This window comes from Methanobacterium lacus, assembly GCF_000191585.1.
Lineage (GTDB): Archaea > Methanobacteriota > Methanobacteria > Methanobacteriales > Methanobacteriaceae > Methanobacterium_B > Methanobacterium_B lacus.
In genome coordinates this window covers 360,172-417,842 of sequence record NC_015216.1, presented here as the reverse complement: position 1 = coordinate 417,842, position 57,671 = coordinate 360,172, and the positions used below count along the sequence as shown (strand labels likewise).

The 57,671-nt window shown below is 37.4% G+C and carries 64 protein-coding genes (2 of these 64 only partly in view); 27 read left to right on the top strand and 37 right to left on the bottom strand.

The genetic code is table 11. The features are described from left to right. The 13 genes from METBO_RS02225 to METBO_RS02165 form a co-directional block, all read right to left on the bottom strand. Window positions 1-1,385, bottom strand: the 5' portion of a protein-coding gene (locus METBO_RS02225; RefSeq protein ID WP_013644041.1) for an ATP synthase subunit B. 7 nt of this gene lie to the left of the window's left edge; only the first 1,385 of its 1,392 coding nucleotides appear in the window; its start codon is at window positions 1,383-1,385; the stop codon falls past the left edge of the window. A gap of 2 nt (window positions 1,386-1,387) precedes the next feature. After that, window positions 1,388-3,139: an ATP synthase subunit A gene (locus METBO_RS02220; RefSeq protein ID WP_013644040.1), complete on the bottom strand. Its 1,752-nt coding sequence runs from the start codon at window positions 3,137-3,139 to the stop codon at window positions 1,388-1,390. Next, complete coding sequence (locus METBO_RS02215; RefSeq protein ID WP_013644039.1) at window positions 3,136-3,456, bottom strand: V-type ATP synthase subunit F; 321 nt, start codon at window positions 3,454-3,456, stop codon at window positions 3,136-3,138. The genes METBO_RS02220 and METBO_RS02215 overlap by 4 nt, the downstream gene beginning before the upstream one ends. Beyond that, a complete protein-coding gene (locus METBO_RS02210) occupies window positions 3,453-4,610 on the bottom strand; it encodes a V-type ATP synthase subunit C (protein ID WP_013644038.1) in 1,158 nt (385 codons plus the stop codon). The genes METBO_RS02215 and METBO_RS02210 overlap by 4 nt, the downstream gene beginning before the upstream one ends. Before the next feature lie 12 nt (window positions 4,611-4,622). Next, entirely contained in the window at window positions 4,623-5,246 is a 624-nt protein-coding gene (locus METBO_RS02205) for a V-type proton ATPase subunit E (RefSeq protein ID WP_013644037.1), read from the bottom strand. Window positions 5,247-5,248: 2 nt separating this feature from the next. Continuing rightward, window positions 5,249-5,737 (bottom strand): ATP synthase subunit K, encoded by a 489-nt coding sequence (locus METBO_RS02200; protein WP_013644036.1) that lies wholly within the window; start codon window positions 5,735-5,737, stop codon window positions 5,249-5,251. A 1-nt stretch (window position 5,738) separates the two neighbouring features. Continuing rightward, window positions 5,739-7,724 carry a V-type ATP synthase subunit I gene (locus METBO_RS02195; RefSeq protein WP_013644035.1) on the bottom strand — a complete coding sequence of 662 codons (1,986 nt, stop codon included), beginning with the start codon at window positions 7,722-7,724 and terminating at the stop codon, window positions 5,739-5,741. A 10-nt stretch (window positions 7,725-7,734) separates the two neighbouring features. Then, window positions 7,735-8,049, bottom strand: a complete 315-nt coding sequence (gene ahaH / locus METBO_RS02190; RefSeq protein WP_013644034.1) for an ATP synthase archaeal subunit H — start codon at window positions 8,047-8,049, stop codon at window positions 7,735-7,737. 135 nt (window positions 8,050-8,184) lie between these two features. Further along, complete coding sequence (locus METBO_RS02185) at window positions 8,185-9,006, bottom strand: citryl-CoA lyase (protein WP_013644033.1); 822 nt, start codon at window positions 9,004-9,006, stop codon at window positions 8,185-8,187. A gap of 7 nt (window positions 9,007-9,013) precedes the next feature. Beyond that, window positions 9,014-9,871, bottom strand: coding sequence for a fumarate hydratase (locus METBO_RS02180; protein WP_013644032.1), 858 nt, complete (start codon window positions 9,869-9,871; stop codon window positions 9,014-9,016). Between the two features lie 20 nt (window positions 9,872-9,891). Beyond that, on the bottom strand, window positions 9,892-10,791 hold the full coding sequence (locus METBO_RS02175) for a hypothetical protein (protein ID WP_013644031.1): 900 nt from the start codon (window positions 10,789-10,791) through the stop codon (window positions 9,892-9,894). A gap of 60 nt (window positions 10,792-10,851) precedes the next feature. Continuing rightward, on the bottom strand, window positions 10,852-12,186 hold the full coding sequence (locus tag METBO_RS02170; protein ID WP_013644030.1) for an MmgE/PrpD family protein: 1,335 nt from the start codon (window positions 12,184-12,186) through the stop codon (window positions 10,852-10,854). 61 nt (window positions 12,187-12,247) lie between these two features. Continuing rightward, the gene (locus tag METBO_RS02165; RefSeq protein ID WP_013644029.1) at window positions 12,248-13,522 is read right to left on the bottom strand and encodes a tRNA(Ile)(2)-agmatinylcytidine synthase; all 1,275 of its coding nucleotides are present in this window, start codon (window positions 13,520-13,522) and stop codon (window positions 12,248-12,250) included. A 20-nt stretch (window positions 13,523-13,542) separates the two neighbouring features. Between METBO_RS02165 and METBO_RS02160 the strand changes: the two genes are divergently transcribed. Then, entirely contained in the window at window positions 13,543-14,544 is a 1,002-nt protein-coding gene (locus tag METBO_RS02160) for a transcriptional regulator (protein ID WP_013644028.1), read from the top strand. A 140-nt stretch (window positions 14,545-14,684) separates the two neighbouring features. On the opposite strand, the gene METBO_RS02155 is transcribed toward METBO_RS02160, so the two are convergent. After that, window positions 14,685-15,434 carry a hypothetical protein gene (locus METBO_RS02155; protein WP_013644027.1) on the bottom strand — a complete coding sequence of 250 codons (750 nt, stop codon included), beginning with the start codon at window positions 15,432-15,434 and terminating at the stop codon, window positions 14,685-14,687. A 4-nt stretch (window positions 15,435-15,438) separates the two neighbouring features. Further along, entirely contained in the window at window positions 15,439-15,780 is a 342-nt protein-coding gene (locus METBO_RS02150; protein ID WP_013644026.1) for a heavy metal-binding domain-containing protein, read from the bottom strand. Window positions 15,781-16,061: 281 nt separating this feature from the next. Here METBO_RS02150 and serA point away from each other — a divergent pair, with 281 nt between their 5' ends. Continuing rightward, complete coding sequence (gene serA, locus METBO_RS02145) at window positions 16,062-17,639, top strand: phosphoglycerate dehydrogenase (protein WP_013644025.1); 1,578 nt, start codon at window positions 16,062-16,064, stop codon at window positions 17,637-17,639. A 70-nt stretch (window positions 17,640-17,709) separates the two neighbouring features. On the opposite strand, the gene METBO_RS02140 is transcribed toward serA, so the two are convergent. The 5 genes from METBO_RS02140 to METBO_RS13805 form a co-directional block, all read right to left on the bottom strand. Further along, window positions 17,710-18,117: a Mov34/MPN/PAD-1 family protein gene (locus tag METBO_RS02140; RefSeq protein ID WP_013644024.1), complete on the bottom strand. Its 408-nt coding sequence runs from the start codon at window positions 18,115-18,117 to the stop codon at window positions 17,710-17,712. An 18-nt stretch (window positions 18,118-18,135) separates the two neighbouring features. Then, entirely contained in the window at window positions 18,136-18,894 is a 759-nt protein-coding gene (locus tag METBO_RS02135) for a tRNA(His) guanylyltransferase Thg1 family protein (RefSeq protein ID WP_048186318.1), read from the bottom strand. 144 nt (window positions 18,895-19,038) lie between these two features. Next, complete coding sequence (locus METBO_RS02130; protein ID WP_013644022.1) at window positions 19,039-19,803, bottom strand: aspartate dehydrogenase; 765 nt, start codon at window positions 19,801-19,803, stop codon at window positions 19,039-19,041. Between the two features lie 10 nt (window positions 19,804-19,813). Next, window positions 19,814-20,143, bottom strand: coding sequence for a PRC-barrel domain-containing protein (locus tag METBO_RS02125; RefSeq protein WP_013644021.1), 330 nt, complete (start codon window positions 20,141-20,143; stop codon window positions 19,814-19,816). A gap of 238 nt (window positions 20,144-20,381) precedes the next feature. Beyond that, complete coding sequence (locus tag METBO_RS13805; RefSeq protein ID WP_013644020.1) at window positions 20,382-20,555, bottom strand: hypothetical protein; 174 nt, start codon at window positions 20,553-20,555, stop codon at window positions 20,382-20,384. 260 nt (window positions 20,556-20,815) lie between these two features. On the opposite strand from METBO_RS13805, the gene METBO_RS02120 reads away from it, so the two are divergent. Then, window positions 20,816-21,529, top strand: coding sequence for a tRNA-binding protein (locus tag METBO_RS02120; RefSeq protein WP_013644019.1), 714 nt, complete (start codon window positions 20,816-20,818; stop codon window positions 21,527-21,529). A 117-nt stretch (window positions 21,530-21,646) separates the two neighbouring features. On the opposite strand, the gene METBO_RS02115 is transcribed toward METBO_RS02120, so the two are convergent. From METBO_RS02115 to METBO_RS02095, 5 genes are all read right to left on the bottom strand, one after another. Further along, window positions 21,647-23,053, bottom strand: coding sequence for a lactaldehyde dehydrogenase (locus tag METBO_RS02115; protein WP_013644018.1), 1,407 nt, complete (start codon window positions 23,051-23,053; stop codon window positions 21,647-21,649). Window positions 23,054-23,164: 111 nt separating this feature from the next. Then, window positions 23,165-23,371: a hypothetical protein gene (locus METBO_RS02110; protein WP_013644017.1), complete on the bottom strand. Its 207-nt coding sequence runs from the start codon at window positions 23,369-23,371 to the stop codon at window positions 23,165-23,167. A 19-nt stretch (window positions 23,372-23,390) separates the two neighbouring features. After that, on the bottom strand, window positions 23,391-24,323 hold the full coding sequence (locus METBO_RS02105) for a type II secretion system F family protein (RefSeq protein WP_013644016.1): 933 nt from the start codon (window positions 24,321-24,323) through the stop codon (window positions 23,391-23,393). 118 nt (window positions 24,324-24,441) lie between these two features. Then, on the bottom strand, window positions 24,442-25,437 hold the full coding sequence (locus METBO_RS02100) for a M24 family metallopeptidase (protein WP_013644015.1): 996 nt from the start codon (window positions 25,435-25,437) through the stop codon (window positions 24,442-24,444). 27 nt (window positions 25,438-25,464) lie between these two features. Beyond that, the gene (locus METBO_RS02095) at window positions 25,465-25,923 is read right to left on the bottom strand and encodes an HIT family protein (protein ID WP_013644014.1); all 459 of its coding nucleotides are present in this window, start codon (window positions 25,921-25,923) and stop codon (window positions 25,465-25,467) included. Window positions 25,924-26,125: 202 nt separating this feature from the next. Between METBO_RS02095 and ercA the strand changes: the two genes are divergently transcribed. The 9 genes from ercA (at window position 26,126) to METBO_RS02050 (ending at window position 32,872) form a co-directional block, all read left to right on the top strand. Further along, window positions 26,126-27,271, top strand: a complete 1,146-nt coding sequence (gene ercA / locus METBO_RS02090) for an alcohol dehydrogenase-like regulatory protein ErcA (RefSeq protein ID WP_013644013.1) — start codon at window positions 26,126-26,128, stop codon at window positions 27,269-27,271. Continuing rightward, window positions 27,261-28,385, top strand: coding sequence for a sensor histidine kinase (locus METBO_RS02085; RefSeq protein ID WP_013644012.1), 1,125 nt, complete (start codon window positions 27,261-27,263; stop codon window positions 28,383-28,385). Before ercA ends, METBO_RS02085 begins: the two co-directional genes overlap by 11 nt. A 59-nt stretch (window positions 28,386-28,444) precedes the next feature. Beyond that, the gene (locus METBO_RS02080; RefSeq protein ID WP_013644011.1) at window positions 28,445-29,080 is read left to right on the top strand and encodes a zinc metalloprotease; all 636 of its coding nucleotides are present in this window, start codon (window positions 28,445-28,447) and stop codon (window positions 29,078-29,080) included. Between the two features lie 85 nt (window positions 29,081-29,165). Next, the gene (locus METBO_RS02075; protein ID WP_013644010.1) at window positions 29,166-30,365 is read left to right on the top strand and encodes a YcaO-related McrA-glycine thioamidation protein; all 1,200 of its coding nucleotides are present in this window, start codon (window positions 29,166-29,168) and stop codon (window positions 30,363-30,365) included. 53 nt (window positions 30,366-30,418) lie between these two features. Continuing rightward, the gene (pth2, locus tag METBO_RS02070) at window positions 30,419-30,760 is read left to right on the top strand and encodes a peptidyl-tRNA hydrolase Pth2 (protein ID WP_013644009.1); all 342 of its coding nucleotides are present in this window, start codon (window positions 30,419-30,421) and stop codon (window positions 30,758-30,760) included. A gap of 12 nt (window positions 30,761-30,772) precedes the next feature. After that, a complete protein-coding gene (locus METBO_RS02065) occupies window positions 30,773-31,432 on the top strand; it encodes an amino acid kinase family protein (protein WP_013644008.1) in 660 nt (219 codons plus the stop codon). Then, on the top strand, window positions 31,433-31,594 hold the full coding sequence (locus METBO_RS02060; protein WP_013644007.1) for a zinc finger domain-containing protein: 162 nt from the start codon (window positions 31,433-31,435) through the stop codon (window positions 31,592-31,594). A gap of 77 nt (window positions 31,595-31,671) precedes the next feature. Then, a complete protein-coding gene (locus tag METBO_RS02055) occupies window positions 31,672-31,941 on the top strand; it encodes an elongation factor 1-beta (RefSeq protein ID WP_013644006.1) in 270 nt (89 codons plus the stop codon). A gap of 181 nt (window positions 31,942-32,122) precedes the next feature. Beyond that, window positions 32,123-32,872, top strand: coding sequence for an alpha/beta family hydrolase (locus METBO_RS02050; protein WP_013644005.1), 750 nt, complete (start codon window positions 32,123-32,125; stop codon window positions 32,870-32,872). 343 nt (window positions 32,873-33,215) lie between these two features. On the opposite strand, the gene METBO_RS02045 is transcribed toward METBO_RS02050, so the two are convergent. Next, entirely contained in the window at window positions 33,216-33,641 is a 426-nt protein-coding gene (locus METBO_RS02045; RefSeq protein ID WP_013644004.1) for a hypothetical protein, read from the bottom strand. A gap of 122 nt (window positions 33,642-33,763) precedes the next feature. Here METBO_RS02045 and METBO_RS13555 point away from each other — a divergent pair, with 122 nt between their 5' ends. The 8 genes from METBO_RS13555 (at window position 33,764) to METBO_RS02010 (ending at window position 41,509) form a co-directional block, all read left to right on the top strand. After that, a complete protein-coding gene (locus METBO_RS13555) occupies window positions 33,764-33,907 on the top strand; it encodes a hypothetical protein (protein ID WP_158304881.1) in 144 nt (47 codons plus the stop codon). 100 nt (window positions 33,908-34,007) lie between these two features. Beyond that, on the top strand, window positions 34,008-34,526 hold the full coding sequence (locus tag METBO_RS02040; protein WP_013644003.1) for a hypothetical protein: 519 nt from the start codon (window positions 34,008-34,010) through the stop codon (window positions 34,524-34,526). A 75-nt stretch (window positions 34,527-34,601) separates the two neighbouring features. Continuing rightward, the gene (locus METBO_RS02035; RefSeq protein ID WP_013644002.1) at window positions 34,602-35,543 is read left to right on the top strand and encodes a hypothetical protein; all 942 of its coding nucleotides are present in this window, start codon (window positions 34,602-34,604) and stop codon (window positions 35,541-35,543) included. A 148-nt stretch (window positions 35,544-35,691) separates the two neighbouring features. Next, window positions 35,692-36,135, top strand: a complete 444-nt coding sequence (locus METBO_RS02030) for a small multi-drug export protein (protein WP_013644001.1) — start codon at window positions 35,692-35,694, stop codon at window positions 36,133-36,135. Between the two features lie 286 nt (window positions 36,136-36,421). After that, window positions 36,422-37,525, top strand: coding sequence for an inositol-3-phosphate synthase (locus METBO_RS02025; protein WP_013644000.1), 1,104 nt, complete (start codon window positions 36,422-36,424; stop codon window positions 37,523-37,525). Between the two features lie 94 nt (window positions 37,526-37,619). Continuing rightward, window positions 37,620-39,203, top strand: a complete 1,584-nt coding sequence (locus METBO_RS02020) for a hypothetical protein (protein ID WP_013643999.1) — start codon at window positions 37,620-37,622, stop codon at window positions 39,201-39,203. Between the two features lie 178 nt (window positions 39,204-39,381). Beyond that, entirely contained in the window at window positions 39,382-41,094 is a 1,713-nt protein-coding gene (gene oadA, locus METBO_RS02015; RefSeq protein WP_013643998.1) for a sodium-extruding oxaloacetate decarboxylase subunit alpha, read from the top strand. A gap of 37 nt (window positions 41,095-41,131) precedes the next feature. Then, entirely contained in the window at window positions 41,132-41,509 is a 378-nt protein-coding gene (locus METBO_RS02010) for a roadblock/LC7 domain-containing protein (protein ID WP_013643997.1), read from the top strand. A 10-nt stretch (window positions 41,510-41,519) separates the two neighbouring features. Here METBO_RS02010 and METBO_RS02005 read toward each other — a convergent pair whose 3' ends face one another. The 5 genes from METBO_RS02005 to METBO_RS01985 all read right to left on the bottom strand — a co-directional run bounded on the left by METBO_RS02005 (window position 41,520) and on the right by METBO_RS01985 (window position 45,629). Next, a complete protein-coding gene (locus tag METBO_RS02005; RefSeq protein ID WP_013643996.1) occupies window positions 41,520-42,119 on the bottom strand; it encodes a V4R domain-containing protein in 600 nt (199 codons plus the stop codon). A 24-nt stretch (window positions 42,120-42,143) separates the two neighbouring features. Next, the gene (gene queC / locus METBO_RS02000) at window positions 42,144-42,830 is read right to left on the bottom strand and encodes a 7-cyano-7-deazaguanine synthase QueC (protein ID WP_013643995.1); all 687 of its coding nucleotides are present in this window, start codon (window positions 42,828-42,830) and stop codon (window positions 42,144-42,146) included. A gap of 14 nt (window positions 42,831-42,844) precedes the next feature. Then, window positions 42,845-44,053: a nickel pincer cofactor biosynthesis protein LarC gene (gene larC, locus METBO_RS01995; protein ID WP_013643994.1), complete on the bottom strand. Its 1,209-nt coding sequence runs from the start codon at window positions 44,051-44,053 to the stop codon at window positions 42,845-42,847. Window positions 44,054-44,122: 69 nt separating this feature from the next. Next, window positions 44,123-44,596, bottom strand: a complete 474-nt coding sequence (locus tag METBO_RS01990; RefSeq protein ID WP_013643993.1) for a nucleoside deaminase — start codon at window positions 44,594-44,596, stop codon at window positions 44,123-44,125. Between the two features lie 664 nt (window positions 44,597-45,260). Beyond that, entirely contained in the window at window positions 45,261-45,629 is a 369-nt protein-coding gene (locus METBO_RS01985) for an MJ1244 family protein (protein ID WP_013643992.1), read from the bottom strand. 140 nt (window positions 45,630-45,769) lie between these two features. Here METBO_RS01985 and METBO_RS01980 point away from each other — a divergent pair, with 140 nt between their 5' ends. The 4 genes from METBO_RS01980 to METBO_RS01965 are packed head-to-tail and all read left to right on the top strand — an operon-like array spanning window position 45,770 to window position 49,456. Next, window positions 45,770-46,945 carry an NAD(P)/FAD-dependent oxidoreductase gene (locus METBO_RS01980; protein ID WP_013643991.1) on the top strand — a complete coding sequence of 392 codons (1,176 nt, stop codon included), beginning with the start codon at window positions 45,770-45,772 and terminating at the stop codon, window positions 46,943-46,945. Between the two features lie 54 nt (window positions 46,946-46,999). Further along, a complete protein-coding gene (locus METBO_RS13355) occupies window positions 47,000-48,070 on the top strand; it encodes a phosphatidylglycerophosphatase A (protein WP_013643990.1) in 1,071 nt (356 codons plus the stop codon). A gap of 11 nt (window positions 48,071-48,081) precedes the next feature. Next, the gene (gene cobS, locus METBO_RS01970; protein ID WP_013643989.1) at window positions 48,082-48,855 is read left to right on the top strand and encodes an adenosylcobinamide-GDP ribazoletransferase; all 774 of its coding nucleotides are present in this window, start codon (window positions 48,082-48,084) and stop codon (window positions 48,853-48,855) included. Between the two features lie 46 nt (window positions 48,856-48,901). Beyond that, the gene (locus tag METBO_RS01965) at window positions 48,902-49,456 is read left to right on the top strand and encodes a tRNA methyltransferase (protein WP_013643988.1); all 555 of its coding nucleotides are present in this window, start codon (window positions 48,902-48,904) and stop codon (window positions 49,454-49,456) included. A gap of 28 nt (window positions 49,457-49,484) precedes the next feature. Here METBO_RS01965 and METBO_RS01960 read toward each other — a convergent pair whose 3' ends face one another. Continuing rightward, window positions 49,485-50,522 carry a PQQ-dependent sugar dehydrogenase gene (locus METBO_RS01960; protein ID WP_013643987.1) on the bottom strand — a complete coding sequence of 346 codons (1,038 nt, stop codon included), beginning with the start codon at window positions 50,520-50,522 and terminating at the stop codon, window positions 49,485-49,487. 202 nt (window positions 50,523-50,724) lie between these two features. On the opposite strand from METBO_RS01960, the gene upp reads away from it, so the two are divergent. Further along, entirely contained in the window at window positions 50,725-51,369 is a 645-nt protein-coding gene (gene upp, locus METBO_RS01955) for a uracil phosphoribosyltransferase (protein WP_013643986.1), read from the top strand. 11 nt (window positions 51,370-51,380) lie between these two features. Here the strand turns inward: upp and METBO_RS01950 are convergent, their stop codons facing one another. The 4 genes from METBO_RS01950 to rplJ form a co-directional block, all read right to left on the bottom strand. Continuing rightward, entirely contained in the window at window positions 51,381-51,884 is a 504-nt protein-coding gene (locus tag METBO_RS01950; RefSeq protein ID WP_013643985.1) for a fumarate hydratase C-terminal domain-containing protein, read from the bottom strand. A 6-nt stretch (window positions 51,885-51,890) separates the two neighbouring features. Continuing rightward, window positions 51,891-53,069: a tyrosine decarboxylase MfnA gene (gene mfnA / locus METBO_RS01945; RefSeq protein ID WP_013643984.1), complete on the bottom strand. Its 1,179-nt coding sequence runs from the start codon at window positions 53,067-53,069 to the stop codon at window positions 51,891-51,893. A 119-nt stretch (window positions 53,070-53,188) separates the two neighbouring features. Then, window positions 53,189-55,486, bottom strand: a complete 2,298-nt coding sequence (gene ppsA, locus METBO_RS01940) for a phosphoenolpyruvate synthase (protein ID WP_013643983.1) — start codon at window positions 55,484-55,486, stop codon at window positions 53,189-53,191. Window positions 55,487-55,507: 21 nt separating this feature from the next. Beyond that, a complete protein-coding gene (rplJ, locus tag METBO_RS01935) occupies window positions 55,508-55,990 on the bottom strand; it encodes a 50S ribosomal protein L16 (protein WP_013643982.1) in 483 nt (160 codons plus the stop codon). Window positions 55,991-56,119: 129 nt separating this feature from the next. Between rplJ and METBO_RS01930 the strand changes: the two genes are divergently transcribed. Together METBO_RS01930 and METBO_RS01925 are read left to right on the top strand one after the other, a co-directional pair. After that, window positions 56,120-56,905, top strand: a complete 786-nt coding sequence (locus METBO_RS01930) for an ATP-binding protein (RefSeq protein WP_013643981.1) — start codon at window positions 56,120-56,122, stop codon at window positions 56,903-56,905. Window positions 56,906-56,920: 15 nt separating this feature from the next. Beyond that, a complete protein-coding gene (locus METBO_RS01925; protein WP_013643980.1) occupies window positions 56,921-57,154 on the top strand; it encodes a KEOPS complex subunit Pcc1 in 234 nt (77 codons plus the stop codon). Between the two features lie 216 nt (window positions 57,155-57,370). Here the strand turns inward: METBO_RS01925 and METBO_RS01920 are convergent, their stop codons facing one another. Next, window positions 57,371-57,671 carry the final stretch of a peptidylprolyl isomerase gene (locus METBO_RS01920; protein ID WP_013643978.1) on the bottom strand. It continues 479 nt past the right edge of the window, so only the last 301 of its 780 coding nucleotides appear in the window; its start codon lies beyond the right edge, outside the window — the gene reads right to left on this strand; it ends in the stop codon at window positions 57,371-57,373.

Here is a 57,671-nt window from a genome sequence, read left to right as displayed (position 1 = left end):
TAATTTGGGTGGTATTTTGGTATGTGTTCAGCCTTTACACGTTTGAGTTCAGCTTCTGGTAAGAGGCCTAGTAACTGCCAACCAAGGTCCAGTGTTTCCTGGATGGACCTGTCTTCATCACTGGTCTGGGTTATGAACAGTTTCTCAAATTCGTCTGCAAAGGTTAAAAATTTCCTGTCACGTTCTGTTAAAGCTTCTTCACCAACTACAGCCATCAGATCCCTTAAGTCTCTTCCTTCTGCATATGCTGAATAAAGCTGGTCTGAAACACCACTGTGATCTTCCCTTGTTTGACCTTCACCGATTCCACCACTCATTAATCTGGAAAGTGATGGTAAAACATCTACTGGAGGGTAGATACCTTTCCTGAAAAGATCTCTGCTTAACACTATCTGTCCCTCTGTGATGTATCCAGTTAGGTCAGGAATTGGGTGTGTAATATCGTCCTGTGGCATAACAAGTATAGGCATCTGGGTAATTGAACCTTCTTTACCTACTATCCTACCTGCACGTTCGTACATTGTAGCTAAATCAGTGTACATGTAACCAGGGTATCCCCTTCTTCCAGGAACTTCATCCCTAGCTGCAGATATCTCACGAAGTGCTTCACAGTAGTTTGTAAGGTCAGTGAGTATAACAAGCACGTGCATGTTAAGTTCAAATGCGAAGTACTCTGCTGTTGTCAGTGCCATTTTAGGAGTGATGATCCTTTCAATTGCAGGGTCGTCTGCCAGGTTCATGAAAACTGTAACTCTTTCTAGAGCTCCTGTTCTTTCGAAATCTCTCATGAAGTAATTTGCTTCTTCGTGGGTAATACCCATAGCTGCAAATATAACCGCAAACTCTGTTTCTTCTCCAACAACCTTTGCCTGTCTTGCGATCTGGGCTGCTAATTCGTTGTGAGGAAGACCAGAACCTGAAAATATAGGCAGTTTCTGTCCACGTACTAACGTGTTCATTCCATCTATGGTTGAGATACCAGTTTCAATGAACTCTGCAGGAAATTCTCTGGCAGATGGGTTCATTGGGTTTCCGTTGATATCGAGTTCCTGGTCAGGTATGATCTCTGGACCACCGTCAATTGGTACACCTGTACCATTGAATATTCTTCCTAACATGTCTGGTGAAACACCTAACTTTGCTGTTTCTCCTGTGAACCTCACCTTGGTTGTTAAAGTGTTTAGGTCACTGGTTCCTTCGAAAACCTGCACAACAGCAAGGTCGTCTTTAACTTCAAGAACCTGTCCCCTTCGTTTTTCCCCTGCGGGTGTTTCAATGTCTACTATTTCGCTGTAAGCTACTCCTTCAACACCTTCAACAATCATCAGAGGGCCTGAAACTTCAGAGACGGTAGTATATTCCCTTGTTTTGATATTTGTGTTCATTTTCATACCTCACTGCACTGTTTTACTATGTCTTCCTGAATTTGTTTGACTTTAACCTCAAATTCAGCTTCAGGTAAGTACTTCATTCTTCCGATATCATCTTTAGCTGATATGGTGATGATGTCTGCAGATGCTGCTCCTCGGTCAAGTGCTGCTTCGGCATTGACATGGTAAGTTATAATTGTTTTAAGCATTTCGTACTGTTTCTTTGGAGCACAGTATGTGTCTACTTCGTGATATGCGTTTTGTTGGAGGAAATCTTCCCTGATCATCCTAGTGGTTTCGAGGGTGATTCTTTCACGGTCTGGTAAAGCATCCGGACCTACGAGCTGTACAATTTCCTGCAGTTCAGATTCCTTCTGAAGCAGTGCCATTGCTGTATCCCTTGTTTCTCTCCAATCTGCACCAGTATTGGTGTTCCACCAATTCTGCACGCTGTCAACATAGAGTGAGTAACTTTGTAACCAGTCTATTGAAGGGAAGTGACGTTTGTCTGCAAGTGATGCATCCAGTGCCCAGAACACTTTGGATATACGAAGTGTGTTCTGTGTAACAGGTTCTGATAAATCTCCACCAGGTGGTGATACAGCACCTACAACTGTTACAGATGATGTTTTATCTTCAGTACCTATGGTGGTTATTCTTCCTGCTCTTTCATAGAATTGAGCAAGTCTTGATGCGAGGTATGCTGGGTATCCTTCTTCACCAGGCATTTCTTCTAGCCTACCTGATATTTCCCTCATTGCTTCTGCCCATCTTGAGGTTGAATCTGCCATTAGAGCTACATCGTAACCCATGTCACGGAAGTATTCAGCAATGGTTATACCGGTGTACACACAAGCTTCCCTAGCTGCCACAGGCATGTTTGAGGTGTTTGCTATGAGAACTGTTCTGTCCATCAATGGTTTACCAGTTTTTGGATCTTCTAATTGCGGAAATTCCTTTAGAACTTCTGTCATTTCGTTTCCACGTTCACCGCATCCTACATACACAATTATGTCTGCATCTGCCCATTTAGCGAGCTGCTGCTGTGTAACTGTTTTTCCTGAACCAAATGGTCCGGGCATTGCAGAGGTACCTCCCTTTGCAACTGGGAAAAATGTATCCTGAGCCCTCTGACCTGTTACCAAAGGCACATCTGGATCTAGTTTGGCTTTGTATGGTCTTCCAACTCTTACAGGCCATTTTTGCATCATTGTAACTTCAACAGTTCCTGTTGATGTTTCGACTTCTGCAACTACTTCTTCCACAGTGTACTGGCCTTCGGAAACTATGCTTAATAGTTTACCTTCAACCTTTGGAGGTATCATAATTTTTTGAAGAATTGCAGATGTTTCCTGTACTTCTCCTATTACATCTCCACCCTTTACATCTATTCCTGCAGCTAAGGTTGGTTTAAATGTCCATTTGGTTTCTTTATTCAATGATGGAACACTTATTCCCCTCTGGAGATAATCACCTGTCATTATTTTGATCTTTTCCAGTGGTCTTTGAATTCCGTCAAAAATGGAACCTAATATACCAGGGCCTAGTTCAACTGATAGTGGTCCTCCAGTACTTTCGATTGGTTCACCAGGTTTCATACCTGCTGTTTCTTCGTAAACTTGTATGGTTGCTTTGTCTCCTTCGAGTTCAATGATCTCACCGATCAACTTATCGTTCCCGACCTTCACCATTTCGTGCATCTGGGTTCCCTTCATGCCGTCTCCGACAATAACAGGGCCAGCTATTTTAATTATATTTCCTGTAATCATTTTACCATCTCAACCCCAATTACTCTTTTAATAAGCTCACTCATAGGGTCAGATTCCCTTCTAATTGAGCCTGTTTTGTCTGGTATTTCAATTATCATAGGTAATGCGCTTTCGTTTGTTACCTTGTTGATTGTTTTCCTGAGTGCGTCCCCTATTTTTTCGGTGGTGATAATGACAGAAAAATTCCTACTTACCAATTCTTTTAAGGTTTTTTCTGCTTCATCCATATCCTTAACAGGGTGTCCTTCTTTGATACCTCCAAGCATGAAGCCTGTGACAATATCCTCGTCTGCCATCACAGCGATATTTGAGTTCATACTAACATCTCCTTGATCATTGATGGTGAGAATCCAGCTTCCCTTTTTCCCCTAGCAATAATTTTTAAGTTTTTAACTTCAGTTTCCTTCCTACTTAAAAATCCTATCATAGGGCCAATTCCAAACTGATTCTTCAAGGAAATGGTTTTAGCTGTTTTGACAACGTAGCTGTCGAGCAATTTCTCGAAAGTTGCCATTGAACCTGTTTCATTAAATTCTGACATGGCATCAGAAAGCATTGGAGCATAATCAGTTCCTTCTAATCCACTTATAACTCCAGATACATCTTCTGCTTCCATTAACTCTTTGAGTTTCCATTCCCGAATTTCGTATCCATCTGAAACCATGTAGGGTTCTATGTCTTCGTACTTAATGTTGTCTGCCTTTGCCCTTAGAATGATCTTTATGTTGGCAACATCAACCATTGTACCAATGTAATTGTGAAGTAGAGTGGTGTTCTCATCTTCAGGTGTTGCAGATGTTTTTAAAAGATTTTCTAGCAAATATTTGTCCATTGAAGCTTCTAAAGGTAACAATAAACCTGTTTCCTTGTATATTGGTAGTGCATCTTCAACAATCTTTGGATACTCAGTTCCTTCCAATGCATTGAGTACTTCTTCGACTGAATCTGTATCTATTAAAGAATCAAGCTTGTTGCTCAATTCTCCAAATGGTACAAGCAGATCAACTGTTTGTTCCTGGCTCAAACCTGCTTCCTTAGCTATTATTATGCTTTTGATATTTTTGATGTCCCATTTTTTCAGTAAAAACTTGAAACTGTCTTTACTGTCATCAGGAGTGATCCTTGCAATCAAATCGTAGGTTTCAGCTAACTGAGAATCCAATGCCTTTTCAAGAGGGTAGGTATCTATGTACTTGGCGTAGTCTGGAACTCCCCTCAAATAGTTTTTAACTTCTTCAACATTTTGGGATTCAACTATTTCTGAAAATTCCTTTTCATTAAATAACCTTCCAGTTCTTGCCCTGACCCTTGCATTAGGGTAAGTGTAGGGAAAGAACCCCAAAACAGGCCTAATTATTGTTATAACAACAATTGCACCAATAACTATGATGGCTAAGATCATAACTGCTAAAAAAATTTCATATGAGGGAAATCCAAGTGCAGTAACTAGTGTAGTTATATCTTCTACCATGGTGAATCTCCCCTATTTGAATAATATTCTTGCAACTTCTGATCTTAGAGATTTTTTAAATCTCAGCAATCTAGCCTCGATAGTATTGTTAACTTCTATTTCACCATTTTTGGTTTTGAGAACCGCTCCTCCAATGGTGTTTATGTTATCTCCAATTTCTAACTTAGTCTCGTTACCAGTTTTTTCTTTTACTTCATTTTCGATGGATGATATTGAAACTTTTATCTTGGCCACATCTTCAGCTTTGACAGACACGATCAAGTCTCCGCCACCAATTTCAGTTGCAGCTTCAATAATAATTTCATTTAAAGATTCCTTGTATTCTGTTGAATCTGAAGAAGCAATTTCCTTCAGGTTTTCCACAGCCTTTTTAAAGGACTCTTCAATTATTTCTTCTCTAGCATCAAGTTCCATTCTTCTGGAATTCATCTTAGCCTCTGAGATTATTTGCTGATATCTCATGGTGGATTGTTTTTTACCATCCTCTAAGATCTTTTCCTTTTCAATGAGGGCGATTTTTTCACCCTCTTCTAAAATGGATTTACTCTCTACTTCAGCTTCTTCTTCGATTGAACTAGCCTTAGTTTGAGCTTCAGATATTATACTTGAGACTATTTTTTCTGTCCCGGCACTCATGTTTATCCTCCAAGAATTTTAGCGAATACCATAAGCAATATAGCTATAAGGAAACCGTAGATAGCCTGTGTTTCAGATAGTGCTGTAAATATAATACCCCTTGCAAACATGTCTGGTTCTTCAACAACAGCTCCTACTGATGAGGATGCTGTAATACCTTGACCCATACCAGAACCTAAACCTGCAAATCCAATTGCTGCACCTGCACCAACTGCTATTATACCCTGTGAAACATTCAATGTTAGTGAAGGGTTCATTATTCCTGAGAAAACCAGGAGCAAGATAGCTATAAGAAAACCGTATATAGCCTGTGTTTCTGGAAGGGCTGTAAATATGATACCTCTTGCAAACATATCAGGGTCTTCTGCTACTGCACCTACACTCCCTGCTGCTGCAATACCCTGTCCTATACCTGATCCTAATCCTGCTAAACCGACTGCTAGACCTGCGCCGATTGCTGCTAATGCTGTTCCTAATACTATTTCTACCATATTATTTACCTCCTACATCAGTATGTATTCTTTTTGTACGGAATGCCCTGAACTTCTGACTTCCACCTATGTAAAATTGAGCAAAGTACTCAACATAATGCAAACGTAATGAATTTATAAATGCTCCCAGACTCTGGAATGCACAGTTGGCTATGTGACCTCCAATAAAGACTAGAGGTGCCAATATTACTCCAACAACAGGTATCATACTATCACATAATCCTGTTAAAATGTTAACAGTCATAGCAATTCCGCCTGTTGAAAGACAAAGTGCTAAAAGCCTTGCATATGATAACAGGTTTCCCAAGAACCCTGTGAGATCCATGAGACCAAATGCTCCATTGAAGTATATGAGCATTATAAGGCTTAACACGAGTATCGGGGCTGCAATATATAATGAACTTGTTAGTACGTATGCAACAATTCCTGCTTCTAAAACAAACCAGACTATTTGTGCTCCTAAAGCATCACTGACATTTCCACGGGTGATGTTGTTGTATGCACCTATTATAAGACCCATGTTAATGTGGATAACACCTATTGCTAGTGCAATGTATAAAATATTTTCTGGATGTACGAATGCGTCTATGGAATGTATAGTTGTTGGTAGTGCTACTCCTCCAAGAATCCATCTTGGGAAAAAGTCTCCAATGAAACCATTGGTAACCATACCCAGTATAAACGCCCAGACACCACATGCAACTAATATAAGTCCCATGTTTTTCATCATCTTGCTGTTTTTACCGAGTCCATAAATTAAAACTACACCAATTAATGCATCTACCACACCATAACCAGCATCTGTTAAACAGAAACCAAAGAAGAATGGGAATATAATTGCCATGAGTATGGTTGGATCAAACTCCCTGTAATCTGGTGGGGAGTACATATTAACAAAAAGCTCGTAGGGTTTTGCAAACCTAGGATTGTCCAAATGAATTGGAATTTCATCTTTCTCAACATCAGGATCTGAAACTTCTACTATGGAATATCCTTCAGTAGTGGTTTCAATGAGTGCCAGAGTTTCTTCTAGATTTTTCTTTGTTACCCATCCCTCCAACATTACAGTGTTGTTTGTTTCACCAAATGATGAAAAAATTTCGCTTCTTTGTTTTTCAATTTCAAGAAGTTCTTTTAAAACAATGAGATCAGATAATGATTCCTCAGATATTGCTCCAAGTTCGTTTAAAGTAGCTTCTTTTTGTTTTATTATTGCTTGTTTTTCAGATTCAAAGTTTCTTAAAATTTCTTCTGGTTTTCCAGAAATTCCTGATAGATCGAATCTTTCGAATTCGAGTTTTCTAAGTAAAGTTGAAATCTCATCACCATACTTGCTCAGGCTAATAACAACCAAAATTTTGTATAATTTATCTTCAGTGTCATTATCCTCAACAAGGATCTCATCAGGCAGGTCCTTCATACTTGCCTTGAACTCTTCATAGGAAGTTAAAGAAATTTTTCCAGCAATAACAGAAACAAATTTTGTATCTGTCAATTCTGCAAGGTCAACATCGAAATTTTTCAAATTCTCTGCTGCCTTCCTAGCAGTTTCCAGGTTGGAAAGCTTAGATTCTAATTCATTTAAATTTTCTTCCAATGGTTTGGTTTTAGATTCTACTTCATCAAGGAAAGTTTCTGCATATTTCAGAAGTTCTTCAACCTCTACCTCTTCAACTTCCTTTTTCTCAATTTTGGGAGGATTAATAAATCCTTTGGCCATGGCTAAAATGCCCTCATCCTTCCTGCTAACAGAACTTAAAAAATCGGATGTAGCAGTTGTTTTCATTAAAAGAGAGGAAATTTTGCCGAGAAAAGGAGTTGCATGGGCGGGTTTAAGAATTTGCTTCCACTCTGCATCTTGTTGTATTCTCTCAGATATATCTTGGATCTGTACCAGTCCTGCATCGTGAAGAGTATTCACTGCAGTGTCTGCGTACTTATCCAAGGTTATAACCTTGAGTTTTTTCATTCTCGCCGGCTTGAACATTGTACTCACACTATAAAATACTTTTAACTATTAAATCCGCTGCCTCGTCAACCTTATTCATTGCTGTGCTTTTAGTCACTCGAACTTCTTCACTGGTTGTATTGGAAATATGTAAGGCCTCTTTCTTGGCCTTGGTTTCAGCTTCTACAGCCATATTTTCGGCTTCAGCAGAAGCTTCTTCTTTTGATTTTGCTATGATTTCTTTGGACTTTGAGCGGGCTTCTTCGATTCTTTCGGATTTTAATTCATTAGTATCTTCTATTAACTTGTCAGCATCATTTTCAGCCTTTTTTATCGTTGTAATAGCTTCCGATATTGTTGTCATTTAAATCACCATGATTTATAAGCAAAGTTTCTATTGTGTTATATTTATCTTTTACTATTTGAATTTCCAATAAAAAGACTCAAATAATAATACATATTGCAAATAATTGAATAATTTCAGTTAATTCTGCAGTAATCACCCCTTTTCACTATAGTGAATTTCTTCAGTGTCAATTAACTTTCTAAATGGTGTTTCAACGGTCTGTTCTTCGAAAACATGTGAAATAATTCCGGGAAGTCTTCCCATCATGAAAATTCCAGTTCCAACCTTCCAATCAAAACCAAGATCTGATAAGATACCTGCATTTGCACCATCTATGTTCATCTTTATTTCCTTGGTTTCATATAAAATTTCTTCAATGGATAAAGCCAGTTGAGTGTGAACACCTACACATTCCAATTTTTTGGCAACTTGAATCAATTTAGCCGCCCTAGGATCTTCAGAATGATATCTATGCCCATATCCTGGTATTTTCTCATTTTTAGATAAATATTCATCCACCACTTTTTCTGCAACGGCTTTTACGTCCTGACCAGATTTCAATGGACCCCTGAATTCAGGAACTCCATTCAATGCCAAATATTGTAGCATCTGCATGGATCTTTCCATTGCTCCGGCATGGAACTTGCCAAATGAAAGCAGTCCTCCAGACACACACTCCTTCATTGATGAACCTGTCGAGGCCATCAATCTTGCAACCTGTGTACTGGGTGGTGTTACACCATGATCACAAAAAGAAACTAGAACAGCTTCTAACATTTTAGAATCAATTTCTGAAGGCAATTCTCCGTTAACAAGTAGATAAACCATTTCAGGAAATGATATTTTACCAATTAGATCTTCCTGTGAATATCCTCGAGTAACCAATTTATTAGGTTCAACACGAGTAATGGAAGTTTTCCATTTGGGATTAGTTAATTTAAGTAAATTTTCGACGGTTTTTCTACCAATGGCCATAATTTAATCACTCCAAAAATTTGGATAGTTGCACAGTGGATCGTCTTGGCTCCACACAGCAACATGGACGCATAGAAACTACTCTAACGCCACTCGCCCGTTGGGGCCCAACTTCGATAAAAGATCCCAGTGCAGTTACAGAACCGCCAATTCCAAGCGACCCTATATTTGTATTGTTCAATTTTCCAGTCATACAATTTTCCAATTCAGACTGGATATTAAGGTTGCCGTAAGCCATAGCTTTCAGCATAAGCGATGAAGCTTCAAAATGAGTTCTTCCAATGCCAATTGCAGGAATACACGGTGTGCATCCTAACATTGCAATCTCTGATCTCAACCATGTTAATACTTCTAAAAATACTTTTCTATGATCCCTCTTGTGGAAAACCTTATATGTATGGGCACGAATTTCTGGCCCTCCCCCAAGCATCAACACATGAATTTTCACAACATCGCCCTTAATCCCTGTTACTGAAAAAGGTGGTGCTGGAAGCATTTCTGGCTGGTTATAAAGTCCTTGGGATTGTTCAATTCTCTCTATTGAGTTACCCTTGACTGCCATTGGTCTTGCTGGAAGTTCCTTCAATCCTGCTTCTATTCCCTTGGTTATATCTTCAAAAAATCCAGGAGCCAAATTAACTTCCCTACCTACTTCAATAAGAACATGGGGAACACCGGTATCATCACAGAGCGGAACTTTATTTGTACTTGCTATTTCTGCATTTTTTAAGAGTAATTCCAATACCCACCGAGCATTGGGATTGGTTTCAGTTTTAACAGCATTTTTATAGGCTGTTAACTGATCTTCACGGAAATTGGTGCTTGCATCGATTACTGCATCTTTAACTAAATTTATGAGGTCCATTGAAAATCTCCAAATTAATTCTATTTTTCTGGGATGGACATATCCTCTGCCCCAGTTTTAGAAAGTTTTGCTTCAGGATAATATCTATCGATCATACTTTGGACTAGGTACACCTGTTTAATTCTTTCAGCAGCTTGACTTGCACTGGTATCCCATCCATGGTGGGCAGCAACTGATCCTCCTGTTTTCAGGTAAACAGGTGCTGCTGCCTTTATTATTTCAGGAGCTTCGTAGTGACGTATGAATCCTCCTGAAGATTTAGGATTTTCCATGTGCAGATCCAGGGAAATGTTGATGGATCTCCTGATTTCTGCCATCATGGGTATCTGAAGATCCCTTACTGGATTGAAAGAATCTGCTCCAATGAGTTCTAAGAGTTTGGCACTGGCAGGGTTTCCATGTCCACAGTGTGCTGATACTTTGAAATGTACGTCTTCAGGAAGTTCACCCTTCTTACGCATCTCACCCAACACCCAGAGTAGACCTTCATCGTATACAACTATGCCCCTAACACCCAGTGCTACAGCCCTTTTAACATCTTCCAAACCATAGAACAAGTTTTTGTATCCCCTCAATCTGTAACCTATTCTTGCTCCTTCTGGTGTGTTAGCTGATGCGCTGGTATCGTAGGTGGCCCTGGGTCCCACACTCAGGAACAGTTCTACCTTTTCATCAGCTGCTATAGTGACCATTTCTTCGATTTCAGCATCTGTTAAAAGCATTATTCCCTTGGTTTGAGTTACCCTGTGAATGTTTACCCCATAACTGTCTGTTGCTTCAAAAAGTGCAGCCATTGCATTGGGATTTTGAATTCCTGGAACTTCAAAACGGTACTGGGCACCGTCAGGAAAGCGTTTTGCAGATGGTTCATTATTTTGGTTTCCAATTCCTATTGAATTTAAAAATTTTTCAGTGTCCATAGAATCACCAACTCGTTAATAATTTAATATGATAAGATTTATGATAGTAAGAATTATTTCCTATTTAATATTAAGATTTAACATCTCCATAAAATCATGTATATATATAGATTCAATTTGTTCGATTGGGTTCATCAATTCAACATTAACGTGGGGGTTTAGTTCTTGAAATTTTTGAGTTAGGTCCTGCAGATCCAGGGGATTTTCAGGTTCTCCAAGGGGAAGATCTACCTGGCAGTTGTAAACCCCATTTCCAGTTTCAACACTGATTTCAGATGGTCTTTTAGAGGGGTACGATCCATCCAATTTAGCATCTGTTTCAATGACTGTCTTTGAGGCTAAAGATCTTGTTAAGTCTGTTATTTCCATGTTTTCAGTGTTTGGTGCTCCTTTTATTAGACTTATTGCCACTGCAAATGGAAGGCTCTGCCTTAAATCTTCAACAGTTTCTGGCTGGTAATTATCGTGTTCAGCAGCAATTTTATATGTTTTGATATATATTCTACGAATATCATCTAAATTTGAACCTTCTGTTTCCATTTTATCCTTTATGAACCTAGCTGCATCGATTGAAGAATGTAAATGTCTGCATAATGGATACTGCTTGAAGTAAATATCTAAAATATGATAGCGATCCTTATCCATTTCTTTCCAACTGTTTTCTAAGATTGAAATATCTGAATCTGAAACCATTGCCATGTAAAAACCCTGTTTTCCATCAATTATTGATTTAGCTCCTGTAAATCCTTTTTCAGCCAGTACTGCGGCAATAACTCCTGCATGTGCAGCCTTTCCTGCATGCAGATGTTTGCCCATAGTCCCGGCATGATCAGATTCCAACAAACCCGCTGCCTGGGTTCCTGCAAGTCCCAGTGCATTGATTATTTTTTCTTCGTTGAGTTCCATAATTTTACATACCGCTGCTGCAGCACCCAATGTGCCGCAGGTTCCTGTGCTGTGAAAACCATTATTTCTGTGCATGGGGTTTGAAAGTTTTCCCATTAATATAGAAACTTGATAACCTGCAACAATGGCTTCTAACAGTTCCTTGCCGGTTTTTTTATGAAAATCAGCCGCCGCAAGTGAAGCAGGGATAACAGCACATCCTGGGTGAAGTTGAGCATGTCTGTGACCATCATCAAGATCAAGACTGTGCGCAAAGACCCCATTACAAAAAGCAGCATCCATTACGCTTAACTTGTCTAAATCAACTATTACCTCATCTTTTGCGCAGTTAAATATTTCTTTAACTATTTTTCCGCTTGGACTATTTGATCCCCTCATTGCCACGGCTAAAAAATCTAAAAAACAGAGTTTTGCTTGGGATACGACTTCCTTTGGAAGTTCATCATAGTTTATTTCAGCTATTTTACTGGCTAGATCTTCTGTTATCATATTTTATGAACTCAAACGATTTTTATGGTTTAAATTAATATTAGGGTATTTCCTGTTGGTATCAAAGTCCATCTCTAACTAAAGGTTTGCTTAAATGTCTTCTTGCAGAGGGAGGAGTTTCGTAAAATCCTTTTTCTATATTTCTAGGCACTTCTACCGCTACTTTTTCTCCATTCCTTTCTATTTTACTGCAGCTCGGACATTTGAATCCTTTGTTTTTTCCAGCTGACTTCATTCTTTTTCCACAGCTGCACATTGGATTAACAAATTTTTCTGTTTTAGCAAGTTCCTTTAACTGGAATTTTTCTATGTTAAGGGTGCCTTGATTGTTTATTCCTTCTCCAACTCCTCCATAAACCTCCAATATATCCCCAGGTTCCAATTTTCGAACGTAATTTCTGAATTGTTTGGTTGGTTCGTATGCTGCACATTCAATATTTCCTGACTCATCTTCTAATCTGAAGATAAGATGTCCCCCATCTATAACATGGGGTTTGTCCATTACCTTGCCATTTACAATGTAACATTTGAACTTCTCCATGTCTGAAATATTGTCTATGGGTTTGAGGTGCATGTCTGTATGTTGGTTGGTTTGGAAGATGCAGTGCCTTTCAACTGGTTCCATGACACGGACCATTGTTCTGGCCTGTTCAAGTACATCAGGATTCTCGCCCCTTATTCCATAAAGTACAGGGCAGGGAGTGTGAGGTTCTATTGCAATATATCCGTGGTCAAGATTGTCAAAGGTTGAAGGATATGTTTTTGTATCCATTTCAACTACAGATTCATGGTCAATCCTTCTTTTTGAACCGTAGTTCTCTGGAGTTCTGTAGGCCAGAAGCTCAAAGGTTTGATCTGTTAGGTTGCATCCTATGGCTGCCAATGCACCTATTATTCCCCTGCCATTTTTAAATTTGTAGTAGTCAGCACCAATATTCTTTAAAATGGATTCTGTTTCTGTTATTGACACTATGTTCCTTATTGTTCTGTCTGCAAATTCCTCGAGTTCAAGTGTGACATCATTTTGGTAGAAAACAACTCCAGGGTTGGTTTTTTCATCTTGAAGTTCTGATAATGTCTGAACATTCTCTAATACTAATTTTTTTACTTCCTCAACTTCTTTTTCTGTTTTAAGTTTTAATTTGAAGGATAGTGCACCGTTTCCTCTGGTTTTAAATCTTGCAAACGGATTAAGCCTTATGAGTCTGGGATATCCTGAAATATTAAAACCGTAATCTTTAAGTTTGGAGATTATAACACAAGTTACATAGGTAGTACACATTCCAGAACTGGAATCAGTGTCATCGATTCCAACATATAATAATATATCGTTCATATTTTTTCACCGGTGATTAAATGCAGAAAGCCAACATTTCACCCCAAAGGGATCAGGTCCTCATTGAGATAAATGATCTTCTCTCTAACCATGGATTTGAAACTTCTAATATATATGATAGAAGTTGTTTTGATATGGTGGCTAGAAAGGAATTTGAACTATTACTTTTGAAGATTCTGATTAATATAGATGGTTTCACAGGAAGCCAGGCAGAGGAAATAAAAAAGGTTGCCGACACATTTCTAGCATCACCCCTAGTTGTGGGAATAAAATCTAAAAATGAGTATCTTGAAGAAGACGTTATATATGAACGTCATGGTATTCCTGTTATTGCCAGGGAAACCCTCAGAAATATGGTTGTAGACGATATATATCCCGAGGTGTTTGCTGATCGTGGTGGTTACTACGTTCAGATCGATGGGGAAATAATTAAACAGGTTAGGGAAACTCAAAATATTTCCAGGAAAGATTTGGCTGATAAGGCCCATGTATCCAAGGAAACTATTTACAAATATGAACGTGGTATGGTAAGGGCATTCCCTGAAACTGCCATGATGCTTGAAAGCATACTTAACATGAAGATAACCCTCTCTGTAAATCTTTTAAGTGTTCCAGAAGTGGAGAAAAGGGCAGATGTTAGGGATACCAATACACCAAAACCAGAGTTGTCGGTGGAAAACCAGACTACACTCCAAAATTTGGGATTCGGAGTTATATCTACCAACAGAACCCCGTTTGATGCTCTGGCTAAAAAAGAAAGCACAGGCAAACTTACTAAAAAGGACAGTACAGTCATTACCAATTTAGAGAAGAACAGAAACCAACAGATGCTAAAACGAATGGCCCTAAATGTAAAAGATTTGTCAGGAATCACTGGAACAGATGCAGTATTTTTATTGGAAGATAAAAAACCATTGAAATGTATTGAAGGTGTGCCAGTTGTTTATAACTGGGAAATTAAAGAAATGGAACATTCAAAGGAGTTCCTAAAACTGGTTAGGGAACGGAGAGACTGTAACTAAACATCTCAATCTATTGTTACAATACAAATTTTTTTATATTCTTTCTACGTTGATTCAAACTTAACTCCACGCCAAATTCCTTGTTCATAATATGATTTAAAAAAAAATATATTTCCATTATTTAATAAAAAAAATGGAATTTAAAGAGATTTGAGCAGACTAAATGTTTCCTGTGCTTCATCAACTGAAGCAATTCCCAAAGCCACAACATCTGCAAATGAAACTGTTTTAAGGTAGTTAAATGCATCTTCAGGCATTAAAACACCTGCTGCCAGAACATTTCTAACCATGATTGTTTTGTTTAATTCTTCCATCATGTTGTCCAAGTTCGCCCTAACTTCCTTATCATACACATCACAGTCCATGAGGTATCCGAGTTTGTTAACAGGAACACTGTAAATATCGAACAGATCCAATACATCGGATTTCAACAAACTTGACGTGGTTTTGAAGGGACTGTGGGTTACGAGTCCTGGAACCGCTTCAATTTCTTTGATCTTCAAAAGTTTTTCTTCGATGGCATCCCAATTTTCAGTGTCTGTTAGGGTTCCATGAATCATTACAGATACTGCACCCAAATCAGAGAATAGTTCAATGTCTTCAGCTTCAGTTTCTGGCATCAATGTGCCCACAATATCCATTTTGATGCCTGCATCACGTGCAAGTCCTATTGCTTCGATAACAGGAGGTTCGGGCATTACCTGAATTCCCTTAACTCCCATATCATGGGATTTCTGAATTATCTTCGCAATATTTTCTGGATTGTTGTAGAGATCAAGCTGGTACAACCTTGCCCTGTGTCCAAATTGAGGAGCTGCAACGAATGGGGAAGATCCAAGCAAGGTTCTGGGAATATCCTTGTTTGATATTTTGATACTGCCATCAAACATCTAATTATTCCACCGGTTGAGCAACGACTGCAGTTCCATAGGCCAATATTTCTTGCATGATGTCAGAAATTGCATCAGAATCAAAACGTGCACTTATAATTGCATTTGCACCCATTTCCCGAGCATGATCAATACATCTTTCAAGAGCTTCATTCCTTGATTCCTGCATCATTTGAACGTATTCTTTTATTTCCCCTCCAAACATGGAACGGATACCTGCACCAAGTTGTCCTCCAACACCCCTACTTCGAACAGTCAGTCCATACACAAATCCCTTTGTTTCTAAAATTTCATATCCCGGCACATAATTTGAGCTAACTATTATGAATTCATCGACAGAAACCATTTCCTAAACCTCCATTTAAACCATTTCTTGTTGTTAGTATACCTTTAAATTTTGTTTGGATCGATATATCTTTTTCCAAATCAAACTCGGACAACGATGTGGTTCATGTAAATAATTTATTATATGAAAGTTCCATAACTATTTTTTAATTGAATTTAGATGTTGGATTGCAATATTATATTGAAGAACTATTGAATGGAATTTATAAATGCAAGTTCTAATATAAATTTAAACTCATTCAGATTCATAGATAATATTATGAGAGAACTCAGGGTGAAAATATGGATAAAAAAGTACTTATCGCTGATCAAATAAACGAAAAGGGAATAGATGAATTAAAAGATGTTGCTGAGATTGTAAGCAACTTCACAATTTCAAAAGAGGAATTGGTAAAGGAAATAGCAGATTATGATGCCATAATTGTAAGAAGCAGAACAAAAGTCACGAGGGAAGTGATTGAAGCTGCAGATAAATTGAAGATAATAGCCAGGGCAGGAGTGGGTGTGGACAACGTAGATGTTCAGGCAGCTACAGAACGTGGTATTATGGTGATAAACGCACCAGAATCAACATCCATCACAGTTGCAGAACACACCATGGGGCTAATACTTTCACTTTCACGTAAAATATCAATAGCAGACAGCTCAGTGAAGGATGGTAAATGGGAAAAAAGCAGGTTCATGGGTATAGAATTGAATGGAAAAACCCTAGGTGTTATTGGTATGGGCAGAATTGGAAGCCAAGTAGTTACCCGTTCAAAAGCTTTTGGAATGGAAACTGTTGTCTACGATCCATACATCACAGAAAAATCAGCATCTGAACTTGGAGTTACAGTGGTAGACCTGGAAACTCTCCTAAAGGAATCCGATGTCATGACCATACACGTGCCATTAACACCAGAAACAAAACACCTAATATCAAAGCCACAGTTTGAAATCATGAAGGAAAATGCAATTATCATAAACTGTGCAAGGGGCGGAATCATCAATGAAGAAGATCTCTACGAAGCCCTGTCAAACAACAGAATAAGAGGTGCTGGCCTGGATGTCTACGAAGTTGAACCTCCAGAAAACAGTCCATTATTCACCCTTGACAACGTGGTTTTAACTCCACACATAGCAGCTTCAACTTCAGAAGCACAAAGGGACGCTGCCATAATAGTGGCTAATGAGATTAAAAAAGTTTTCCAAGGCAGGTCTCCAAAAAATGTTTTAAACATGCCTGTATTGGATCCTGAAACCTTCTCCATGGTCAAGCCCTACTTCGGACTCATTGAAAAGATTGGCAAGTTCATGATTCAAACTGCAAAGGGAAATATAAAGGAGATCGATGTGACTTACTGCGGTGATCTCTCAGAGCTTAGAAAGCATGATATATTAACCCGTATGATACTTCAAGAAGTTTTAAATCCAATACTAACAGAACCAGTGAACCTTGTAAATGCAACATCAGTTGCTGAAAAACGGGGAATAATTGTGACTGAAGGTAAAAGATGTGATGCTAAGGGTTACAAAAATCTGATCAAGGTGGAAATGAAATCTGATTTCAACGATGTTAGTATTGAGGGAATTATGGCAGATGAACCTAAAATAATCATGATAAACGGCTACCAAGTAGATGTTGAAACTGAAGGCACCATGTTGATCTCCAAGTACAAAGATAAACCTGGAGTAATAGGAGCCATAGGAACAAAAATTGGTAAACACAACATAAACATAGCTAAAATGCAAGTTGGAAGAAAAGAACTTGGCGGAGAAGCTGTCATGGTTTTAAAGGTTGATCAGCAGGTTCCTTTAAATGTGATCGAAGAACTTAAACAGCTCGAAGATGTAAACGATGCTGTTGCAGTGAATCTTTAATTCCAAAAAAAATTAATTTTTTCAGGTTAAACCTGAATATTTTCTTTTATTTTTTTTTATTTTCAGATCTTTATTCTCTAACTATTGAAAAGGGTATTTGCTCACCGTAACTGTTGTAGGCTATAATACTATCTTCAGTGTAGGGAAGGGCTATGATCATATGGAATGTACCTCTTTTAGAAAAGAATTGAAGATCCGCACCTGAAGGTTCGGCACTGTAACCAGGATGACTGTGAACTGAACCCACATCATCTGACAACATAGGTAACATGAATATTTCCATAACTGCACCAGATTCTGATGCTGCTCCAGGCAGGAAGATCAGTTCATCGATCTTCAATATATCATCTTCAACAAGACCATGAAGCATTGCACTGAATTCGTTTGGATACGATTCCTTTGCTATGTCAATAATTTCTTCCACAAGCTCATGATCCACATGAACCTCTTTATACTTCTTTTTACCTAAACCAAACATCTTAAACTTCCTTATTTTCTATGGATACCAGTAAAATATTCTGTTTTCAAAGAACTCTCGGTTGATGATGGGTAGTTCACGATCAACCATTGGCAAGTACCTCATGGTTTTTACCCTTTTGTTCTCAACTGGATTGTATCCTTCAACTTCGTTAGCTGTTCTGTAAATCCCAATACCCCTCCTCTGCCAGATTGGTACCTCAGAAATGTTTAATCCATTTTCAAAGAGGAGATCATGAAGTTCACTGCTCTTCTTTTTATTTAAAATTTCAACGGCACTGGTTTTATCATGGTTTTCTCTTAACTTCCAGTAACTGTACCCATTTATACAGTTTCTCCATGATTCACTCTGTCTGTTTTTGAAGTAATCAATGGTTCCTTCCAATGCCAATGGTATTATTCTGGAATCGAATGATACTGGTTTTATATCATGTTCATCGATTATTTCCTTGAATTTCTCAATTTTTAAAAGATTTTTTTGAAAGGAGGCCGATATAAATCCTGCAAAAACAGAGTTAAGTTTTTCTATGCGGCCATTGAATGGTATGTCCGAAAGGAGAATGTTTATCTCATCAGAAAAGGTGTATATGAATTTTGGTGCAAACTCTTTAAAGAATTCTGAACAGACTTCACACATTAGATTGGTAAAATCTTGGTCGTATGGCTTTTCTAGCTCAAGCTCCGCGGATAAATTGGAAAATTTTCTTCCATCCACACGCACAACAACTTCAGAGCCACATGGAACTCTTAGGTTAGAAAATATCTCACATTCTTTCATTCTAAATACCATCTGTTAAAGGTTTGATAAAAAATATGAAATTTGATTATGGATAATTTCAATAAAATAGTTTCGTATTCAATGATTAATCATCGAATATATTTTTTCTTAAATTTTATTCAAGTTATTGTGATCCAAAGATCTTCAGGTTCCTATTCTAAAGGTTTCATTTAAACTATTAAGAAGCTTTATGGCCGAGTAAGCAGCCATTACACTAGTTTTTGGATTCATTGAACATCTTACATTCTGTGTTATAGTTTTAATTTCTCCAAAATCACCTATAACTTGAACTTCATGCATATTTCTATCCACACTTGGATCTGCTATTATTTTAACATCTACTTCTTTTCCACAGGCCAAGCTTAATGCTGCTGCAACATTGATGTTCATTGGGAACTTCCTAACAGCATCCCCTGCTTTTCCTTCGTAGAGTATAGTTTCTTCTTCTGCTGAAACTCCCAGAGATCTTGGTGGTTTACGTGTTACCAAGGTAGCACTTTGTATTTTTCCAATGGAAGCTGCCTTGATGCCATCAAGACCTACAATAGCTCCGGAAGGTGCATATATCTTTGCATTGTTTTTTGCTGCCAAGTTTTCTAGAGTTTTCCTGAGCTCAGTATCCATCAGTGCACCAATACTCATGATTATGACATCTACACCATGTTCAAGAACTAGGGGTACTGTTTCTGATACGGCCTGGGGGGCTGCTGCTTCAATGACCAAATCAACATTTTCCAGCATGCTGTTAATGTCTAGGGCAACAGTTCCATCAACTTGAGAAGCTAAATTTTCAGCTCTTTCCATATCACGATCGTAAAAAAAATTTAGATCAACACCAAGCTTACCTTCTACAGCAAAATTAGTTATTATGTTAGCTATGGCGCCGCATCCAAGAATTCCAACCTTCATAATTTGTTTCCTAGAGTTGAGGTGTTGTTTCAACAGGTGTTTTTACAATCTCAGGGCTTATTAACAGAATGTCTCCGACTGCCTGCACTCTCTCGTAGGGAATTTCTATGCTTCCTTCTTCTTTGAGAGGGCGGATTTCATCCCCTTCTGGAACTATTCTGATGCTTGTTTTTATTACATCTTTAATTCCAACACTTTTTTTGTCGGGTTTCATTGCTGTTGTTTTTAAGATGGATACCCTGCCTTTCTTAATGTTCAGTACAACGTCTTGAATTCTTCCAACGTAGTTTCCTCGTGTTGTGTACACATCCAAATTGTACAGGCTTGATAAATCTACCATTATTACCACCTATCCTTTACTATGGCATTTTCCTCTGATGAAGATGGCCATAAATCTTTTTTAATCTGATAATCAATTTCATTTACTGATATAATTTTAAATCCTTCTATATACTTAAACCTTACTACTTATGAGTTGATAATCCTCTTTTCACTTGAAATACATAAAAAAATTGAATTTTGTAAGCTGTACCAAACAAAATCTAGCTAATTAATCTATATTGAAACCTTAAAAATGCCTAGTCCATATCCATATTTTTGAAGTAAATACAGTGCATTGAATTTCCCGGACCCATGGGGTGTCTGCATGAGATATTGATCTCTTCAATGTCATCTAGAACAACTTCAAATCTAAAATAACATTTTTGACATCTGTTTGAATTTGAAATAATCTTGTAATCAGTTTGATCCATCTTGATCTCCACATTTAATTTCTTGTAAAAAAATCCTATGACAAATTAAATATATAATTCAAGTAAATCATATCAAGATATGAATTGGTTTGATTCGACTTAAATTTTTCCAAGTTATGGTATTATTTGGAGATTAATAAAGCAATCCCCGGGATTGGTTTAAAAGGATAAGCATGGAATGATAATCCATGAATTTTTGAGTCTGATTGTATTTGATTATTCATAAGATAAACAATTCACTAAAATTAAAGGTGGTAATTATGTGGGACAGTAGTAAAGATTACAGGTTACGTGTTTTAGAAAAATCTGTGGAATTATTCATAAAAACAGCTGAAGGAGCAAATTTAAAGGGAATATGGAATAAAAAGAAATGTTTAACTTCTGCAAGATCCATGCTCCCAGAAATTCAGATCATGTATTTTTCGTACATGGAACCCGCAGCCCTTGCAGAATCTCCACAAGTTGAAGACATGAAACTAAAGGTAAAAGATATAATTGACGCCTTGGGTGGAGATCAGTGGCATGTCCAATTCCTAAATTTGGTTAACAAGGATGAAAAGGAAAAACTGGTCGAATCCATTGCAAAAATGAAGTTTGCATTGAATACAATATCCACTGTGGATGAAAGACTGAAACTTGGACCTATTAACGATCCAGTTATTGGAATTGACATCAAAACAGGAGAAATTGTAAGTATACAAAAGAAGGACAACCTCATGGTTTGTAATGTGAACCTAGGTACCAGGGCCATAACGGTAGTTACCAATGATTTAACTGTCAAAGAGGGTAACAAAGTAGGGGTTGCAGTACTTCCACCATCAGTATTTCAGGGAGTTACAAGTGAAGGAATGTTCTTAGGAGCCGGTGAAGGAATTCTGAAGAATGTTGAAGGAGAACTTGGAACTATGCCCCACGGAATACCATTAGATGCGCTAAATGAAACAAGAAACTTGGTAGAAACATTCCTCAAGTAGTACAAAAAAAGTTCTTATTCATTTTCTTTTTTTTCTTTAGTTCGAAGTTTGGATCCTCAAAAATAAAGATTGTATTTAAAAAAATAATGGAAAATTTCCTAGAATCCTGGTTTAATTTTACCCAAATATTATCAGTTTGCTTCGAGTCATATCTTCAACAGCATATTTAATGCCCTCTTTACCAGTACCACTCATTTTAAATCCTCCGAATGGCATGTTATCTGTTCTGAAAGTGGATTGTCTGTTTATTATAACTGATCCCGCTTCAATTTCCCTTGCAGCTTTAAGGGCATTTTCAATACTCTTTGTGAATATTCCTGCCTGTAATCCGTATTGAGTATCATTGGCAATATTTATAGCTTCATCAAGATTCTTAACCCTTAAAAGTGGTGCAACAGGTCCGAAAGTTTCGTTACAAACCATATCCATAGATGTTTCAACATGGTCCAGTATGGTTGGTAAGTAAAATGCTCCTTCCCTCTCACCACCCACAAGTAGTTTGGCTCCACTACTTTTGGCATTATTAACCAGATTTTCTACATTTATTGCTGCTTGTTCATCTATCATAGGCCCCATATCTGTTTCAGGGTTTAAAGGATCTCCTACCTTCAATTTTTTAGTTCTTTGGACCATTTTAGCCGCAAATTCATCTGCAATGGATTCTTCAAGGATAATTCTTTTAACTGCTATACAGACCTGCCCAGAAAATAAGAAAGAACCTTTAATGGCAGCTTCCACTGCCCTGTCAATATCAGCATCTTCTAAGACTATTAAAGGGTCGTTTCCCCCAAGTTCCATGTTTATTCTCTTCATGCCTGCCTTTTCAGAGATTGAAACCCCAGTTTCAACACTTCCTGTAAATGATATTTTATTAACGCGAGGATTCGTTACCAGCTCATCTCCAATAACGCTGCTTTTTCCTGTAACTGCACTTACCACGCCAGCTGGAAGATGTGAATTAAATATTTGCACCATTTTCAAGGCAGCTAATGGCGCTTGAGTGGACGGTTTCAGGATAACAGCATTTTTAGCAGCAATAGCCGGTGCTATTTTATGCACAGCAAGGTTTACTGGGTAATTGAATGGAGTAATGGCAGTTACAATTCCCAATGGAACTTTGACTGTGAATCCAAGTGCAGTCCTACCACCTATACCTGCGTCCAACGGTACTGTTTCACCATAAATTCTTTTTGACTCTTCAGCAGCCAGCAGAACAGTTTCAATAGATCTTTTTATCTCGTCATTGGAATCCTTTATGGGTTTGCCTGTTTCACGTGTTAAAAGATCTGCAAGTTCCTTTGAATTTTGTTTAAGATCCTCGTAAATATCGTACATTATCCTTGATACTTTTCTAGAAGAGTAGTTTGCAAAAACCTTTTGAGCCTCATAAGCTGTTTCCAGCGCAGTTTTTACGTCCTCAATGGTTCCTGAAGGTACAGTATCAATCACTTGATTGTTCACCGGATTGACCACATCAATTTTTTCGTCAGAATCCACTAAACTCCCGTTAATAATCATTTTCACTATTAAAGCCTCCCATATAACTGTTCAATTTGTCATTTGTGGTGAATAATGAATTTGATAAAATAAAAATAGGTTTTTAAGGGATTAAACTCCCCAATTAAAATAAAATGATCAATTGAATTTATTTATGAGACTGTTTCCAGTTCCATTGATGCTGTTGGTAACACTGCTCAAGTCGTTACTAGTTATGTTTCCCCCAAGACCACTCAAATAATTTTTATAAAAGGCTGCACCAACAACCACTATTGCTATGACTCCACCAAATAATAAGATCAATTCTACACTTGATTGAGCTGCTTCATCATCATAAATATTCATATTTGTACACCCCTAATAATTAAAATCCAATTAAGAGACCACCGTATGTTGATATCACATAAAATATTACATAGGCCAGTGGAACTAGAGCAAGGGAAAATTTTACTCCTTTTCTAGCACTGCCGTAAAGAACAATTCCTATTAGCACTCCTACTATTATCGAGTGAATGATGAGGTAACCCGCAGCAGATGTGTATGCAACTTCAGCTAGTGGATTAACTTTACCCAGTGACTGTATGAAATGTGAATAAATCATTATCATTCCCAGTGCAAATGGAGCAGCAATAATCGCAGATATAATTAAAAACATTACTGACATCATCACATTTGCTCTACGTTCACGTTTAAGTGCAAGAACAGCTCTTAAATCTTCAGCCACAGTTTCAATAACATCAGATAAACTTCCCCCTACCCTTTTACCTTCTAAAATCATTCTAAAGGTTCTATCAAGGGTTTTGGATTTTAATCTTTCCCCCATTGATAGGAGGGCTTCGTCAAAGCTACTTCCTATTTTAATTTCGATTACAGCACGTTTGAGTTCTGCATTTAATGGTCCTCCGCCCTGTTTTGAAATATCTTCTAGGGCTGTTTCAATACCAACACCAGCCCTTAAAAGGGAGGATATCTGCCTTAAGAAATCTGGAGTAGTTTGTTCTATTGCATCTACCCTACGTTCCATTGAAAAAAATAGCCAACCCAAAACAATGAACGACGGAGTTAAAAATCCTACTAAAAATCCTAATATTGGAGTTATTCCGATTAAAGAAAAGGATAACAATCCAATTAATCCAAAAATAATACCTGCAATTAGCATCAGTGTGATTAGATCTGATGCTTTAACATACATCCCTGATCTGATGAGGTTTTCTTGCATGAAAACCGTGTACCTTTCTGGTAATACATCGTCAAGAATCCTTGACACCGGGGATAATGCGGGAGGTATAATTGCCATTTTTCACACCTATTTATTATTTTACTATCTTTTATTATACCTTTATATACGTTCTTATTTTTTTTTCGTGAAAAATGTTAAATTATGAACAAATTGCTTAAAAATACAAAATTTGATGTTAAACACTTAACTTTGAATCAATTTTGTTTAACACCTTTGCTTTATTTTCCACCAGCACCATATCTTCAATTCTAACACCAAATTCACCTTTAATATATATTCCAGGTTCGACAGTTACCACCATTCCCTTTTGAAGTTCTGTCTCATCATTTTTTGAAAATGATGGTTTTTCATGAATTTCAAGACCAACACCATGGCCAGTTGAATGAATGAATGATTCACCGTATCCATACTCTGTAATAACTTCCCTTGCAATATTATCGATTTCCCCACATTTAATTCCGGGTTTGATAGATTTTATGGCAGTTTGTTGAGCTTCCAGTACTATATCGAAAATTTCTTCCTGTTTCTCTGTTTCAATAATTGTTCTTGTGGTATCTGAGGAGTAATTGTTATATACAGCTCCCCAATCTATCAAAATTGGTCTCTCAATTTTGTTGGTTGTGGGTGATCCATGTGGCAGGCTTGTTCTTGCCCCTGAAGCCATTATAGTTTCGAAGGAAGGTCTCTGGGATCCATTGATGCGCATGTTATATTCCAACTCTGCTGCCATTTCAACTTCAGTTCCCTTAAAATCCAATTCAAGGAGGGATTTCTCAGCAATTTCCAATGCTTTTTCTATATTTTTTATTTCCCAGTCGGTTTTAACTGCTCTGGATGTTTCTACAACTTCGGTGGTCACAACTTTAAAATCTTCCAGTTTTCTGTAGGTTTCTACTGTCATTGAATTTTCTACACCCACACATCCCTCCAAGAAATTCTTAAGATCATCAAATTTTTTGTACACTTCCAAATTTACCATGGAATTTTTGGATGCATCTTCGTTGTCTATTTTAGATGCTAAAAGGAGAGGTTCGTCTTTCAATATCAGCACTGATGAGCTTGTGGGTCTAAATCCTGTTAGATATCTTATATTTTCTGGTTTTAATACTATCATTGAGTCTATTTTTTGTTCGTGCATCGATTCTATTACTTGTTTTAACTTAGTTTCCATTGTTGTTCCCTCAAATAATTAATTTAATTAATTCTTAGAATTATTTAGCTGTTCACTGATTTTGATCCACATAGTTTCCATCGCATCTTCTGAAACTTTCCTGCTTATTGGTTGTGGAATATATCCGAAGTCCAAGTCTTCAAATTTTATGCCTTCAAAGAATTTAATTTCATCATATCGCGGAATTAAATGCCAATGAACCTGAGGATGAGGAGTTTTATCACGATAGGAGGCATTTTTAAAACAGCTCCAGTTGAAAAGTGTGGGTCTAAAAATATGGTTGAGAGCATTCTCCATTTCTCGAACAATTTCTGTAAATTCTTTCCATTCTTCAGTTTCAAGCTCAGATAAGTTACTGCACTGTCTTTTAATTGCAACAACACATGTGCCAAGGTAGCGCTGACTTGGTGCGAGATGAATGGTCCAGTACGATCTCTCTGAAATTAACCTTCCGTATCCAATACTTCCACAGTACGCACATATCATGAAAACAACCCTTAAAGAATTATTTAATGTTTATTTCTTTTTAAATTGGTCGACATCTATCTACTAATATAAGAATTGAATTTGGAAAATAAATATTTTATTATAATCTCGAAGTCGTGCTTTACAAAATTAAATTAATAACCTAGAAGGAATAATATACTAATATAATTACTCAATACATCGGATTAAGGAGGTTAACTGTTTGGAAGCTAATTTCGAGTTGAGAAAGTTTGTTGCACCGGAATTTGTTTTTGGTTTGGATGCTCGTCTTCTTGTTGGAAGATATTTAAATAACTTTGCAGCAAAGAAAATTCTGTTAGTTACTGACAGAGGCATAATATCTTCTGGATGGGTTGATTCAGTTGTTAGAGTACTTGAATCCGACTGTTACAGCTATGAAATTTATTCCAAAATTAAACCGAATCCGAGTACTGATGATGTCATGAAGGGAGCAGATTTATACCTAGATGAAGGCTGTGACGTAATAGTTGCAATTGGTGGCGGTAGTCCAATGGACTGTGCTAAAGGGATTGGGATTGTCAGTTCAAATAATAAAAATATTAAAGAATTTGAAGGAGTCGATAAGGTTTCATTACCCTCACCACCTTTAATATGCATACCCACCACTGCAGGCAGTTCTGCAGACGTATCACAGTTTGCAATAATTTCTGATAAATCCCAGGGAAGTAAAATGGCTATTATCAGTAAAAAGCTTGTACCAGATGTGGCACTTATTGATCCTGTTACAACAACCACCATGAACAAATATATGACCATCTATGCAGGATTTGATATTTTAAGTCATGCTATCGAAGCCAATGTTTCAAATGCAAGTTCTCCAATTACAGATATTCATTCTAACGAAGCAATTAAATTATATTCTTCAAACATACTTCCGGTGCTTGATGATCCAGATAATATTAAGTACAGGGGTAACTTAATGCTCGCAAGCCTTCATGCAGGATTGGCATTTTCAAATGCAAGTTTGGGTTTGGTGCATGCCATGGCCCACAGTCTTGGGGGTTTGAAAGATCTGCCCCACGGAGAACTGAATGCATTGCTTCTCGAACATGTAGTTGAATTTAATTTCGAATATGAACCTGAAAGATATTTGAAAATAGCAAACAACATGTGCATGGGAAAAGCTACAAATAAAACAGAATTCCTACTCATGATCCAGGAACTGAAAGAAAATCTTGGAATTAACCACACACTCAAAGATCGGGGCGTGAATCTTGAAGACTTAAAAAACCTTTCTTATCGAGCCATGAACGACCCGTGCATAGCTACAAATCCCATAATTCCTAAACAATCTGATGTGGAGGCCATATTTAAAAATGCCCTTTAATCCAGATGAACATCCTGATTGGAACACGCTGCGAGACAAAATTATCGGTCTTGGAGAATCTTCCATACAGAAAAGCTACTATCCTGAACTGCAAAAACGATTGGCAGAACTTGAAAGATTCAGATCTCTTTTAGATGAAACTAACGATCATATATTTTTACTTAATATTCCTTCAGGCAAATTTTCAGACGTGAACAAATCTGCATCAGAACGTTTCGGATTGAATTCAAAGGAAGTTCCAATCACATCCATCCATGATCTTGTTGACAAGGATGAAATTGAAGATTTCAATGAATTGTTCAACCAACTTGCTAATAAGTCCCAGGATCGGAAAACCTTTTATTCAATGTTTTTAGACTCTGGGGGAATCAAAATTCCTGTGGAGATAAGTGCCAGTACAGTTAATTTTGGTGATGAACTCTACATAGTAATGGTGGTTAGGGATATAACTGAACGAAAGGAAGCAGAGAATAAGATAAAAAAATCACTTGAAGAGAAAAAGGTTTTGCTCAGGGAAATTCACCACAGAGTCAAAAATAATATGCAGATCATTTCCAGTCTTTTGAATCTCCAAACAACCTACACCAACGATGAAAATGTTGTTGACATATTAATGGAAAGCCAAAACCGTGTTAAATCCATGGCCATGATCCATGAAAAGCTTTACCAGTCCACTGAACTGGCTAGGATCGATTTTAGAGACTACATATACCAACTTACAATGTTTCTACGACAGTCCTATGTGTATATGAATAGTTCTATAACCATCGAAACAGAAGTGGATGACATCCATTTGAACATTGACACAGCAGTCCCATGTGGTTTGATAATCAACGAATTGGTAACTAATTCGATAAAACATGGTTTTCCAAATGGTATGCCTGGATTAATACGTGTTAAACTCTTTGAATCCAATGGAGAATATACTTTATGTGTCAAGGATAATGGTGTTGGATTTCCTGAAACCATTGATTTTAGAAACACAGACACTTTAGGATTGCAATTAATTACAAATCTTGTTTTACAACTTGATGGAACTATAGATGTAATATTTGACCATGGAACAGAGTTTAAAATTAATTTTCAGCCCATGGAATACATTCAAAGAATTTGAACGAACTTTCATCAAGCACCATGGAAATCATTATATATTTAGAACTAGGTCTATAAACTATGGTAAGTTTTACAGCCCGTGAGGTCAGGGACATATTGATCTCCATGTTTGTAATAGCAGCAATTTTTGCTTATTTATTCAGCAAAGGACTACTAGCAAACGGGACAGAAATATTTCTGAATAACTTCATTCTATTGATCCCTGCACTCCTAGTTTCTGTTGGATTGGGATTTGTACTCCACGAACTCGCACATAAATTTGTTGCTGTTAGATACGGATTTTATGCAGAGTTCCGGATGTGGGTTGAAGGTTTGATGTTCGCACTTTTCACAGCGTTTATTTTTAGCGTTGTCTTCGTAGCACCAGGAGCAGTTTACATCCATGGAACCAACATTAGCAAGGAACAAAATGGTAAAATATCCATTGCAGGACCATTAGTTAACATTGCGCTGGCACTTTTCTTCCTCAGCTTGTTTCCATTGGTTTCACACAACCCTACAGATATTGTGGGATACGAACTCCATGTTATTGTAACCTATGGTTTCATAATAAACAGCTTACTCGCGGTATTTAACTTAATTCCATTCGGGCCGTTAGATGGTGGCAAAGTTTTGAGTTGGAATCCTGTAATATGGATACTAATATTTATTATGGCAATTATGTTAGCAATTAAGGCTTATTTTGGTATTTATTAAACAATAAGCCATCCATAATTAAACAAACTACTACCAAATCCAGATTAATACAAATTCATTGTTAAAAAAAGTTTTAAGTGATATTATGCTTAACGAAGTTCCAGTTAAATATTTTGGATGCACTCACAGGGCCGTGGCTCCAGAGAAAACAATAGAAAATGTTGAGCCCAAACTTCGGGCTGCTGGTGTCACCAGGGTGGCTGAAATAACACACCTTGATAGGATAGGAATTCCTGTTTATTCTGCCATCAGACCCGGAGCTGCTGAAGGTGCTGTAAGCATATACGCAGGTAAGGGAGCCACCAAATCCCAGGCCAAAGCATCGGCCATGATGGAATCCTTCGAAAGATTTTCGGCAGAGATCACAGATTTAGACAGAAAAAATTTCGTAAGGGGAAACTTCGAAGAATCAGACCTCCACAACTACCTAGATCCAGATAAACTGATACTTCCAAAACTCGGATTTAATTCTAAAACAGAAGGTTTAGAATGGGTTAAAGCCGTTGATATAACTAACGACAAAACTGTTTTTGTTCCTGCAAATGCAGTTTATCATCCCTACGACTCTGAGAATATTTCCAAGCTTTTCCAGTCAAACACCAATGGTTTGGCTTCTGGAAACCTGATAGAAGAAGCAATATTCCATGGAATGATGGAAGTTGTGGAGAGGGATGCTTGGAGCATTTTTGAAGCTAGGCATAAACCTAAACCTGAAATAAACCTTGAAACCATTGAAAACCCACTCATAAACAACATTCTTCATCTTTTCAAAAAGGCAGGTATACATGTTAAACTGGTAAATTTAACTGCCGATGTTGAAATAACCACTATTGCAGCAGTTTCAGATGATACTGTCCTTAAGGATCCTGCACTTTTGACCCTTGGAGTTGGAACTCATCTCGATCCAGAAGTAGCAGTTATAAGGGCGCTAACTGAAGTTGCCCAAAGCAGAGCCACACAGATTCATGGAACTAGGGAAGACACTGTTCGTGCAGTTTTCATGAGGAAAGCCGGTTATGAAAGAATGAAACGTATCAACAAACACTGGTTTGGAGAATCCCAAAGTGAAGTTGATCTTAAGGAGATCAGAAATTATTCAGGGAAAACCTTCAAAGAGGACATAGAAACCAGCCAGAAACTCCTGGGCAAACAAGGGTTTAAAGATATTTTATACGTTGACCTGACTAGGCAGGAGATTCAAATACCAGTTGTGAGAGTTCTGATCCCAGAAATGGAACTTTTCTCTGTGGATGTAAACAGGGCAGGTAAACGACTTAAAAAGTAGTTTAGAAACTAATTGATTGGTAATTTTTTTAGGAAATATTTAGAGGACTTAATATGAAACAAATCATTGTTATGAGGGCAGATCTCAATATGAGCAGGGGCAAAATAGCAGCTCAAGCATGCCATGCCAGTTTAGGCGCATATAAAAAGGCTGATGAGAAATCATCAAAAAAATGGGAATCTGAAGGAGAAAAAAAGGTGGTTTTAAAAGTTAACAGCCTTGAGGAACTATTTGAGATCTACGAACTGGTTAAGGTCACCAACATGCCTATTTATTTAGTGCATGATGCAGGGCACACTGAAATTCCTAAAGCAACAGTTACTTGCCTGGGTATTGGTCCAGATGAAGATGAGAAAATTGATAAGATCACCCAGGATCTGAAGCTTTTAAAGTAATGGTGGTTTTAAATGGATTGGGTTTTAAAGATTGGTGGCAGTTTATTTCCAGAAAAAGCAATTGATCTCTGCGAATTTATTGTTAATCAAACTGATTTAGATGCTGAAATCATAATTGTTTGTGGTGGGGGAGAGTTTGCAAATAAAGTGAGGAACTACAACGATCTGCTTGGCTTTTCAAACACCGCCAACCACAGATCTGCAATCATGTGCATGGACATAATTGGAACCCTTCTTGCAGATAAAGTTGAAGGACTAGAATCTGCGAATTCCCTTGAAGATGCTTTGAAAGTTTCTGAACATGGGAAAATTCCTGTACTGAATTCATATACCTTGATGGAAGATCATGATCCACTCGAACATTCATGGAGGGTCACATCAGATTCAATCGCACTATACATTTCAAATCTACTCAAGGCCAAACTATTAATAGCAACAGATGTAGATGGTATATACACGCATGATCCTATCAACGATGGTGCGAAACTTATAGATACTATAAGTGCAAACAAACTACTAAATTTTGGTGAAACATCGGTTGATGAATTTTTACCTGAGCTTTTGATCAGATATCAATCGGAATGCTACGTTGTAAATGGTAAATACCCAGAGAGGATTCTATCGATAATTAAAGGCAAAAGCTCTAAATATACACTCATTGGAGGAAATTAAATGAAAAAAATAGAATGTACTTCCTGTAAACAGGAAATATCACCAGTGGAAAACTATGTTAAGTTTCCATGCCCAGAATGTGAGAAAACTTTGTACAGATGTCAAAAATGCAGAACATTCGGACATTTATACAAATGTGAATGTGGATTTAAAGGACCGTAAATTAATTCTCACGGAATTATTTAACATATTGGGATTTAATTCCAAATAAATCTTAAAACATTTTTGGAGGTAACACTATGGGAGAAGTAGTAGCTACAATAAAGTTAATGCCAGAAAGTCCTGAAATTGACCTTGAAAAAGTTAAGGCAGAAATAACAAGTTCTATACCAGAAAATACAGAATTACACAGTATTGAGGAAGAACCAATCGCGTTTGGCCTCGTTGCAATCAACCTCATGGTCATTGTAGATGATGGTGAAGGCGGAACAGAAGCCGTGGAAGAGAATCTTTCTAAAATAACTGAAATAGCAAGTATAGAAGTTGTTGATGTTAGAAGGTTAATGTAAGGCCTTCTAATACATTACACTTTTTGAACTTATAGAATCAATTTCATTTTAATATTTTATTTTGGCTGCATATATTTCAAAATTCTTTTTTTAAACAGTTTAAATGATATTCTATTTTCTTTTTTTATTTGAGAACTAAATATAAATATCAAATTGGTGAATTTTATTATAGGGATATTTAATGAAGTATATCAATTCCAAAAAAAGACTGATTTTACTGATATTACTCCTTGTTGTTGTGGTAGCTGTGGCTGGTTTCAGTTACTATGTATCTGATTATTATCATGCAGATTCCAATGCAACTGAAGCTCTTTCATCAAATAATGGTTACAGTGTCATTAATAATTCTGATTCAATAACTTTCATCCCAACCAACAACAAAACAACTACGGGAATCATTTTTTATCCAGGTGCCAAGGTACAACCTGAAGCTTACTCAGTAATCGCATCGAAATTGGCTCAAAATGGTTATACAACAATTATTGTTAAAATGCCCTTTAATTTAGCAATATTTGGGGTTGACAAAGCAAATGATGTAATAAACCAGCATCAAGATATTAAAACCTGGGTTATTGGAGGCCATTCATTGGGTGGTGTGTTTGCATCAGACTTTGCAGTGAAACATCAGGATAAAATTAAAGGTGTGATTTATTTAGCAGCATATCCCAATACCAATGCATCTAACGCAACTTTTAAAGCTTTATCCATCAGAGGATCCCTTGACGGGCTTGCAACACAGGATCAAATAACTAAAAATCTTGACAAGTTCCCAAAAAACACAACCATCATCACCATTGATGGGGGAAACCACTACAACTTCGGTGACTATGGAGTACAATCAGGCGATAACAACAGCACAATAACCAGACAAGAACAACAAAATCAAACAGTTACTGCAATTATCAACTTCATAAAAACTTTAGATCAGTGATATATTAATCCATTTCTAAACTTTATTAAAAAAAATCATTTGACTCATTATTTTTGTAATTATCTACTTTAAAATAGAAATTCAGATAAAACTAGAAAAACAAAAACCATGCAAAATTTTGCTATCACTATATAGAGCGACCCATCAGAAATCACAAACCCCCATAAACATCAAGCTTACCACTAACAAAACCTTAAAAATCCCCAGATAAGCCAAATTTCCTAAAAAAACTCCCATTAACAAATAAAACCCAAGATAAAATAAACAAGAAAACCCCAAAAACTAGAAAAAACAAAAACCATACAAAATTTTGCTATCACTATATAGAGCGACCCATCAGAAATCACAAACCCCCATAAACATCAAGCTTACCACTAATGTGGTCATAAATTTCCTTAGTTAGTCCAGTATTCCTAATAAAATCATTAGAATATCTTATATCTCCTCTCCTAGGGTTATCCTTTCTCATTACGTACATACAAATGGCCGTGATGATCATGAGTGGATCTATTTTTCTTCCCTTTCCCCCTCTATAGAGTTTTCTAAAATCAACCCTAGATATTATTTCACGGGCCTTGTCTTTTTGCCCACCGCCAACAGGTAATAGAACTTCATCTCCTTCTTCTCTTTTGGTCATTACAAGGGTTGGACTATGGCCAGTCATCATAAAATTACTTGCTACTATACTGAGTAATGCAAGTTTTTCATTCAAACGAAAATCTTCGTCGGCGGTTTTTTCATGGTATGGTTTGTACCTTTCGTACTTCATGATTTTTTTCTCGATTCTTGAAATTTTCGACTTGTCATCGAGAAAGATATGTTTTCGTTTTTTCAAAGTTAAGCACCCCGAATTTATGATTAGTATTTTTTGATTTAACATTCATATAATGGTTGTTGGTACCAAAAATTTCAAAGATAATAATCTTAAATCCTCAAAAAATCTGCAAATTATCAAGAATTCTCAAGGATAGATATGCCAGTCCAAAGGATGAGTTCGTTAAACAATTAATCAGTGCAAACATGGCCGCTAAGTAAGTTTATCCGGCCCGATAGTTTGTAGATGATAATAAGAAAAACATATAATTCTAGAGGTACAAAATAATAACAACAATAATTATAATGGGGGTCATAGATCGTGGAAAAAAATCAATACCTAATGCCGGTAATAATCGTTCTGGTGGTAATTATAGCGTTAATTTTAGCATTGAGTGTTTCAGGTAACAACACATTTAATACAGGGACAGTATCATTCCAATATCCCAATTCTTGGTCACAAGACAGTTTAGTTGGTAATTTCAGCAATAGTTCTATATATTCATCTGTTACTTTAACAACTAACTACGCAGATTCAAGTGGTAAAACGCAACCAGCATATATTGTGTTGCAAATGCAAGCAAAAGCAACTGGTTCATTGAACCTTCCAAGTACCAACAACATACTTTTAAACACCACAAACTCATCAGTAGCTTCAACAACTGTGAACAATATAACAGCTTCACAGGTTGGCAGTGTTGGAAATAACATAGCCAGCAAATACACCATAATAGACAAAGACAACAATTATTACTTGATAACCTACATTTGCCCTAGATTTGCACTGAACCAAACTGAACAAGCCTACAATAATTTACTGCAAACCTTGAAACTCAGTTAGAACAACTGGTTTCAAACCTTTATTTATTATTTTTTTTAGTAATTTTTTTAAAGATTTCAATACATAATTAATATCATGAAATCTGGAAAAATAAGTTCAAGTATTATCATTGTAACCATGCTTGTTTTATTTATTTCAATATCAGCTGTGGCAGCACATCAGCCCAGACTGGAAACAGGAATCAATACTTCAATGAGTAATCCCATCATCATTGAAAACCCAGAAATTTCCCAAGCTTTTTACAGCACCCTGCATGGCAGTCCTGATTACTACAAAATCAGTTCAGATGTTCCTTTCAAATTTTACCTCAATCTTCTAGTTCCCCAGAGTCCAGGAATTCAAGCAGATTTTGTTTCAGCACAAGTTCTTGACACAAACGGCAATATTCTCTTAACACTAAATGGAACTAACTCTACTTGGGAGCCCTACTTCGAAGAATTTGGTGGAGATTATTATCTCAAAGGACCTGAAGTCACTGAACAACTTCCTGCAGGAGATTACTACATAAAAATATTCAACGCAGAAAATCAGGGAAAATACAACATAGCAGTAGGAGAAACGGAATCGTTTCCTATTGATGAATCTTTAAAGGCCCTCGTTACCATACCCCTACTCAAAGAACAGTTCTTTGGAAAACCAGTTACTAACCTCTTCTTAGAATTCCTCGGATTAATATTTGCACTGGGATCAACAATGGTACTCTACTTCATGCTTATTAAAGCCCGAAAATCAGAGGAAATAACCCAGTTAACAATTAAAGTCTATTCACTGCTAAAACCAATGATGTGGATTGGAATCTTAATAACAGCAGTAGTTTGGTTCTACGTGATGTACAAGGATCCCTTTAACATTGTTGGAATAGTGAACAGCCTAATATTTGTTGTTATACTGTTGTTAAGCTGGTACAATGGTAGAAAATTCGCAACTATTCAGCTAAACAAATTACCCCTCTTCAGCATGACCCTGCTGGTAGTTCTGTGGTGGTTGTTTGTTTATGCTTCGATAGCCGTCATCTAACATCAACAAAAATATTTCCCTTCCATTTTTTTTTAAAATGAGTATACCCTCTATCAACAATTGTTTCTGTGAATCCGAAAATTTATTGTTTGAAAGATGTTAATAGTGATATGCAAGAAAAATGTGATCTAATAAAGGTGAAACTACTTTGAACATATTTGAATCAATTCTACTTGTCTTTTTGGCCAGTGTTGTGGAATTATGGCTATCAATACCACTTGGACTTGTTTTAAAACTTAATCCCATATTAATCATTGTTGCTGCAGCTGCAGGATCCATTATATCTGCCTTTTTAGTTGTGACCTTGGGAGAGGGAGTGAGAAAATGGTTCATAAAATGGAGGTATGGATCTGGTTCAATTGAACATGGCCGAATATATAAAATCTGGAATAAATATGGTATTATTGGTTTGGGATTGCTGTCACCCCTACTATTTGGAGCCCCGCTTGGAGCTGCTATAGGTGTGGGACTTGGAGCGCCTAAAAATAGATTATTGCTCTGGATGTCCGTTGGAATTGTTATATGGAGCGTCGTATTAACTTTAGTTGCATTTTATGGTTTGTTAAATTTAGAATCCTTCACAAACAATTAGTTCCCACGAAATACTTTTAAACACAACAAACCTAGGAGAAGTTTTGGATTTTTTGGGTTTATAACGTTTGAATCTAAATTAAACAATCTTCATCGAACGAAACCTTCAGAATAAGTTTATTTACCTAGAATGATTTAATTTGATTAGATCGAAACATTTAATAGTATTATAAGCAAACTTTCTTTAAAGATAATAACCGTCATGAATTTGGAAATGTATTGATTTTAGAATAAATTAACATGGCACAATTCACGTTATATTAACGATATTTTAAAAGGTGTTTTAATTGGAGAAGATAAAAGTAGCGATAGTCGGTATTGGTAATTGTGCAAGCTCACTAATCCAAGGAATTCATTATTACGAAGATAAGAATCCTGATGAAGCCATTGGGCTCATGCACTGGGACATAGGAGGTTACAAACCTTCTGACATAGAAGTTGTAGCTGCCTTTGACATTGACTGTAGAAAAGTAGGCAAAGATGTAAGCGAAGCTATTTTTGCAAAACCCAACTGTACACAAGTTTTCTGTAGTGATATCCCTGAATATGGAGTAGAAGTATCCATGGGGAAAATTTTAGATGGTGTAGCACCGCACATGGCAGACCATAAAAAGGAATTCGCATTTGTTGTTTCAGATGCAAAGGAAAATGAAAAAGACGAAGTTGTTAAGATCATAAAGGACAGTGGAGCAGAAGTTCTGCTTAACTACTTACCTGTGGGTTCTGAAGAAGCCACAAGATTTTATGCACAGTGTGCCCTGGATGCAGGAGTTGCATTCATAAACAACATGCCTGTATTCATAGTGAGTAACCCAGAATGGGCAGCTAAATTCGAAGCAAAAGGAATTCCAATTGTTGGAGACGATATTAAAGCACAGATAGGTGCAACAATCACCCACAGGACCCTAGCAAACCTGTTTCGTGATAGGGGTGTGAAGCTCGAAAGAACCTACCAACTCAACACAGGAGGTAACACAGACTTCCTTAACATGTTAAATAGAAGCAGACTTGATTCTAAGAAGGAATCAAAAACTGAAGCTGTTCAATCTGTACTAGATGAAAGGTTGGAAGATGAAAATATTCACATAGGTCCAAGTGATTACGTAACTTGGCAGAAAGATAACAAACTATGCTTCCTCAGAATGGAAGGAAAAACATTCGGTGATGTTCCAATGAATATAGAACTCCGATTGAGTGTTGAAGATTCACCAAATTCAGCAGGTTGTGTTATAGATGCCATACGATGCTGTAAACTTGCACTCGAAAGAGGTGTTGGTGGACAATTAAAATCAATCTCAGCCTACACAATGAAACATCCTCCAGAACAGTTCACCGATGATTTGGCCAAGGAGATGGTTGATGAGTTCATTGAAGGTGAAAGGGAAAGGTAAAAACCTCCCTCATCCATAATTTTTTTTAAATTTTAAATACAAACTTTTATCATAACTTTTTTTACCACTTATAATTATTAGTTGGGGCAGATCAATGAAGCAAAAAACTTATTTAAACAAACTTCAAATTATCATCCCTGCAATCGCAATATTTTTAATCACACTAATACCTACCTTGACACATAAATGGCCGCTCAGTTGGGACGTGATCTACCATGTCCTGTATGCAGAAGTGTATACTAAGTATGGTTTTGTTCTTGTCAATCCTCTCCTAGGTTCGCCAGTTGGTCTAAAAATAGCATACCCTCCACTTTTCCATTTCTTAATTGCATTCCTCGGAACTGTTTCTCATCAGGAGTACATGTTGATTGCCAGGGTGCTGCAACCGTTTCTTGCATTCTTTGTTGTGCTGTCTGTTAGTTACGTTGGAAAAAAATTCTACGGCAATCTGGCAGGAATTTCAGCTGGATTTTTAATGATCTCCAGCTACATCATCTATAGAATAATGCTCCCAGTACCTGAAAATTTAGCACTCATATTTCTACCGTTGGCTGTTTACTTCTACTACAGCTCAGTGAAGAACAGAAAGTTAAAGTACGCATTTATAGCAGGAATTTTAATGTTGATAGTAGCTGCAACCCATCAAGCAGCGCTGTTATGCCTTTTCATTGTAATAAGTTCCATGACCATTGTAGATATTCTATTTTATCGTGAACTATCTATTTTCAAGAATTACGGTGCGTTCATATCATCCATGTTAATTCTTGCGGTGGCTGTTGTAATAGCCCTTGCACTATTCAAACCAGAACTGTTTCAGAACATTCTTGATCAGGGAATCAGTGCCACCCTTGGTTACAGCACATCAATTAATTACACCATCCAGCTGAGCCCATTGAAGTATTTGCAGTATTTTGGCGTGCTGGTAACAGGTTTTGCATTGGTAGGTACCTATTTTGCCGTGAAATTAAGAAGAAGGAAGGATATTTATATATTTACATGGATAGTTTCCCTTTTGTTGCTCAGTAATGCATATTTAATAGGTATAAATGTGCTTGCACCGAGACTTCTTATTTATATTGTGATTCCATTATCAATCCTCGGAGGATTTGGTGTTAAAAATATTTACAACCGACTTAAAACTACAGAACGTTTTTCATCCGAAAAATTTAGATCAATGTTCCTCTTGGTTGTGTTTTCACTTGCAGTTGTGTTTGGAATCATGACAGCAGCTAATCCTACCATGGGTACTTTCTCAGCTAAAACTGAATTTGGATCTGTGCAAATTGCACCACCTTCAGAATCTGAAGTTGAGCTTGCAGACTGGTTTAAAGTGAACGGTAACAAAAATCAGTCCATACTGATACAAAATATTTACACGGGAATTTTCATTGCAGAGCAAACAGGAATGCCCATAAATTTCGGATTCGAATATCTTAACTCTAGCACCCCCAGATCCTTCTTTGACATCGGAAATGTTGGTTATATTGTTTATGATAAACGATTGGTGCTACCAAATGAAAATGCAAGCTTAAACGAATCAAAAGTAACTACAGAACTTTATCCCCTATTTTACTTCAATCAAAAGTATTATAATGATTTAAATTTAACTCAACCCAGTTATTTTAAGGTGGTTTATGAAAATGAGAATTTTATAGTCTGTCAAAAACAAGACAGTTGATTTAATACCAGATATCCTTTTGAACATTATTCAAATTCGAGTGTTGAAACACAAATATATTGAAAGTTTAGTGTAAGATAACATCGGTTTAAGGAATTTTATTGCCAAATATATAAGGAAGTTAGGACTATTTATATTAAGACAATTGAAGAAATCCAAGCTTATTGTGAGGGTCAAAATGAAAAAGATAAAGATCATTGAAACAGCATTTCGAGATGCGCATCAATCACTCCTTGCCACAAGGATGAGAACCCGAGATATGCTACCCATTGCCGAAAAAATGGATAGTGTGGGATTTTTCTCTCTGGAAGCATGGGGAGGTGCTACTTTTGATACTTGTATACGGTATTTGAACGAGGATCCATGGGAACGCCTTACACAGCTCAAAGAAGTGGTCACAAAAACACCACTACAGATGTTACTACGAGGACAGAACCTAGTAGGATACAAACATTACCCCGACGATGTTGTGAGAAGCTTCGTTGAAAAATCATATGAAAATGGAATTGATGTTTTCAGGATATTTGATGCTTTAAACGATATCAGAAACATGGAACTTTCAATAAAAGTTGCAAAGGAACAGGGAGCACATGTTCAAGGAACAATCAGTTACACAACAAGCCCATTCCACACCATTGAAAAATATGTGGAAATTGCCAAAGAACTTGAAGCTGTTGGCTGTGACTCAGTCACAATCAAGGACATGGCAGGACTCATAACTCCGCATGATACATTTGAACTAGTAACAACCTTGAAAGAAGAGACTGATCTCTTGATAAACCTGCACTGCCACTGTACAAGTGGAATGACACCAATGAGTTACTACGCAGCATGCCAGGCAGGAGTAGATCTTCTTGATACTGCCATATCCCCACTATCATGGGGGGCTTCCCAACCACCAACAGAAAGTGTTGTGGCAGCCCTTGAAGGAACAGGATATTCCACAGGACTGGATCTTAAAACGTTAAGCGAAATAAAGAAGTACTTCGAGGGAATAAGAAAGAAATACAGCAGTTTGATAGACCCAATTTCTGAGAAGGTCGATACAGATGTTCTTCTTTACCAGATTCCTGGAGGAATGCTTTCAAACTTCGTATCCCAACTAAAAGAACAAAATGCCCTTGACCAGTACGAAGAAGTGCTTAAAGAGGTTCCCAAAGTTCGTGCTGATCTTGGATATCCCCCACTCGTGACTCCTACAAGCCAAATCGTGGGAATACAGGCAGTTATGAATGTCCTTGGTGGCGAAAGGTATAAAAGTGTTTCAAAAGAAGTTAAAGATTATATAAAGGGCTACTACGGTAGGCCACCTTCTCCAGTTAACCCTGAAATTGCCGAACTCATCATAGGAGATGCTGAGGTTATAGACAGCAGGCCGGGGGATCTTTTAGAGTACGAACTCGAAAAATACAGGTCGGAAGGAGAAAAAATGGGCATCATAAAGAAGGACGAAGATGTTTTGACCTACGCCCTTTACCCTGCTGTGGCCCCTAAATTTTTAAGAGGAGAACTGATTGAAGAACCCCTTGAAAAACCAAGGGAAACTGAGAGTTCAGCTCCATCCTCACTTCCAACAGAGTACAATGTTGAAGTTGACGGGGAAATGTTTGATGTGAAGGTTGTTCCAACCGGTTACATGGAAATAGAATCAAGCAACAAAGCACCTAGCGGGCCTGTTGAAGGAGGAGTTCCTTCAAGCATGCAGGGAATGATACTTAAACTTAAAGTTGCAACTGGCGACAAGGTCAATGCTGGAGATATTGTTGCAGTGCTCGAAGCAATGAAAATGGAAAATGATGTCCATGCTCCGGAATCCGGTACTGTTGAAGAGATTTACATACAGGAAGGAGACACAGTTACAGCTGGACAAACCCTTATGGTAATTAAATGATAATTACCACTCTTTTTTTTATTTAAAGGTGTATTTCATGGCCAAAACTAAGAAAGAATTATTAGACGATGTTCTGGCAGGGATTTTGCAGGTTGGTCAGATTAAGGCCTGTGGAGTTGTATCCAAAGAAGGTCTTCTCATAGATTCTAGAACTCCTCCCGATGTTGATGCAAGAATATTTTCTGCACTTTGTTCAACAATAATGGGTGCTGCAGAAGCAGCTTCTGGACAATTGAACACTGGCAGTGTGGATCAAATATCCGTAAAAACAGAAAAAGGTACAATAGTACTGTTACCTGCAGGTTCCAAGGCCATATTAACTGCTTTAACTGAACCTGAAGCGCAGTTAGGCTTAATTTTGTTTGAGATGGAATCTCGAGCTTTGCAAGTGAATGAAATTTTGGATAAAATTTAATTGAAGTAGTTCATTCCAATGTTACTTCAAACTGGCAAAATGAGTAGCCATTGGTCCAGCATCTTACTTCTTTTGCAATGACATCCTTTTTTGTCATTTCTGTTAGTATTCCTGTTATCATACCTGCTTCAAAAATGCAGGTGGGTTTACCAAGGTTGGGCAAACATGCACATTCAATGCACTCATACACCCTCAGATCCAGTACAGTTTTTCCATTTATCTCATTTTCATCCACAATATCCAATATTCCAAATTTGTAATCCAAAAGGAAGGAAACCAGATCATCAAAGTCTGTGACTAATTTTTGTTTAATTAAATTCGAACCGAATTCCATGCCACCAACATAATTGGCTCCCCTAACACTTTTTGATAATATTTCTGGGGTGTTGAAATGACCCATTCGAAACGTGCTCACATATTTCTCGTCTGAGTTCACCATTGAAGCAAAAAAAGGTCTTTTAGGATTTATCATTTGGCTTAGCTCTAATTTACCATCTATTTCAGGTCTAGGACCATTTAATGCATCACCGACACATTTTTCTACTTCAATTTCATGGGCTGCAAGTTCCCTGTAATTTTTTATAGCCCTTTTAATCTTCCCATTTTCCAAACCCTTAACCCCCGCCAAATAGTATCATGAATCTTCAGAATAAACTGTTTTGTCTTCTACACCTGTATTTTTAAACGCTCTTTTACGTCTCATGCATGATTCGCACACACCACAATGGTAATTTAACCCTTTGTAACAGGAATAACTTAATTCCATAGGAGCTCCAATACTGTCACCATACTCAACAATTTCGTTCTTGTTCATGCCTATTAAAGGAGCTTCTATTTTGATAACATCAAATGAACCAACTTCCAGCACTGTGTTGAATGCTTCTAAAAATTCTTTAGAGTTATCAGGAAAAGTTACTGCCTCTTCAAGATCCCAACCTACTATTATGATGCTAGCATTCTCTGCCTCAGCAAATGAATTGGCTATTGCTGTGAAAACAACATTTCTTCCAGGTACCCACACACTCTTAGCTGTTTTTAAGGCGGATTCAATATCATCAAGTTCACTGTCTTCAGGTTCTGGAATAGATTCCTCAGATGTTAGTGCTGAATTCCCTAATTCTGCAAGCCATGGCAGTTCAATTACGGTGTGTTCTGCACCCAGTTCTTTACAAACTGCTTTTGCAGATTTAATTTCCATCTCAGCACTTTTCTGGCCGTAGTTAAAAGTTAATGCATGTATTTGGTAATCTTCTCTAAACTTCGCACTCGCAACTGTGGAATCTAGCCCACCTGAAAGTACTGTTATTGCTTTTTTCTTCATTCAAGCACCTTTTTTTAATTAATTTTAAATTCTGAGTTTCTAAATTGTTGCACTGCAATGTCTGTAACGTACTTTAATTGTCTGCCTGTGAGATAAGCTACGTGTTTTACATCTTCATATTCTGGTTTAACACTTATGACATCTTCTCCAATCATTCCAACCTTTATATCAATTTTATATGGTTTACCATCAATGATCACATTCATTGGTACGATTTTTCTCTGGGCAATGTTTCTGTGGGCGTAGGGTAAAACACGCACACCAAGCGTGCCTGTTTCTCGGATTAATTCTTCTGAAATCTGTTCTGTATCCTTTGGTTTTGCAATGACCCTTAAAAGATGGCCGGGTCTATTCTTCTTAGTGATGGTCGGTATTATGCTCACATCCCTCGCACCACTTTTCATGAGTCCTTCGAAAATATGTCCAAGCACTTCACCAGATACATCGTCAACATTGGTTTCCAAAATAGACACATTTTCATGTTCCATTTCACCAACACCTTTAATCATCCTCAAAACGTTTGGATATTCAAGTTCCATCTTCCCTGCACCGTAACCTACTGTTTTGTTGCTCAACAGCGGATAAAATTTGATGAATTCATCCACCATGTTCATGTAGAGAGCAGCTCCTGTAGGTGTTGTTAGTTCTTTGTCCACGGGCCCTCCAAATGTGGGAACAGTTTTCAGAATTTCCAGTGTTGCAGGAGCTGGTACAGCTAACTTGCCATGCATGCTGTCAATTCTGCCGCCCCCTAAAGCTACTGGCATTCCATAGACCTTGGCTTTTTTCAATTCCAATTTATGGAAAAGATATGATGCTCCAATTACATCTGCAACTGCATCTGCAGCCCCAACCTCATGGAAATGAACTTTATCCATGGTGGTTCCATGAACATGGGATTCAGCTTCTGCCATGGTTTTATAAACCTTTTTTGCAAATTCTCTTATTTCTTCTGTAATTTCAGGATGTTCTATGCCATCCAAGGTTTCAATGAGTTCTTTGTAGGTCACTGCTTGAGAATCCCTGGCTTTAACTTGCACAAAACTGGAAGAAATTCCTGCTTTAATGGTTTTGTTAATTGTTACTTCAACCTTTCCAAAAAAGGATCCGTAGTGTTCCATGACTTCCTTCAATACTTCATTGTCTACTCCAAAATCTACCAACGCCCCCACAACCATGTTTCCTGAAATACCGGAGTTCTGTGGATCTACGATTAAAGTCATTTTTTGCCCCTTTCAATAATTTATTTGGTTTTATAGTCTAATTTAGATTTCCACGATAAGGATCAAAAATTATTCATGTATCCTTTCTATTTCATCTGCCCAAAGATCAGGATTTTGGAGGATGTAACTTCCAAGCATTTCTTTGCACTCTGGAAGATCCAAATTTTTTAATTCAATACCTGATTCAATCAGACATTTTTCAGGTCCTTTCAAGTTTTCATTCTCTCCAATAACAACTCTAGATATTTTGTAGAGTATTATGGTACCGGAACACATTTCACAGGGAGATAATGTTGTGTACAACGTGGATCTTTTGTAGTCTTTGCCCTTGAGTCTGCCTGAATTTTCTATACAGTCCATCTCTGCATGGAGTATTGTAGAATTTTTTTGAAGAAGATTATTATGTCCTCGCCCCACAATTACCCCATCTTTAACTAAAATTGCACCAATTGGAATTCCACCAGATTCTAAGGATTTTTTAGCCTCTTTTAATGCTTCCATCATGAATTTATAATCATCTTCCGAGTTGTTGGTTTCAATCATGACTATTCAACCTCTGCCTGAAAAATATCTCATGCCTTTATAATCTGTTGAACGTTTATATTAAAGAAATGAACCTCGAGACATTTAGTTTTTTATTTTTTTTAGTCACGTAAACCTTTGAAGATCATTGCCATGATCGGTGAATATCCAACAAGTCATTTGTAGTAACTGTTAATTGAAATGAAATTTTGAGATGAGTTTGTAACTTTTTACCCACTGGATCGTTTTATATAGGCTGTCTGAAAACGAAAAAAGTTTATCTTAATTTTAACAACTGATCTCTAAAAATAGTTTACCCATTAATTCTAATAGAATTTGTTGGAATATTTAAAAAAAAACTGTAAAAAACAAATAGGATGTGTAAAAATTGGATTGGAGATCTATATTTCTTTTCATTGTTGTAGCAGTAATTTTCTACTACATCGTAACATACATACTGCACTGATAATTTAATTTAGAAACTTCATTGTATGAGCATTTATAAAAAAAATCTCTTCTGGAGGTTTTTTTACAAATTTTGTTATTTTTTTTTGCTAGTTTTCTTTGTTTCTTGAGATATGGAGATAAGATTATTTACCTTCAATTATGGTTTTGAGAACTAAGTCCATTAACAGTTTCTTGTTGGGTTCTTAACTATCAGTATCCCCCTGAAAATTAAGAGTATTTATTGAAGTTCGTTCTGGTTTTCATCGATTTTTTTCTTGCTACCACCGTAGCTGACTATGATTCTTCTAATTGGAACCTCTAAAATCGTGTATTTTTCTCCTTTAAGGGCTATTTCTACTGATTTGACAATACTGTCCACCAGGTCCTCATCCACCACACTACAAACCAGCACTGCATCTACAGCATAATCCCTTATTATGCCTATTGCAGATTCAGGATCCTCCTTAATTGAAAAACCTTTCCAGTCTTGAGGAGACATTCCCCTGTATTCTAAAATATAAAAACCAGTAATACCTGCATCTGTAAGGGCATTCATGGCTTTTGCAAGGTTTTCAATCTCAACAAAGACACGAAGATGTACCTTCATGCTATCACCTATACAATATTTTGTTTGACATATCTAAATAAATTATCTGTGGTACTACAAAAATCAAATTCCCCTGTAGTTATCTTCCAAAACTTTAAACAATTGAGAATCAATATTAGTATTAGAAACGTGGTGAAAAAATGGCAAATAAAGATTTAAACGGAAATTCAGGATCTTACTGGCTTAAAACATGTCCTGCAACCAATTTTCAACCTTTAAAACTAGGATTAAAAGTAGATACTGTTATTATTGGTGGAGGAATTGCAGGAATTACTGCAGGCATCCTTCTGAAGGATATGGGTTACGATGTGGCTGTACTGGAATCAGACAGGATAGTTAAAGAAGTTACAGTTGGTACCACTGCAAAAATTAGTGTGGCTCCAAACATGATTTACCATGATCTCATGGAAAAATTTGGCAAAGAAATTGCCCTGAAAATTGCAAAAGCCAATAAAAACGCCCTTAAAAAGATAGAAGAATTAGTATCAACTAAAGGCATAGATTGTGAATTTCACAAAACACCACTCTACATATACACAGAATCATCAGCAGGAATAAAAAGGCTTGAAGAAGAATATATTGCTGCGAAGGACTTGGGATTTGATGTTGAGTTGAACCACCACAATCCATTACCATTTAAAACTAGCTGCTCATTGAAATATCCTAATCAAGCCCAGTTTCATCCTAGAAAGTATCTTCTTGGCCTTGCAGAGGAAATTGAAGGGAATGGAAGTCATGTTTTTGAAAAAACTCGTGCCATCTCAGTGCATGATGGAGATGTTAAGGAAGTTGTTACAGATCAGGGTTCAATTATGGCCAGTAACGTTATTATTGCCACACACACTCCATTCTACGATCCAGATCATCTGAAGGACCATTTAAACCCCGGCAGATCATATGTTATTGGTTTGTACACTCGAAAAGAATTTCCCGATGGAATGTTCGTAGAATTCAATCCAGTTCACACCTACAGAACAACCCCAACACCCAAGGGACAGCTTGTGATAGTGGCAGGCGAGCACAGTGAAATGAACGTTGAAAGCAGACAGATCTATTACGATAAATTGGAATCCTATGCTAAAAACCATTTGGATGTGGAATCTGTCAGATACAGATGGTCCAGCCATGATAGTGTAACTGATGATGGGCTGCCAATGATTGGAATGACCTCTTTGAATGCTGTTTATGTTGCTACAGGATTCGGATTTTGGGGTATGAACAATGGAACAACTGCAGGAATGGTTATTGCAGATCTTATCCATGATAATGAAAGTTATTTGAAGGATATCTTTGATCCATTGAGGTTTAAATATTAAACACCATTATGCTAAAAAAAATTAAAATAAAAAACTTAAAACATGTGATTAAAAATGAACATCTGCATAGACAAAGTTAAGATAAAAAAAGACGAACAAACCATGTTAATTTACCGGGAAGATGGTTTTGAAGTCATGGGATCAACAACAACTGGAAATGGACATGGACATGTAAATTCAATAGTGTACCATGGCCTTGATAATCAGAAACATCCAGTTCCATACAATGATGAAGAAATAGAAGAACATGAGCGAGTGATGGAAAGAAACGAATATTTAACTACTGTTTTGGATTTTAAAGGTGTTAAAGAACCTGCTGCATCCATACTCCTTCCATTGAAGAATTTTGAATTTGAGATTTGTTCTGATACGGATTATACAATTTTAGTGTCTGCTGTTAAAGACAGTGCACTGTTTCTTAACATTTTAGTTTTCGTGGATCACGACCTGAACCCCAAAACCATGGTTAAAATGTACAAATCCATAATAGAATCAAAAATGGCAGCATTATGGGATTTAGGAGTTATAAATCATTTTTCATTCGATCCTGTGGATACTGATGATGATGAATCAATTTTAATTGCAGCCAAGGGATCCTCGGATGAGTTTAACTACAAACTGGATCATGATATCATTTCAAGAGTTCAACGTTCTGTGCGTGAAACAGTAAAAACTGCCCTTAATAAAGAAGGATTTCCAAAGGGCGTTATTGAGTTCATGAGAGATGTTGGTGTAGAAGTTGATGATCTAGTTGATGCAGGTATGCAACTGATTGTGGGTGTTGATGAAACAACAGAACTGCGTGAAAAACTTAAAGCCCAAATATATCATTCTCTAGAAGATTTAAATGTAGTATCCTTCATTATCGCAGGGATTCGTTTAGAGGAAGATTATGAAAAACACAGGGTGCGCGGAGTTGATGTGGATGATGACCCCGCATACTTGTACTCAGATGAAGTGTTTGGGATGTCTGTTGCAAATCAGATAGCTGGTACCAAGGCAATATTCAACTTTAAAAGATATGACGAAGAAAAACCTGGAATAATCAGTGAACTTGGGCCTGTTTTGGATGATATTTTTGCAGGTGTTGTTGCAGGATGTATGTCTAAAATTTTTGAGGTTTAAAGGAGATCTACATGACTGACAACAAGGTTGATGATGGAATTGGTACTAGTATCAGAGGATTTTTAGGTCTAATTTCATTTTCCACAATACTACCCCTAAATATTCACACAACCATCGAAGAAATGGCAAGCTTCACATGGGTATGGCCAATGATTGGTGCCATGATTGGTTTGGTGGTTGGTTGCTTCGGGTATGCAACCATGGATCTATTACATCTATCCCCATTCATAGCTGCTGCACTCATCTACAGTTTTTCAATATGGTTCACAGGATTCCATCATCTAGACGGACTCATAGACTTTGGTGACGGAATGATGGTTCATGGAACACCAGAAAAAAAGATCGATGTAATGAGGGACAAGAGAATAGGAACCGGTGGTATTGCCTACTTATTAATGGCAGGCCTCATAACATTTGCAGCCATTGGATCGGCACATGCCGCATTGATCTTTTACATCCTGATCATTTCTGAAATGGCAGGAAAAATGGGAATAGTGGGCTGTGCAACAGTTTCAAAGCCATTTCCAAATGGCACTGGGAAAAGTTTCATTGTTTCCATGAGCAAAACCAGATTAGTTCTGTCAGTTGTTCTAACATCAGCTGTTGGATTTTTGATCTTCAACACAACAGGCGTCATCGGAGTACTAACAGGCATGACAGCTGGATTTTTAGTGGCCATAGTTGCCCGTAAAAATTTCGTGTATGCAACTGGAGATGTTCTGGGAACTTCAAATGAAGTGGCACGTATGCTGGCTATTTTAGTAATGGTAGCTTTAACCATTTAGTAATTAAATAAGAGAAAAGGATTATACATTGTTATAGGTTGATAAAATGAAAGTTGTTGTTTTAAGACTCGACCATAGAAGGGTCAGAGATGCAAGGATTACTACCCACGTGTGTTTAACAGCACGTGCATTTGGAGCTTCAAAAGTTGTTCTGAGCGGTGATAACGATAAAAAAATTATAGGAAATGTTAGGGATGTGGTTGAGCGTTGGGGCGGTGATTTTGAAATAGATTACTGTAAAAACTGGAGCAAATACATAGATGATTGGAAATCAGACGGTGGGGAAGTGGTACATCTAACCATGTACGGCGAAGCAGTGCAGGAAATTACAGGAACCATTGCCCAATCATCCAAGGATAAATTAGTGGTTGTTGGTGGTTCCAGGGTTCCTTCTAAAGTTTACCAAGATGCAAACTGGAATGTTTCAGTAACCAACCAGCCCCATTCAGAGGTTGCAGCATTATCAATATTTTTACACACTCTCTACGATGGAAAGGAATACGATATTGATTTTGAAGGGAGTGAACTAAAGGTTGTTCCAAATCCGCATGGAAAAACTGTTTTAACCAAGGAAAGGATTATAGAAACTGAAAAAAAGTGAAATTATGTTTGTTTTTATAAGGATAGCTTCAATTGACTGTTATCCTTATTATTTTATCATCACCCAACTGCGGAACTCCCCTTCCATCTGTGTTTGATGTTGCAATGTAAAGATATCCATCATGGGAAACTACTTCCCTAATTCTTCCAAGCTGTGTGAAAAGTGCTTGTTGTCCTGTGAAACTGGAACCATTAGAAGTTAGACTTATCTGTCTAAGTTGTGAACCCCTCAATCCGGCCACGTATAACTTGTTGTTGTAAAATGCAATTCCTGATGGTGCCAGAGTGTAGTCAGTGTACACGATCATGGGGAGGATGTATCCTGGGGCGGTGTTGTTTCCTTGATACAGAGGCCAGCCATAATTTCCTCCAGAAACAAGAATATTTATCTCATCGTTATGGTTGTCCCCATGTTCAGATTCGTAAAGTGTGCCATTTGAGCTCCATGCCAAACCCTGGGGATCTCTGTGACCATAGGTGTAAACGTAGTTGTTATAGGGATTTTCAACCGGTACAGAACCATTTTTATCCATTCTAAGAACCTTTCCTGCGAGGGAGTTTAGATCCTGTGCAGAAGCATTGTTACCAGCATCACCCGTTGTGATGTAGAGGAGTCCGTCGGGCCCAAATTTTATTCTACCTCCATTGTGAATGTTGTTGGAGGGAATTTTATCCAACAATATTGTTTCATTTTTGAGGGTCCCATTAAAAACAAACCTCGAAACCCTGTTTCCATCAGATGCCGTGTAATAAACGTAGATGTAGTTATTGTTTGAGAAGTCGGGATCGACTGCCAACCCAAGGAGACCAGATTCCCCCTGGGCAGTTACAGCCATTTTCCCAACTGTTTCAGATCCCGCAGGATCGATGATCTTAACCTCACCATCCCTCTGTGTGAATATCATGGTGTTATTTGGTAAAAAATCAATGGCCCATGGAACTTGAAGGTTCTGAGCTATAACATCAGACTGAAAACCAGTTTGATTGTAGTTTTTAGGAAATACCAGTATTGCTACCACAACTAAAATGAGAACGATAATTACGGCCACCAAATACTTTTTTTCCATTACAATTGCCCCAATACTTAATTTTAATCTTGTATTAAATCAATACAATAATATTAGTTTTAACCCACTTCAAACTTTTGGAAAACAGGATCAATTGAAACCATGATAATAATTCAAATAACCATCGTTTAAACTGAAGATCTAATGTAACATTGAAAGTTTAATTGGTTCAAAATGATAAATGCTCATGAGGTGCATAGTTATGGAGATAGAGTTATTAGACCATCTACCAGTACAAGATAGAGTCACGAGGTTAAGGAGATCAGGTATCAAAGGGGCCGACTTTCGAAGGTTCATGACAGAAATAGGGATGTTTATGGGCTATGAATTTGCAAAAACACTCAAAACAAAGACAGTTAATGTTAAAACCCCACTTGCAGTAACAGAAGGAGAAATTTTTGAAGATGAATCAAATATTATCGTTATAAACGTTTTAAGGGCAGCAGTTCCCCTTGTAGATGGCATAATCAGGATATTCAATGAAGCAGAGTGCGGAATGATAGGAGCTTGGCGTGAAGAAACCGTTCCATTTAAAGTCAATGTGAACTACATCAAAGTACCAGATATAAATGGAAAAATAGTGATAGTAGCAGATCCAATGCTTGCAACAGGCCACACCCTCAAGGAAATTTTAAATGAAATAAAATCCCGGGGCACCCCCGCAAGAATTGTCCTGTTCAATATTATAGCTTCCAGGGAAGGAATTGACAACCTGCAGAAATCTCATCCAGAAATAGAGATATACACCTGTGCCATAGACAACGATGTTAACAGTGATGGTTACATAGTCCCAGGGCTGGGAGACGCTGGAGATATATCCTTTGGAAAACCCTTCCAAAAAAAATAGAATTTGAATCCCTAGTAGATGGTTTTTCCATGTGCAGAAGCAACAATGCATGGAAGTCTTGAAACTTCAAGTGCATGAATTGCTTCCATTCCCTCCTCTTCAAACGCTGCTACTTTACGATTTTTTACTTTGCTGGTTAAAAGTGCAGCTGCAGGTGGAGTGACTGCATAGATGGAATTAAATTGATTCAAAGCATCAACTGTTTTTTCTGATAGAGCGCCCTTTCCCAAATGGATCCTAACACCTTCTTGGGATAGAAATGGTATGCTTTCCTCAATTTCTTCCTTGTTACTGGTTGTTGGAGATATTCCTGCATCACTAACTGCAGTGTGCATTATGACCATTCCCTGAATATTAACTGCAGGCTGGCCATTTTTTATGGAACTGACCAATTTTGGAAGGGCAGCATCCCTACCAGTTAAAATAACTCCACTTAACTCCAACCAGTCGCCCACTACGATCTCTCGAATGTTTTTTAGGGTTATGGGTGTTCTTAATTCTACTACATCCTTCAATTTTATTCACTCCTTAGAATGTAGAGATCTCAGTTCCCTCAGATCATCTAGTAAAAGTTCAACATGTTCCTCTTTAACATGGGGCATGACTATGATCCTGATTGCACGAGGATAGGATGATATAGATACAGCCCAACCTGATCTTTCAAGACCATCTGCAATCTCATCCACAGTCATTTCATCGGATGTGAAAGCTACTATGTTCAGTTCGGGTTCTGTGACTGGATTGAACCCTGCTTCAACAACACCCCTGTGAAGTAATTCTGTTATTTCCATACATTCCTTTGAAACCTTTCTGTATCCTTCTTTACCCAAATAATTCATTAAAGCCCAGGTTGCTGCTGTTGAAGCTCCAGTTCTGGTGCCAACAATGGTAGATTGCCTGTCTTCAGTTAGGTAAGGAGTTTCAATACTTATGGATTCTAGGAAAGTTTTTTTTCTAAAAAGGATGCCACCCGTGGGTATTGGTGCCAGTCCCATCTTGTGCGGATCTATGGTAATGGAACAAACTCCAGGAAGACTAAAATCAAAATTTGGAAGGTCATAACCCATTTCATTTAAAAATGGAATTGAATAACCTCCAAAGGCTGCATCAACATGTAGATAAACTCCCCTTTTCAAACAGAGTTCAGATATTTTCTCCACAGGATCTATCTTACCAAGTTCGGTTGTTCCAGCAATTGCAACAACAGCCGCTGTATTTTCATTTATCAGTTCATCCAATGAATTTATATCCACCCTGTAATTCTCATCCAGTTCCGCTTCTAGAAGATCTAAACACAGCATATCTGCAGCCTTTTTAAAACTAAAATGGGCAGATTTAGGGACAACTATATTTACGTCTTCACAATCTGGATAGTTGTGTTTGAATGTGTTCCTGGCAGCCCTCATTGCCATTATATTGGCCTCTGTACCGCCTGTAATGATGTGTCCATAAACATCACGTTCACCCAGTAGTTCGCCTAATGAGCTTATAACCTCATCTTCCATGGCTTGCGTTCCTTTGAATAATCCAGGATCTCCTAAATTTGATTCTAAAAACATTTTAAATGCATTTAAACCTATAGGATGGGGACATGTGCACATCGATCCAAGTATCTTACCTGAACGGTGAGTCATATCCCTAGTTTTGAACTGATGTAATTCATCAAATATTTCAGTTTCTGATCTTCCCTTATCTTCCATTGTTACCCCTTGATAGATTTGGTGAGTTTATCGTACGTTGGTTGTTTTGATATTAAAATAAAAAAAATTCTAGTTAAAAAAAAATTCAAACCGTAAAAAAAAATAGAGTAGATGGGGATCTATCCCTGCATCATTTTTCTTGCTGCTTTAAGTACCAGTTTCTTTTCAACCCTTGCAACAACCTCTCTTACGGTAGCAACTGCATCGGTGTTGGCAGATACACTTGTAATTCCTAATTCAACAAGCTGTTCTACTATGTCAGGCATACTTCCGGCCTGTCCACAAATACTGGTTTTGACTCCTGCCTTGTTACACTCTTTAATAACCCTTCCAATCAATTTCATTATGGCAGGATGTCTTTCTGAGTATAATCCAGCTACATGTTCATTGTTCCTGTCAATTGCAAGTGTGTACTGTGTCAGATCGTTGGTTCCAAAACTTACAAAGTCTATTCCTTCAGCAATAAAATCTTCTATTGTTAAAGCTGCTGCTGGTGTTTCAACCATTATTCCCCATTCGATATTCTCTTGAGGTCTTAAACCAACTTCCCTTGCGATCTTCTTAGCTTCCCTCAATTCACTAGGGTGCTGTACAAGAGGCAGCATAACACCTATGTTGGTGTATCCTTCTTCATGAAGTTTTTTAACTGCTTTGAATTCTGCCCTTAAAATTTCAGGTTCATCGAGTTCTCTGCGTATTCCCCTCCAACCAAGCATAGGGTTGTGTTCATGGGGTTCGTTTTCTCCACCTTCTAGGGATTGGAATTCATCTGTAGGTGCGTCCAGTGTTCGGTACCATACAGTTTTAGGATAGAAAGCATCTGCTACTTTGAGTATGTTTTCAACCAGTGCCTTAACAAGTTCATCCTCTTTTCCATCCATGATGAATTTTTTAGGGTGCACTCCCAATGCAAGCATCATATGTTCTGTTCTGAGTAGACCCACACCGTCAGCACCTGTTTCAGATGCCTTTTGGGCGGCTTCAGGCATACTTACATTGACTTTAACCTCCGTTACAGTTAAAATTGGCTGATTTTGAACAATTGTTGCTGTTTTTGGGCCAGTTTCATCTTTAGATTCACTTGTTTTGAGTTTACCTTCGTAGACAAATCCCTTACTACCATCGAGTGTGACAATGGAATTTTCTTTGAGTATCTTACTACCTTCCCCAGTACCAACAACACAAGGTATACCAAGTTCCCTGGAAACAATTGCTGCGTGGCAGGTTACACCACCTTCATCTGTTATAATACCATCGGCTCTTTTCATAGCAGGAACCATATCTGGTGTAGTCATTACAGTGACCAGAACATCTCCTTTTTCTATTTTATCAAGCTCATCGGTGTTTTTAACAATTTTAACTGCACCAGATGCCATTCCAGGGCTTGCACCAAGTCCCTTTGTAATAATTATTCTCTCATCAGATTCTTCTGAATCAGATGATCCGTTGTTCATGTTAAGGGTTGTAACGGGTCGGGATTGTAACATGAATATTTCGCCGTTGTTAATTGCCCATTCAGTATCCTGTGGAAAATTATAATGGCCTTGTATCCTCTTTCCTAGATCTGCAAGTTTACCAATTTCTTCAAGACTTAAAACACGTTCTTCACGGAGTGTTTCTGGTACTTCCACTTGTACTGTGTGTCCAGTTTCAGGGTCCCTTTTAAACATGGTTTTTTTGTCACTCACTTTGTAATCAAGAACTTCATTCGTTTCTTTATCGTACCAGCAAGTGTCAGGAGTAACAGTTCCTGAAACAACTCCTTCACCAAGTCCCCATGCAGCTTCTATGAGAATTTTTTCCTCTCCAGTTGATGGGTGTACTGTGAACATCACTCCTGCTTTCTCAGCATTAACCATTTCCTGAACTACCACTGCTATGTAAACTTTGGAATGATCAAAATCATTCTCTTCCCTGTAAAAAATTGCACGAGATTCAAAAAGAGATGCCCAGCATTTTTGGACATATTCCACAACTTCATCACTGCCCCTTATATTAAGATAAGTATCTTGCTGTCCTGCAAATGATGCTTCTGGTAAATCTTCAGCTGTTGCAGATGATCTTATGGCTACAAAAACGTCATCTTTGCCAATTCTGTGACATAATGCATTGTATGCTTCTACCACTATGGTCCTAATTTCATCAGGCATTCTGGTTTGAACAATAATATTCTTAATTTCCACAGATGCTGCTTGAAGTTCCTTGTTGTTATTGACGTCTAGGGCATTAAGAATGTCCATTATTTCATCGAAGATTCCTGTTTCTTTAATAAATTGATCATAGGTTTTGGATGTTACAACAAAACCCGGGGGTACTGGTATTCCTGCTTGAGTTAGCTCTCCTAGGTTTGCACCCTTTCCGCCTGCAACATCTACATCTTCCTTTCTCAGTTCTTCAAAAAATTCGACATGCTTCATGCTAAACACTCTTTATTTTTTTTATTTAACTAAATCTGCGCCTTCTTCCACTTCAATCCTACATGTTACCGGGAACTTCATTGCTGCTCTTCTTAAAGCTTCCTTAGCATCATTGAAGTTTCTCTTATTGGTAAATACTGTTAAAACCTTTTGATTTGGTTTAACTATAGCAACAGAACTTACTGGCTTACCAAATGCTTTTCTCATACCGTCCTGAACCCTGTCAGCACCTGCACCAGTTGCCATAGGGTTTTCTCTAACTATATGATGAGGGTATACCCTTATCTTAAGATGGTAACCCATCCTACCTGCTTTCCTCTGCATGTACCTGTTTGAAGCTATCCTTGCTGCTTCAAGTGCGTTGTGAGATAAATGTGCATGTTCTTTAACTGCTAGTGTGACTTTTAAAGGGAAATCCCCTGATAAGTTTCCCATATCATATTGAACAATTCTTGAACCGGGAATTTTTCTAATGTAATCTTTTCTAGTGTATGCTCTAACCATTAATAATCCTCCTTTTTAGAAACTTTAGTCTATAACTATAATAAACGTTGCCCTATAATATACCCATAACATGGTAACTCCATATTTCCATTAAAAAACATCGAAGATATCAATCAATAGGATCGTGATATGATGAAAATTGCAGTAACTGGAAAAGGAGGGGTTGGAAAAACAACCCTTTCGGGCACACTGGCATGTTTATTGTCACAGACTTATAAAGTATTCGCTATCGATGCAGACCCCGATATGAACCTGGCAAGTAGCTTGGGTATTCATGAAAAAATAACTCCAATATCCAGTATGAAAGAGCTTATCCAGGAGAGAACTGGAGCAACACCAGGATCATCCTTTGGTGAAGTTTTCAGGATGAACCCAAAGATATCTGACCTTCCAGAATCATTATCAATTAACTACGATGAAGCTGGCAGATTGAAGATTTTAGTCATGGGGACTGTGGATAAGGGAGGAGATGGTTGTGTCTGCCCTGCATCAGTACTTTTAAAGGCATTAATGCGTAATTTAATCCTTAAAAAGGATGAAATGGTCATTTTGGATATGGAAGCCGGTGTGGAACACTTGGGAAGAAAAACTGCCGAAGCAGTGGATATCATGATCATCTTAGTTGAACCTGGTCTAAAATCACTTGAAACAGCCGAAAGAATAAAGAGACTTGCCAATGACATAGGAATCAAAAAAATAGCAGCTGTGGTAAACAAAGTTTCAAGCCCTGAAGAAGAAATTTTTGTAAAAAATAAACTTAATGGACTCGAAATTAATGTTTTAGGAACCATACCCCGAGATAATAGGGTTGTTGAGGCAGATATGGAAGGAAAAGCCCTGGTGGACTATCCTGATTCAAAGGCCTTGGCTTCCATAGGGAATATTGCTTCGAAAATTGTTGAAATGGATAAATAAAGTTAGGGATTAACCATGAAGATAACAGCCAAGATCGAGTTCAGATACATCAACCCAGAATACGCTGAGGCAGCATACGAATCACTCCACCCCGACAATGTGGGTTATATCGAGTCTTATGTTGAAAATGAATCTATGATCTGCTGTATTGAGGGTGATTCTGTTGGACGTTTGCTTGCAACTGCAGACGATCTGATTTTCTGCGAAACCATGGTTGAAAAAATTGCTGAACTAACTAAAAAACCGTAATTTTTAAAGGAACCTTAATGATCAACCTTAAAACCATTCTCGTAGGTTTTGGATTCTTTCTAGCAGTTCTAGTCTATGTAATACATAAATTTAGAATTAAATCAGCCAATAAAAAAAGAACAGAAAAAATAAAAAAGCGTAAAAAAAAGAAAATTAATCAAAGAAAGTAAATAAAAATGATTTCAACAAAATAATATCATTGAAATAAATTTAAATCTATTCCTTTTTATCTTCGTCTGTTAGAACTTCTTCGGCTACTTCTTCTGCTACTACTTCTTCAGCAGCTTCTTCAACCTTTTTCTCAAAAACATCTACAAATTCAACTTTTTCAATGTTTTCAATGTTTTCCCAGATGTCTCTGGAAATTCTGAACCTAGCAAATGTGACGTCCATGTAAGGTTGTTTATCAAACTTAGCCATTTCATCCATTGCAATCCTCACAACACCATCTTCAATCTGGATATCGTGTTTGTCTGAATCAAGGTTAGGTGCCTTGTAATGGAGTTCGATCATGCTT

What these genes read in the sequence shown, in the direction of transcription:
- METBO_RS02110 (WP_013644017.1), bottom strand. Translation starts at nt 23,371, where the DNA reads ATGAATATTTATGATGATGAAGCAGCTCAATCAAGTGTAGAATTGATC.
- METBO_RS02055 (WP_013644006.1), top strand. Translation starts at nt 31,672, where the DNA reads ATGGGAGAAGTAGTAGCTACAATAAAGTTAATGCCAGAAAGTCCTGAA.
- METBO_RS01925 (WP_013643980.1), top strand. Translation starts at nt 56,921, where the DNA reads ATGAAGATAACAGCCAAGATCGAGTTCAGATACATCAACCCAGAATAC.
- METBO_RS02160 (WP_013644028.1), top strand. Translation starts at nt 13,543, where the DNA reads ATGCAGAAAGCCAACATTTCACCCCAAAGGGATCAGGTCCTCATTGAG.
- METBO_RS02130 (WP_013644022.1), bottom strand. Translation starts at nt 19,803, where the DNA reads ATGAAGGTTGGAATTCTTGGATGCGGCGCCATAGCTAACATAATAACT.
- METBO_RS02205 (WP_013644037.1), bottom strand. Translation starts at nt 5,246, where the DNA reads ATGAGTGCCGGGACAGAAAAAATAGTCTCAAGTATAATATCTGAAGCT.
- METBO_RS01980 (WP_013643991.1), top strand. Translation starts at nt 45,770, where the DNA reads ATGGCAAATAAAGATTTAAACGGAAATTCAGGATCTTACTGGCTTAAA.
- METBO_RS01990 (WP_013643993.1), bottom strand. Translation starts at nt 44,596, where the DNA reads ATGATTGAAACCAACAACTCGGAAGATGATTATAAATTCATGATGGAA.
- METBO_RS02065 (WP_013644008.1), top strand. Translation starts at nt 30,773, where the DNA reads ATGGATTGGGTTTTAAAGATTGGTGGCAGTTTATTTCCAGAAAAAGCA.
- METBO_RS02180 (WP_013644032.1), bottom strand. Translation starts at nt 9,871, where the DNA reads ATGGACCTCATAAATTTAGTTAAAGATGCAGTAATCGATGCAAGCACC.
- METBO_RS02050 (WP_013644005.1), top strand. Translation starts at nt 32,123, where the DNA reads ATGAAGTATATCAATTCCAAAAAAAGACTGATTTTACTGATATTACTC.
- METBO_RS02140 (WP_013644024.1), bottom strand. Translation starts at nt 18,117, where the DNA reads ATGTTTGGTTTAGGTAAAAAGAAGTATAAAGAGGTTCATGTGGATCAT.
- METBO_RS01965 (WP_013643988.1), top strand. Translation starts at nt 48,902, where the DNA reads ATGAAAGTTGTTGTTTTAAGACTCGACCATAGAAGGGTCAGAGATGCA.
- serA (WP_013644025.1), top strand. Translation starts at nt 16,062, where the DNA reads ATGGATAAAAAAGTACTTATCGCTGATCAAATAAACGAAAAGGGAATA.
- oadA (WP_013643998.1), top strand. Translation starts at nt 39,382, where the DNA reads ATGAAAAAGATAAAGATCATTGAAACAGCATTTCGAGATGCGCATCAA.
- METBO_RS02155 (WP_013644027.1), bottom strand. Translation starts at nt 15,434, where the DNA reads ATGTTTGATGGCAGTATCAAAATATCAAACAAGGATATTCCCAGAACC.
- METBO_RS02150 (WP_013644026.1), bottom strand. Translation starts at nt 15,780, where the DNA reads ATGGTTTCTGTCGATGAATTCATAATAGTTAGCTCAAATTATGTGCCG.
- mfnA (WP_013643984.1), bottom strand. Translation starts at nt 53,069, where the DNA reads ATGGAAGATAAGGGAAGATCAGAAACTGAAATATTTGATGAATTACAT.
- upp (WP_013643986.1), top strand. Translation starts at nt 50,725, where the DNA reads ATGGAGATAGAGTTATTAGACCATCTACCAGTACAAGATAGAGTCACG.
- METBO_RS02020 (WP_013643999.1), top strand. Translation starts at nt 37,620, where the DNA reads ATGAAGCAAAAAACTTATTTAAACAAACTTCAAATTATCATCCCTGCA.
- METBO_RS02135 (WP_048186318.1), bottom strand. Translation starts at nt 18,894, where the DNA reads ATGAAAGAATGTGAGATATTTTCTAACCTAAGAGTTCCATGTGGCTCT.
- METBO_RS02195 (WP_013644035.1), bottom strand. Translation starts at nt 7,724, where the DNA reads ATGTTCAAGCCGGCGAGAATGAAAAAACTCAAGGTTATAACCTTGGAT.
- ahaH (WP_013644034.1), bottom strand. Translation starts at nt 8,049, where the DNA reads ATGACAACAATATCGGAAGCTATTACAACGATAAAAAAGGCTGAAAAT.
- METBO_RS02210 (WP_013644038.1), bottom strand. Translation starts at nt 4,610, where the DNA reads ATGGTAGAAGATATAACTACACTAGTTACTGCACTTGGATTTCCCTCA.
- METBO_RS02060 (WP_013644007.1), top strand. Translation starts at nt 31,433, where the DNA reads ATGAAAAAAATAGAATGTACTTCCTGTAAACAGGAAATATCACCAGTG.
- METBO_RS13355 (WP_013643990.1), top strand. Translation starts at nt 47,000, where the DNA reads ATGAACATCTGCATAGACAAAGTTAAGATAAAAAAAGACGAACAAACC.
- METBO_RS02120 (WP_013644019.1), top strand. Translation starts at nt 20,816, where the DNA reads ATGTGGGACAGTAGTAAAGATTACAGGTTACGTGTTTTAGAAAAATCT.
- METBO_RS02095 (WP_013644014.1), bottom strand. Translation starts at nt 25,923, where the DNA reads ATGATATGTGCGTACTGTGGAAGTATTGGATACGGAAGGTTAATTTCA.
- METBO_RS02035 (WP_013644002.1), top strand. Translation starts at nt 34,602, where the DNA reads ATGAAATCTGGAAAAATAAGTTCAAGTATTATCATTGTAACCATGCTT.
- METBO_RS01960 (WP_013643987.1), bottom strand. Translation starts at nt 50,522, where the DNA reads ATGGAAAAAAAGTATTTGGTGGCCGTAATTATCGTTCTCATTTTAGTT.
- METBO_RS01930 (WP_013643981.1), top strand. Translation starts at nt 56,120, where the DNA reads ATGATGAAAATTGCAGTAACTGGAAAAGGAGGGGTTGGAAAAACAACC.
- METBO_RS02075 (WP_013644010.1), top strand. Translation starts at nt 29,166, where the DNA reads ATGCTTAACGAAGTTCCAGTTAAATATTTTGGATGCACTCACAGGGCC.
- METBO_RS02175 (WP_013644031.1), bottom strand. Translation starts at nt 10,791, where the DNA reads ATGGACACTGAAAAATTTTTAAATTCAATAGGAATTGGAAACCAAAAT.
- METBO_RS02185 (WP_013644033.1), bottom strand. Translation starts at nt 9,006, where the DNA reads ATGGCCATTGGTAGAAAAACCGTCGAAAATTTACTTAAATTAACTAAT.
- METBO_RS02100 (WP_013644015.1), bottom strand. Translation starts at nt 25,437, where the DNA reads ATGGAAACTAAGTTAAAACAAGTAATAGAATCGATGCACGAACAAAAA.
- METBO_RS02010 (WP_013643997.1), top strand. Translation starts at nt 41,132, where the DNA reads ATGGCCAAAACTAAGAAAGAATTATTAGACGATGTTCTGGCAGGGATT.
- METBO_RS02170 (WP_013644030.1), bottom strand. Translation starts at nt 12,186, where the DNA reads ATGATAACAGAAGATCTAGCCAGTAAAATAGCTGAAATAAACTATGAT.
- METBO_RS01985 (WP_013643992.1), bottom strand. Translation starts at nt 45,629, where the DNA reads ATGAAGGTACATCTTCGTGTCTTTGTTGAGATTGAAAACCTTGCAAAA.
- METBO_RS02125 (WP_013644021.1), bottom strand. Translation starts at nt 20,143, where the DNA reads ATGGTAGATTTATCAAGCCTGTACAATTTGGATGTGTACACAACACGA.
- cobS (WP_013643989.1), top strand. Translation starts at nt 48,082, where the DNA reads ATGACTGACAACAAGGTTGATGATGGAATTGGTACTAGTATCAGAGGA.
- ppsA (WP_013643983.1), bottom strand. Translation starts at nt 55,486, where the DNA reads ATGAAGCATGTCGAATTTTTTGAAGAACTGAGAAAGGAAGATGTAGAT.
- METBO_RS02105 (WP_013644016.1), bottom strand. Translation starts at nt 24,323, where the DNA reads ATGGCAATTATACCTCCCGCATTATCCCCGGTGTCAAGGATTCTTGAC.
- METBO_RS02220 (WP_013644040.1), bottom strand. Translation starts at nt 3,139, where the DNA reads ATGATTACAGGAAATATAATTAAAATAGCTGGCCCTGTTATTGTCGGA.
- METBO_RS02080 (WP_013644011.1), top strand. Translation starts at nt 28,445, where the DNA reads ATGGTAAGTTTTACAGCCCGTGAGGTCAGGGACATATTGATCTCCATG.
- larC (WP_013643994.1), bottom strand. Translation starts at nt 44,053, where the DNA reads ATGACTTTAATCGTAGATCCACAGAACTCCGGTATTTCAGGAAACATG.
- queC (WP_013643995.1), bottom strand. Translation starts at nt 42,830, where the DNA reads ATGAAGAAAAAAGCAATAACAGTACTTTCAGGTGGGCTAGATTCCACA.
- METBO_RS02215 (WP_013644039.1), bottom strand. Translation starts at nt 3,456, where the DNA reads ATGAACTCAAATATCGCTGTGATGGCAGACGAGGATATTGTCACAGGC.
- rplJ (WP_013643982.1), bottom strand. Translation starts at nt 55,990, where the DNA reads ATGGTTAGAGCATACACTAGAAAAGATTACATTAGAAAAATTCCCGGT.
- METBO_RS02045 (WP_013644004.1), bottom strand. Translation starts at nt 33,641, where the DNA reads ATGAAGTACGAAAGGTACAAACCATACCATGAAAAAACCGCCGACGAA.
- METBO_RS02200 (WP_013644036.1), bottom strand. Translation starts at nt 5,737, where the DNA reads ATGGTAGAAATAGTATTAGGAACAGCATTAGCAGCAATCGGCGCAGGT.
- METBO_RS02165 (WP_013644029.1), bottom strand. Translation starts at nt 13,522, where the DNA reads ATGAACGATATATTATTATATGTTGGAATCGATGACACTGATTCCAGT.
- pth2 (WP_013644009.1), top strand. Translation starts at nt 30,419, where the DNA reads ATGAAACAAATCATTGTTATGAGGGCAGATCTCAATATGAGCAGGGGC.
- METBO_RS02085 (WP_013644012.1), top strand. Translation starts at nt 27,261, where the DNA reads ATGCCCTTTAATCCAGATGAACATCCTGATTGGAACACGCTGCGAGAC.
- METBO_RS13805 (WP_013644020.1), bottom strand. Translation starts at nt 20,555, where the DNA reads ATGGATCAAACTGATTACAAGATTATTTCAAATTCAAACAGATGTCAA.